Genomic DNA, 57,671 nt, shown 5'->3' on the forward strand with positions numbered 1-57,671 from the left:
CTCAACGTCAAGAACATTTTTGAAAAGTTTTTTCAAAATTATGTTCCCTTCTATAAATGAGTTATCATTCACGCGAACATCTAATAATATATCAATTATTTCAGGTTTCGTCAACTAAAAAAAGCTTGATCTAGCAACATTTCTTCGAATACGATTGTTTATCCACTTCCCCTTTTTTTCGTTCGGCATTTCTGTTTTTGAAACCATTTATCCACTCTATTTGTTCAAAAACGTTCGTTATATCAGCTAAACGATTCTCTATCATCTTTTTGTCACTGCTGTTACTTCTAAGTTTTCATTAATTAATGACTCTATTTATCCAAAAATCGCTTTTTTTGATAGAATAGAACTAACAACAGAATATATTGGAGGGTTACGTATGAAAATTTTAGTTGCTGATGATGATAAAGAGATTGTTGAATTATTAAGTATCTATATACACAATGAAGGCTACGAGGCAGTGAAAGCTTATGATGGCAAGGAAGCTTTGTCTAAGATTCGCACCATCCCTGATATTGAATTATTAATTCTGGATATTATGATGCCGATTATGGATGGTATGCAAGTGGTCAAAGAATTGCGCAAGGAATCACAGATCCCGATTATTATGCTGACGGCAAAAACTACAGACATGGATAAAATTAAAGGACTTGTTGCTGGAGCCGATGACTATGTTACTAAGCCGTTTAATCCACTAGAGGTTATGGCTCGTGTGAAATCTTTACTTAGAAGAACCAAGATGCAGGTGACACCTGATCAACCGGATAGTTTAGAAGTGCATTCTTTAATTATCAATAAGGATTCTCATGAAGTAAAAACAATTGATGGAAAAGAAATTCAATTAACTGCTTTAGAGTTCGGGATTTTGTACCTATTAGCTAGTCACCCTAATCGCGTCTTTAGTGCTGACGAAATCTTTGAACGTGTTTGGAAGCAAGAGAGTATCGTTTCAGCAAAAACTGTTATGGTTCACGTGAGTCATTTACGCGATAAGATTGAAGAGGCTACGGATGGGGAAAAGGTCATTCAAACCGTTTGGGGAGTTGGTTATAAAATTGATGCAAGGTAAAAGAAAAGTGGCACAGGAAAAAAAGAAGCGAATCACCCTGACTTCTAAGGAAATAAGCGAATTATTGGCGGAAGGAATTGTCACGATTGTTTTATTACTTCTATTAAATGTAGCAATTTTGGTTGTCTTAGATTCGGTTGTTCGAAATTCACCTTCATTAGAGAATGCTATTTGGGGCACAAAGAATGCTTTTGCTAACCAATTAAATACGGATTTCTTCTTAAGTTTCAGAAACTTCTTTGTTCCTGTTTTCTTCTTACTTGATTTAGCAGTACTCTACTGGCGATTGATTCGTCGGTATAAACAGATGCAGCTCCGACATATCATTAGTGAACTGCATTATATCGCTGACGGCAACTATGATCACCGGATTCCTTTTGAATTAAGTGGTGATTTGAGTCGTGTGGTTTCAAGTATTAATGGCTTGGTTGATAGCACTGTTGCGGCTATCGAGGATGAGCGGCGAATTGAAAAATCGAAGGATGAGTTGATTACAAATGTCAGCCATGATATTCGAACCCCTCTGACGTCTATTATCGGATACCTTGGTTTAATTGAGGATCGACAATTTCATTCGCAGGAGGATTTACTCAAATATACTCACACTGCCTATGTAAAATCAAAACAAATGAAGATTTTAGTCGAAGATCTATTCGAATATACTAAGGTCCGACAACCGTCTGTGCCTATCAATATCACTTCTTTTGATATGACACAATTGGTAGAACAGCTAGCTGCTGATTTTGAATTGGAGGCTTCCAAAAAACAAGTCGAAATTCATGTCGTTTCTTCACCAGAACATTTCATTATGGATGGAGACACAGAGAAACTCGTTCGTGTCTTCAACAATCTCCTTTCTAACGCCTTAAAATATGGTAAAGGGGCAAAGTATATTGTGATTGAAGTGGAGAAAGTCGGTACTGAAGCTGTTATTACAGTGAAGAATGATGGGGCTATGATTCCAAAACGATCTCTCGATTCTCTCTTTGATCGTTTCTATCGTGTGGAAGAATCTCGTTCGCAAGAAACTGGTGGTACTGGGCTAGGATTGGCAATTGCCCAAAGTATCATCGCCTTACATGGTGGCTATATCTACGCCAAATCAGATACTCACTGGACAGCTTTTATCATGCACTTACCATTGACGAGAAATAATCCGGATGAGTTAGATACTGAGAAAACTCTTTCTGAAACTAAAAAGAAATTAGGCTTACGCAAATAAGTAAGAAGATAAGTAGTGAGTCAAATTGACCTGCTGCTTATCTTTTTGCTTTCTGTTCTCCTCTAAACTTTCCTACAGCTCTCTCTTCAGTCACTTTACGTATTCTTTCACCTTTCTTTCGTCGTCTTCTTCATCTAAGCGATTGACAATTAATTCTTCTTTCACTATACTGATAGATAATATCAGTCAGAAAAGCTAGTACTTACGTGCTTATTTTATAGAGAGTTGACGGTTGGTGAAAGTCAATAATAGCTCGTTAGGAATCCACTTTTCACAAATGAAATATAACGAACACATTCGTCTAAGTTATATCGGCAAACAACCGTTATCTTGTTTACAAGGGCAGCTTTAGTGAGCTGAACTTGGGTGGTACCGCGAATTCAAACTAGTTCGTCCCAAGAAAGAAATCTTTTTGGGCTGGACTAGTTTTTTTATTTTGGTTTTTGTCTGACTTAAACCAACTACAAACTAATTATTACGAGGAGGAAATAGTATGTTAGATGTAAAAATGATTCGTCAAAATTTTGATGACGTCAAAGAAAAGTTACAAACCAGAGGAGTCAAAGAGGAAGTCTTAGTGGAATTCATGCGTTTAGATGAAAGTCGTCGCGCTTTACTAGTAAAAAGTGAAGAGCTGAAAAAATACCGTAATGATGTTTCAACAAAAATTGCCGAATTAAAACGTGAAAAACAAGATGCTACTGATAAAATAGCTGAAATGAAGACCGTTGGTGGCGAGATTAAAGCCCTTGATGTTGAGATTGCTCAGATCGATGAAGATTTGCGTTTAATTTCTACGACCTTACCTAACTTACCGCATCCATCAGTACCTGTCGGAAAAGATGAAGATGATAATGTCGAAGTCCGCCGTTGGAGTCAACCTAAAAATTTTGATTTTGAGCCAAAACCGCATTGGGAAATCGCTGAAAACTTAGATATTTTAGATTTTGAACGTGGCGCAAAAGTTTCTGGTAGCCGTTTTGTTTATTACAAAGGTTTAGGCGCTCGTCTTGAACGTGCTTTATATAACTTTATGTTAGATCAACACATTTACGAGCATGGCTATACTGAAATGATGACACCATACGCAGTCAACAGTAATTCAATGTTTGGGACTGGCCAATTTCCAAAATTCAAAGAGGATGTTTTCCAATTAGCTGATACAGATTTAACTCTAATTCCAACAGCTGAAGTCCCTTTAACAAACTACTACAACAATGAAATTTTAGATGGACAAGAGTTGCCAATCAAATTTACTGCTTTGAGCCCGGCTTTCCGTTCTGAGGCAGGTAGTGCCGGTCGCGATACTCGCGGATTGATTCGTTTGCACCAATTTAATAAAGTCGAGATGGTTAAATTCAGTGATGCTGAGCATTCATATGATGAACTAGAAAAAATGACCAACGACGCTGAAGCTTTATTACAAAAATTGAATCTGCCTTACCGTGTGTTGGCCTTATCAACTGGCGACATGGGCTTCTCAGCTGCGAAAACTTATGACCTAGAAGTCTGGATTCCAGCCCAAGATATGTATCGTGAAATCAGCTCATGTTCAAATTGTGAGGATTTCCAAGCTCGTCGCGCTATGATCCGTTACCGTGATGAAAATGGCAAAACAAACTATGCTCACACGCTAAATGGTTCTGGTTTAGCAGTTGGACGGACGGTTGCCGCAGTTTTAGAAAATTACCAAAATGAAGATGGCAGTGTCACTGTCCCTGAAGTTTTAGTCCCTTACATGGGTGGACTGAAAGTCATCAAATAATCACTGTAAATAGAATTTGAAAAATCGGATGGCTTACCTTCAACCATCCGATTTTTTCTATTGAATACAAAAGACTCGGTAGACCATGAATACAAAATTCTGGTCTACCGGGTCTCTATTATCTCTATTTTTTTGTGCTAATTTTTAAGATTCGACTGAATAGTTAGGGGCTTCTTTGGTAATTTGAACATCATGAGGATGCGATTCTTTCAAACCACTACCACTCATTTGAACAAATTGAGCTTCGTCGCGCAACTCTTTTAAGTTACCTGCACCAACATAACCCATGCCTGATTTTAAGCCACCAACCATTTGGAAGATAATATCTGAGACACTACCTTTGTAAGCTACACGGCCTTCAATTCCTTCTGGCACTAGCTTGTTGGCTTCATTTACGCCACCTTGGAAATAACGATCGCTTGACCCTTTTTCCATTGCGCCTAATGAACCCATCCCACGATAAGTTTTGAAACGACGACCTTGATAAATTTCAAATTCGCCTGGCGATTCATCCGTTCCTGCTAACATACTTCCTAGCATCACGACATGTCCACCAGCTGCCAATGCTTTGACGATATCTCCGGAATATTTAATCCCACCATCAGCAATAATCGCTTTGCCATATTGACGAGCCACAGAAGCTGCATCGTAAATCGCGGTTAATTGAGGCACGCCCACACCAGCAACGACACGAGTAGTACAAATTGAACCAGGTCCGATCCCAACTTTCACCACATCAACACCGGCATCATACAAGGCTTTTGTTGCTTCGGCAGTCGCGACATTTCCAGCAATCAGCGTTGCTTCAGGGAAAGTTTCACGAATTTCTTTAATTTTACGAATCACACCAGCACTATGGCCATGCGCCGTATCAATCACGATTGCATCTGCGCCTGCATCAAGTAAAGCTTGTGCGCGGTCAAAGGTATCACTAGTTACGCCGACAGCTGCGGCGACAAGTAAACGACCATGCTCATCTTTGGCAGCATTCGGAAATTCAATCACTTTTTCGATATCTTTAATCGTAATCAAGCCGCTCAAACGGTTATCGGCATCTACGATTGGTAATTTTTCAATTTTATGTTGTTGCAGAATTTTCTCTGCATCTTTTAGAGAAGTACCTACTGGGGCAGTCACTAGATTATCTTTTGTCATGACATCTGAAATCAGAATTTGATAATCTGTCACAAAGCGCATATCACGGTTGGTAATAATGCCAACTAGTTTACGGTTGTCCATCGTCTCAACAATTGGCACACCGCTAATTCTATATTTGCTCATTAGTTGTTCGGCATCAGCCACAAGATTTTGAGGAGTTAAGAAGAATGGATCAATAATAACGCCACTTTCTGAACGTTTTACTTTTTTGACTTCGTCTGCTTGCTGTGCAATGCTCATATTTTTATGCACGACGCCCAAGCCACCTTGACGGGCCATAGCAATTGCCATTTTACTGTCTGTCACAGTATCCATACTTGCACTCATAATTGGAATGTTTAAAGTAATATTTTTGGCTAGTTTTACACTCATATCCACTTCGTTTGGTAACACGTGACTTTCTGCTGGTATCAATAAGACATCATCGAAAGTTAACCCTTTTTTCGCGAACTTTGTTTCCCAGTTGGACATTTTTAGTACCACTCCTCGTATTTAATTTTATATATGAAAATAACAGATTCTTCCTTTCAAGTCAACACTATTCAGCTGATTATTAACATTTTCTAGGAATTAAGCCGAACAATCACTTCTGATCTCAGGAAGATTGATCAGTTGTCCCTTTCCTCAATCCACTTCACCTCTTCACAATTAGTGAACATTTTTATTACACAAAAAGCTAGCACCCAATTTTTATTAATTCAAATTGGGGCTAGCTTCTTAAGTTATTTATTTCTTGGGACTGCCAAACTGCCGACAATACCATATTTTTTCTTCAAGTAATAACGGATTGCTAAGGCAATTGCCCCCATTACAATCACAATCATTGGTTCAAGAATTGGGTTAATGACTGGTGGGAACATCATCGTTACAGCCAGTGAAAGCACCCATAGTAAGGTCGTTCCAATAATAATCGCCATTGATTTGAACATCCCTGGTTTTTGACTTTTGTCAGCTCCTGGTTGTTCAAAACGGTAGATGTATTTATACATTAAGTAGAAAACCCAACCGCCAATTGCTGAACTGATCACTAAAGTTGTAATCCCGTAAGAGATTTGTGTACCTTTTGAAATCAGCGCCATAAATGAGATCATGATACTGAAGATCCCAAAGATTAATAAAGTATTATCCAACCACATTGTCCAAGGACTTGATGATTTTGGTTTTTGCGGTTTAGTAATAATCGCTTCTGTGCGTTCAGACACCGTGCCAAACAATTGTCTAGCCGTCTTCCCGCCCTTTTGTTCTTCAACTAATACAGGTAGGATGTCATGTAACGCCAAGGTCTTTTCTTCTTCACTTAAATTCGCCGCCGCAAGAGCCTTCTTTAAATCAAAGATATATTGTTGGTTACGCTTGGTAAGCTGCGTTTCTAGACTGCGATTTTCACTAACGATTTCTCGTAGTTTTTCTGGTTCCATCTCGATTCGTCCTCCTTCGCCATTGCCATAAAACAATCTTCTCTAGATAATTGTTCATAAACAATGGAATTCACAAAAGCTATTTTACCACATTTTAGCAGAAACTTGATAGCCTTTATACGTTAAATCGGAACAACATAACATCGCCATCTTGGACAACGTAATCTTTTCCTTCTAAACGAACACGCCCAGCTTCTTTGGCCGCTTGCATATTGCCGTATTTATTTAAGTCTTCATAAGAAACCGTCTCTGCTCGAATAAAGCCGCGTTCAAAGTCAGTATGGATAATCCCCGCCGCTTGCGGTGCCTTCATCCCTTTGCGGAAAGTCCAGGCACGCACTTCTTGTTCGCCTGCCGTAAAGTAAGTCGCTAAGCCTAATAAATCATAAGCTGCTCTGATCAATTGATCCAAGCCAGACTCTTCAATGCCTAATGCTTCTAAAAATTCAGCCTTGTCTTCATCATCCAACTCAGCAATTTCTTCCTCTGCTCGCGCACAAATCACGATGACTTCAGCATTTTCGCTAGAAGCAAAGTTACGGACTGTTTGTACATAATGGTTGTTCTCAGCATCTGAAACTTCATCTTCTGAAACATTGGCCACATACAACACAGGTTTTGTCGTTAACAAGAATAAGCTACGAACAATCTTTTGTTCGTCTTCTGTAAACTCGATAGAACGAGCCGAAATGCCTTCTTCTAAAACCGGTTTGATCTTATCTAAGACAGCCAACTCAGCGACCGCATCTTTATCTTTCGTTTTAGCAATTTTCGCCACTCGCGTATACCGTTTATTGACCGATTCTAAATCCGCCAAGACCAACTCTAAATTGATCGTGTCGATATCTTCTAACGGGTCAACGCGGCCTTCCACGTGGGTAATATTATCATCATCAAAACAACGCACGACATGACAAATCGCATCCACTTGGCGGATATGACTCAAGAATTGATTCCCTAAACCTTCCCCTTTACTGGCCCCACGAACGATTCCAGCAATATCAGTAAATTCAAAAGTCGTCGGAACGGTCTTTTTAGGTTTGACTAATTCAGTCAAGCGTTGCAAACGATAATCAGGTACTTCTACCATGCCAACATTTGGATCAATTGTTGCAAAAGGATAGTTAGCAGCCTCTGCTCCTGCTTTAGTTATTGCGTTAAATAAGGTCGATTTTCCGACGTTCGGTAACCCGACGATTCCGGCGGTTAATGCCATAGTATCTTCACTCTTTCTACACTTTTTTTTCTAGTAATTTTTTCATTTTCTTTTCAAATTCGCGCCGTGGCATCATCACGATATGGCCACATTTTGAACATTTAATTTTTATATCCGCACCCATCCGCACAATCTCCCAGCGATTCGTCTGGCAAGCGTGGGGCTTTTTCATCTCAACAATATCCCCTAAATCATACATAAGCTCTTCCTCCTATGCTTCATCAAATTGAATACTTAAGATATCTAAAATACGGGTCAAATCAGATTGAGACAAGTACTCGATTTCAATTTTTCCCTTGCCATCTTTTTCTTGAATGGCGACATTCGTACCAAACTTATCCATCAAACGTTCTTCACTTTCACGCAGATAATAAGGTTTTTCTTGGACCAAACGAGGGATTTTTTTATTCTCTTTCCCTTTGTTCTCATTCAATTCACTGACTATTTGCTCCAATTGACGCACGGTCAGATTTTCTTTAACTGCGCGATTAGCTAATTTTAAAATCAACTTTTTATCTTTTAAACCTAAAAGAGTTCGCGCTTGGCCCATCGAAAGTCGTTCATCTTGAACCATTTCCTTCACCAAATTAGGTAAGGTCAACAAACGCAAATAGTTAGCGATATACGGCCGACTTTTTCCTAAACGTTCAGCCACTTCTGACTGAGTTAATTTAAGATTCTTCATCAGCATTTCATAAGCTTCTGCTTCTTCTAATGGATTAAGATCTTCACGTTGCAAGTTTTCTAGCACGGCGACCTGCATCATCGCTTCTTCATTAAATTCTCGAACAATTGCCGGAATCGCTTGTTTCCCTGCTAATTTTGACGCCCGAAAACGACGTTCACCAGCAATAATTTCATAGCCTTTAACGGAAGATTTACGCACAATAATCGGTTGAAAAACACCGGATTGCTCGATGGAATTAGCTAATTCTTGTAAAGAACCTTCATCAAATGTTTTACGTGGTTGGTAGGGATTGGGCCGTAGCTCATTTAAAGGAATTTCTAAAACCAATTCCTTTTTGACATCGACATCTTCCAAGCCAGCAAAGTCTTGAAATAACGCGTCAATTCCTCTACCTAAGCCTTTACTCTTGCTCACGATTCAGCACTTCCTTTGCTAGAGATAGGTACACTTCGGCACCTTTAGAACGTGGATCATAATCAATGATCGATAATCCATGACTCGGTGCTTCCGAAAGACGCACATTTCTAGGAATGATGGTATCGTAGACTTTTTCACGGAAATACTTCCGCACTTCATCCACGACCTCAGCTCCTAAATTGGTCCGGGCATCATACATCGTCAAGAGCACGCCTTCGATTTTCAACTCAGGATTAAAATGTTTTTGAACAAGGCGTACGGTATTCAGTAATTGACTTAACCCTTCCAACGCATAATATTCACACTGCACCGGAATTAAAATTGAGTCACTTGAAGTAAAAGCATTAATCGTCAAATGGCCTAAGGAAGGCGGGCAATCGATCAGAATAAAATCATAGCTATCCGCCACTTCAGCCAACGCCATTTTTAAGCGCGACTCGCGAGCCATCATCGACGTCAATTCAATCTCCGCTCCCGCCAACTGAATAGTTGCTGGAACGATATCTAAATTTTCACGAGTGGTAGACAAGATCGTTTCTTTGATGGGGGTCTCATTGACTAGCACATCATAAACATCTTGATCCACATCCGGCTTTCTAATACCAATCCCACTAGTAGCATTGCCTTGGGCATCTATATCAACAAGTAATACTTTTTTTCCATTGAATGCTAAACACGCACCCAAATTCACGGTGGTAGTGGTTTTACCCACTCCGCCTTTTTGATTTGCGACAGAGATTATCCGTGCCATCGAGTCTCCTCCTATTTCAGCGGTTGCTTATTGGGCAATCCTGGTTTTCTTGGGTATTTTTTAGGCGTTTCCTTTTTCTTTTGAATGACCAAAACATGCCGTTCATCAGCTGTAACTGGTAATTGAAGCGAACGCTCTTCAATAAACTTGCCACCTAATGTCGCGATTGCTGGTTTGGCTTCTTTTAATTCCTCGTCACTTTTAGCTGCCTTTAAGGCAAAGAAATAACCATCTTTTTTGACTAACGGTAAACACAATTCACTCAAAACATTCAAACGCGCCACCGCTCTGGCTGTGACAAAATCAAACGATTCCCGGATTTCTTTGGTTTGACCAAAGGTCTCCGCACGATCATGATACAAGTGCACGTCTTCTAATTTAAGTTCTTTGACCAATTCTGTCAAAAAGGTAATCCGCTTATTTAAGGAATCGACAATCGAAATCGATAAAGCTGGAAAAACAATTTTTAACGGAATACTCGGAAAACCAGCGCCTGATCCGACATCACATAACGCGGCTTTTTGCGAAAAGTCTTGGGCAAAAGAAAGGGTCAATGAATCATAGAAATGCTTCAAATAAACCTCTTTTTTATCGGTAATGGCAGTCAGGTTCATCTTCTCATTCCACTCAACGAGCAAATGGAAGTAACGCTCGAACTGCGCCAGCTGTTCAGCTGATAATTCAATCTCATGTTCGGCTAATGCCTGTTGAAATTCTTCAGGTGTCATAAGGGTTCCTTTCTCTTGTGAAACAAGAAAATGTTTCACACATACTTATCCTACTTTAACGCAAATAGAGCTTTCTTGCAATGCCTAGCCCCAGATTCTTTGCGTTATAAAATAAAAAAATCTTTTCCTAAAATTGTCCTCTTTTTTCCAAAGTTTGATGGTGGGCTTCGTCTAATTTTTTTCGACAGAAGAAGAGTCTGAAACAGCCAACAGCATGTGGCTTGTTTCAGACTCTTCTATCGAGGATTACTCGTGTCGGAAATGTTCACCCCGACCCGTCCTCTATCTTTACACTGATTTTTACGCTTGTGTATCTGGCGTTTCATCCGTGTCAGTGGTTTCATTTACTTCAGTTGTTTCTTCAGTATTCGCTGAATCAGTTGTATCTACGTCAGTCGTGTCAGTCGTGTCAGTGGTGCCAGTTGCATCTGCACCTTCTACGCCTTCAGCAGCTTCTGCTTCTTCGATTTCCGGAGCAACAATCGCCATCGTCACAACTTTGGCTTCATTTTCCATCTTCATCAGACGGACGCCTAGTGTTGAACGACCCGTTTGAGAAACCGTGCCAACGCTGAAGCGGATAATCACGCCTTTATCGGTAATTAACATCACATCTTCATCGCCTGTCACGGTTGTTAAACCAGCTAATGGGCCATTCTTCGGCGTAATATTGGCAGTCTTAATCCCTTTACCACCACGGCCTTTGACTGGATATTCAGAGACTTTCGTCCGTTTACCATAGCCGTTTTCAGTTAAGACTAAGACTTCTTTGCCTTCATCCATGGTCGCTGCACCGATGACATAATCATCTTCTCTTAAGCGAATTCCGCGGACACCAGAAGCGGTTCTTCCCATATCACGTACGACTGCTTCCTTAAAGGTCACAGAGTAACCGGCATGCGTTCCGATAATAATATTGGCATCGCCATCTGTTAATAAGACGTTCACCAATTCATCATTTTCTTTTAGACCAATCGCGATTAAACCATTGCTTCTAATATTAGAAAAGGCTGTAACACTGGTCCGTTTCACGGTTCCTAGACGTGTCGTGAAGAATAGATAATGTCCATCTTCGGCTTGTCCTTCAACTGAAATAATCGCTTGGATTTTCTCTGCTGAGTCAATTCCTAGCAGGTTAATGACTGGAATTCCTTTGGCTGTCCGGCCATATTCTGGAATTTCATAGCCTTTGGCACGATAGACTTTCCCGTTGTTCGTAAAGAAGAGTAACGTATCATGGGTTGAACAAGAGACTAAGTTTTTCACGAAGTCATCATTGTGGATACCCATTCCTTGGACTCCACGGCCACCACGACGTTGCGCTCTAAACTCGCTATTAGCGACACGTTTGATGTAGCCATTATTAGTCAAGGTAATTACGATTTCTTCTTCTTCAATCAAGTCTTCATCTTCTAAACTCAAGACTTCACCGACTAGTAGTTCTGTCCGACGTTTGTCGCCAAAACGTGTGCCGATTTCATTTAATTCTGTCTTGATAATCTCAGTTACCCGACTAGGATTTGATAAAATATCCGTTAAGTCAGCGATTAACTTCAATAATTCTTGGTATTCATTTTCAATCTTGTCACGTTCCAAGCCAGTTAAACGACGCAAACGCATGTCTAAGATTGCTTGTGCTTGACGATCAGAAAAATCAAAACGCTCGATTAAGGTACGCTTCGCTTCATCTTCTGCTTTGGCGCCGCGAATAATCCGAATAATTTCATCAATATGGTCTAAGGCAATCCGCAGACCTTCTAAGATATGCGCTCTTGCTTCGGCTTTTTGTTTATCAAATTCCGTCCGGCGAACAATAACTTCGCGTTGATGTTCGATATAGTTTTCTAGAATTTGTTTCAAGCTTAAGACTTTTGGCACGCCTTTTTCAATCGCTAGCATGTTAAAGCCAAACGAAGTTTGTAGAGACGTTAATTTGTACAAATTATTTAAAATAACTGAGGCACTGACATCACGACGGACATCGATTACAATTCGCATTCCTTCACGAGAAGACTCATCGCGCAAATCAGTAATTCCTTCAATCCGTTTTTCTCTATGCAGCTCAGAAATACGTTCGATTAATTTAGCCTTATTTACTACATAAGGCAACTCAGTAACTAGGATTCGCTCTTTCCCATTCGGCATCTCAGTAATATCGACTTTTGCTCGAACAATAATTGAACCTCGTCCAGTTTCATAAGCTTTTCTAATACCTGATTTACCCATCACTAACCCACCTGTTGGGAAATCGGGACCAGGTAAAACTTCCATCAATTCATTGGTAGTTACGTCAGGATTTTCCATCAGTAGGTTCACCGCTGCCACCACTTCATTTAGATTATGTGGCGGAATATTGGTGGCCATCCCTACGGCAATCCCCGTCGTTCCGTTCACTAAAAGGTTCGGGAAACGAGCGGGTAAAACATTCGGTTCACGCTCAGTATCATCATAGTTACTTTGGTAATCAACGGTATTTTTGTTGATATCGCGTAACATTTCCATCGCAATTTTACTCATTCTTGCTTCGGTATAACGCATCGCCGCAGCGCCATCGCCATCGACAGAACCAAAGTTTCCGTGTCCATCGACTAGCATGTAACGGTAACTAAAGGTTTGCGCCATCCGCACCATTGACTCATAAATCGCACTATCACCATGGGGATGGTATTTACCCATTACATCCCCAACAATCCGGGCTGATTTTTTATGGGGTTTATCTGGCGTCACACCTAACTCATTCATTCCATAAAGAATTCTTCTATGAACTGGCTTTAATCCGTCACGCACATCGGGTAGAGCACGGGCAACAATAACGCTCATTGCATAATCAATGAAGGATTCTCTCATTTCACTGGTCAGATTGACGTCATGGATATTTTCTTTAAACTCTTCACTCACGAAATTACCTCCTTCAAGATTAAATATCTAAATTCTTCACGTAATGGGCGTTTTCTTCAATAAACGCACGACGAGGCTCAACCTTGTCACCCATTAACATTTCAAAGATTTGGTCTGCTTCAATGGCATCATCAACACTAACACGCGCCATCATCCGGCGCTCTGGATCCATGGTTGTTTCCCATAATTGGTGGTCATCCATTTCTCCTAACCCTTTGTACCGCTGAACGGTTGCTTTCGGGCTAGCAGGTAATTCACTCATCACGCGTTTCAAATCATCTTCCGCTGTTTTACCCGGTTGCACGTAGGTAATATTTTTCCCTTGTTTAACCCCGTATAATGGTGGTTGGGCAATATAGACATAGCCTGCTTCCACGATTGGACGCATGTAACGGTAAAATAAAGTCAATAACAGCGTCCGAATATGGGCGCCATCGACATCGGCATCGGTCATGATAACCAATTTGTGGTAACGAGCTTTTGAGACATCAAAATCAGAACCAAAGCCAGTTCCCATCGCTGTAAAGAGCGAACGAATTTCTTCATTGGCTAAAATTTTATCCATGCTGGCTTTTTCAACGTTCAGGATTTTCCCACGAATCGGCAAGATTGCTTGATATTCACGGCTTCGTCCTTGTTTCGCTGATCCACCGGCCGAATCTCCTTCGACGATGAATAATTCGCATTTTTCAGGGACGTTACTTGAACAATCGGCTAATTTACCCGGTAAATTACTGATTTCTAAGGCACCTTTACGACGGGTTACTTCACGAGCACGTTTAGCCGCTAGACGGGCTTTTGAAGCCAACATACCCTTTTCAATAATTTGACGACCGACTGTTGGATTTTCCATTAGGAATTTACCAAAGTGTTCTGAGAACAAACGGTCAGTAACCGTCCGGACTTCTGAATTCCCTAATTTTGTCTTCGTTTGACCTTCAAACTGAGGATCCGGATGCTTGATTGAAATAACAGCAGTCAAGCCTTCACGAACATCTTCACCAGTTAGATTTTCATCATTGTCTTTCATCAACTTTTGCTTACGAGCATAATCATTAATCACACGCGTCAAAGAAGTTTTAAACCCAGATTCGTGGGTTCCCCCTTCATAGGTATGAATATTATTCGCGAAGCTCAATAGATTTGAATGGTAGCCATCAGTATATTGCATCGCCACTTCAACCGTAATCCCTTGTTGCTCGCCTTCAATAAAGACAGGCTCAGGATAAAGCACATCTTTGTTGCCATTCAAATGCTCGACATAACTCTTAATCCCGCCTTCGTAATGATACTCACGTAGAACAGGTTTTTCTTCACGACGGTCTTCAATCGAAATATGCAAGCCGCGATTTAAGAAAGCTAACTCACGAATACGAGTCGCTAATTTTTCAAAATTAAATTCCACAGTCTCAGTAAAAATCTCTGGATCGGGAATGAAATGGACTTCTGTCCCGCTACGATCAGTTTCACCAATGACTTTTAAATCATTCATAACCGCGCCTCGTTGATACTCTTGGAAATAAATTTTGCCTTCTTTGTAAACTTTGACATCTAAAACAGAAGACAAAGCATTTACAACAGAAGAACCTACTCCATGGAGTCCACCAGAAACTTTGTAGCCGCCACCGCCGAATTTCCCACCAGCATGGAGGACTGTAAAGACGGTTTCTACAGCTGGACGACCTGTTTTCGCTTGAATCCCGACTGGAATTCCCCGACCATCATCGACAACTGTAATACTATTATCTTCTTCAACGACCACGTGAATGGACGTCGCAAAACCAGCTAAGGCCTCATCAATTGAGTTATCAACGATTTCCCAGACTAAATGGTGTAAACCTTCACCACTTGTCGAACCGATATACATCCCTGGACGTTTACGAACGGCTTCTAAGCCTTCCAGTACTTGAATCTGACTGGCATCATATTCCTTGGCACGTTCCACTAAACTTTTTTCTTCTTCTGTCATTTAGTCTTCTGCTCCTTCTATTTCTCCCTGATGAACATAGAAAATTTCCGGTTCAACAGTCATTTTATTTTTTACATGATCCAGCGTGGTGGTGGTCAAAAAAGTCTGCACTTTCCCTTCAATCGTTTCTAGCAAATGTAACTGCCTAGAATCATCCAACTCACTCATCACATCATCTAATAGTAAGATCGGGTATTCCCCCGTCTCTTCTTTCATCAAATCAATCTCTGCTAATTTGATACTCAAAGCCGTCGTCCGTTGTTGGCCCTGTGAACCATACGTTTGAACATTCTGCTCGTTAACAAAAAATTGCAAATCATCTCGATGAGGCCCCAAAAAAGTCGACGCCTTAAATAATTCCTTCTTTCTGTTACGAGTCAGTTCCTGCAAAAATAATCCTTGGATAGCCTCAGCTGAAGCTCCTTCTTCAAAAGGAACTGTCGCCACATAGGAAATCTGCAGCTGTTCTTTTTGGTGACTGATTTGTTGGTGTAAGGCATTTGCCCAGTGTTCTAAGCGTTTGACAAATTTTTGTCGCGCGAATAAAACTTTTCCGCCAAATTCAGCCAGCTGTTCCGTCAAAATATCCAAATAAATCAAATCTGTTTGCTTCTTTTCAGCAAGTTGTTTCAAATACTGATTACGCTGCTTTAAGACAGATTGATACTGCACCAAGTCAAATAAATAAATCGGATTAATTTGGCCAATCTCCATATCTAAGAATTTCCTTCTTAATTGGGGACTTCCTTTGACTAAAGAAAGATCCTCTGGCGCAAATAAGATCACGTTCAACTGCCCTACATAACTACTTAATCGTTTCTGTTCGATATGATTAATTTTGGTTTTTCGGCCTTTTTTTGACAGCGTCAATTCAAGCGGCGTCTGTGAAAGATGTCGCTGGACCGTTCCGGTTATGTATGCTTGTTCGTGGTTCCACTGAATCAATTCCTGTTCGGTATTGGTTCGGTGGCTACGCGTCATGGCTAAAACGTAGATACTCTCTAAGATATTCGTCTTTCCTTGGGCATTCTCCCCTAAAAAAATCGTTAAATTTTTTGAAAAAGTTAACGATAACTCTTCATAATTCCGATAGTTTTTGAGGTGGATATTACTCAGCTTCATCAGTTGCACTTTCCTTTTTCTTCATAAAAAAAGTACCTTCATCAGGTATTTCCAACATCATCCCTGGATATAATTTGCGGCCTCGACGATTTTCAGGCTCGCCATCGACGAAAACTGTATGCTCTGCCAAGTACCATTTTGCTTGTCCGCCACTGCCAATAATATTGACCTCTTTTAGGACTTGTCCTAAAGTCATGTAATCTGTTTTCAAAATGACTTTTTGTTTCAATTAGCATCCCTCATTTTCTCTGATAAACATACACTCTATTATACCCTTTTTGAGCCAAGAAAACAAATTTCTCTACATATTTTTAAATCTAAGAGCTTTTACTACAAAAAAGACTTTTTTATTTAAAACAAAGCAGAAGGCCTTAAAATTGATTTTAAGACCTTCTGCCGAGAGTGTATTTTTTTAAACTTTTTTGAAAAACTTTCCAAAATTCATGAAAATAAAAATTAATTTGTCCGAACTGGCGTAATTAACTGAATGAATTCTATGCTATTTTCTGTTGGCTCAATCGTAAACGGACGAACAGCTGAAATAAACTTGACTGTTACATTCATATCACCGAAAGCGCGCAACGCCGCCTTCATATAATCCGGATTAAATGAAATCTCTAATGGCTCACCGGTTACTTGCTCATAATTCAAGCTTTCTTCGACTTTCCCAACTTCAGGAGAATTTCCGTAAAGAACGACTGAATTATCAGTAATCGCTAAACGAACAATATTGTTCCGGCCTTCATGAGTTAACAGAGAAGCCCGTTCAATCGCTGAAATTAATTTTGGCACATAGAATTCGATCTCCGTATTAAAACTAGAAGGAATCAGGCGATTGGTATCAGGGTAATTCCCTTCTAACAAACGAGAATAGAAATACATGGTCTCTGTTTTAAATAGGACTTGATTCTCCATAATACTAATCTCAACTAGTTCTTCTTCATCTGTAAATGAACGAGAAAGTTCGGTTAAACTCTTCCCTGGAATTACAATGTCAAAATTTTCAACAGCTTGCTCAATCGGAATAACTCGTTGACTCAAACGATGAGAGTCGGTCGCAACAGCTAATAATTTTTGATCCTTTAAGACAAAATGAACCCCTGTCAAAATTGGTCGACTTTCATGTTGAGAGACAGCAAAACCAGTTTCAGTAATTAATTTACTCAACACATGTACCGGTAATTTGATTGGATTAGGACTTTCGATAACAGGCAAATGAGGATAGCTATCACCATCTAAGCCATTAATTGTAAAATTCGCTTTGCCTGAGGTAATCGCTACTTGATTATTTTCAAGGACTTCTAAAGTAAAATCTTCCTCTGATAGACGGCGAACAATTTCACTGAAGAAACGAGCAGGTAATACAATTTGACCTGTTTGTTCAATGTGTAATTGGGCAGCTTCTGTTTGAACACTCAAAAAAGTTTCAATGGAAATATCTGAATTGCTCCCTGTTAAAGTAATGCCTTCTTCATTAACGACGATTTTAACCCCTGTCAAAATCGGAATCGTTGTTTTTGAAGAGATTGCTCGTTGAACAGTTTGTAATTCTTGCATAAAGATGGTTCGTTTTAAAGAGAATTTCATGAGGGTAACTCCTTTGTTTTATTTATTAGTAAAAGATAATAAAAGTAGTAGGGCCTGTTAATCCTGTGGAAAACTATAAATTTCGTTCAGGCAGTAAAGAAAATGCTTGTGCATAAGCTGTGGATAAAAAATTGTTTTTTTAGAAAGTTATCCACATGCCCAGTCGACAGTCGTCTGCTAAGAAGGCTTGCGATTAGCTAGTAGCTGACGGGCTGAGTTTTAATTAGTGACGTCATAAATGACTTACTATCTAAGAATATGCAAAATTTAAAAATCAACTAATTTAATAGAAAGTTTTTGATTTCTGAAATTTCATTTTGCATGATTGCGTTTGAATCAATCAGCTGCTGAATTTTCTCGTGGGCATGCAACACGGTGGTATGATCTTTACCACCAAACTCAGCACCAATTTTTGGTAATGAATTGTCCGTCAATTCGCGCGATAGATACATGGCAATCTGGCGCGGTACAACAATTGATTTGACGCGCTTCTTGCCTTTCAAATCTTTCATCTGGATATGATAATATTTAGCCACTTCTTCTTGAATTTGGACAATAGAAAGTTGGCTGTGGCCTCGGCCTGACTTCAGTGTTTTCAGCGCATCGGCCGCTAAACTAGTGGTGATGTCCGAACTATTAATCGTGGCAAAGGCTTGAACACGCACTAAAGCGCCCTCTAGCTCGCGAATATTTGAATCAATCTGCCCTGCGATATAACTGAGGGTATCATCTGGAATCTCTAATCGTTCAGCCGCGGCCTTCTTACGTAGGATAGCCGTTCTTGTTTCCAAATCTGGCGGAGTAATATCGACAGATAAGCCCCAGGCAAAGCGTGACACGAGCCGTTCTTGTAATTTTGGAATCTCATTAGGTAGACGGTCGCTAGTCAGAACAATTTGTTTCCCTTCATTATAAAGCGCATTGAACGTGTGGAAGAATTCTTCTTGTGTCGCTTCTTTCTCGGCAAAAAATTGGATATCATCGACTAGCAGTAGCTCGACATTCCGATATTCTTGGCGAAACTCTTCAGCTGTCTTATTTTGAATAGAGTTAATAAAGTCGTTGGCAAAGGTCTCGCTACTGACATATTTAACTTTTGCATTCGGCTGATTCTGTAACATATGGTGACCAATGGCGTGCATCAAATGGGTCTTCCCTAGACCAACGCCCCCATAAAAGAAGAGCGGATTGTACATCGAGCCGGGATCTTCAGCAACTACCAAGGCGGCAGCGTGAGCCATCTGATTGCCTTTCCCGATGACAAAGGTATCGAAGGTATATTTGGGATTCAACTGCACCTTCTTTGTGAGCTCAACGGTTTTGGGTGATTCTTCTTTTGGCTTTGCGACAGGTTCAAGCTGTGGTGCTTCATCGGCGGTCACAAAGGTTGGAATAATTTCTTGTCCGGTCAATTTAAAGCCAGTTTCAACGATCTTTGTTGCTAGATTTTTTTCCCAATAATTTTTATGCAAACTAGTGGGCACTTCAATAATTAATTGGTCGTTCTGCAAAGAAAGTGGTTGTGCCGTATCAATCCACGCATTATAGCTGGTGGGACTGAGTTCTGCACGATAACTCTTTTGAAGATCTAGCCAAATATCTTCCAGGGATGCCATTCAAAGGTCCTCCTTATCTTGTAAATAAAAATAGGTAGTTCTAATTTAGCATTTTTTAGAGAAGTTTTCCACAGATTCTTTAAGGAAATGAAAAATTTCTTTTTATTTATCCACAAGGTGTGAGAAAAAAAGAAAAATCTATCCCCAAGCAAAAATAAAGTTATCCACAAGAGTAATTAACAGGTGGATAACTTAGCGAAAATGAAAAATGCACACAAGAGCTGTGGATAAACAAGTCAATGGCAGAAAGACTTCAAGGGACTTTTCCACATGTTTAAAACTCCTGAGGATAACTTATGGACAAGCGGTGAATTTGTGTAAAAGTAGGGGGAAAAGTCTGCGCAACTAAAAAAATGGATGACGCGCGTCCACACCTACATCCTCTAAAAAAGATACGACCTTGTGGATAATTATTTGAGAAAATTTACTGAAGGATAAAAAAGAGAATTTTCCATTAAAAGAGACAGATATGAAAAAAATGAATTGGTGAGGATGACTGGATCTATGGAAGAAGAAAAAGTGAGACCTGCGTGAGAGAGGTAAAAAAGATAAAAACGGAAAAAGAAATGAAAGAGATAAAGTGAAGGAGATGAAAGAGATGAAAGAGATGAAAGAAGGCGTGAGGGCGAGCGAATCTCATCTCATCTCAGAGGGGGGCATTGCCTAGTGATCGGCTATTTTTTATGGAATATTAATTTGTAGTTAGCTCATTATTAGCTTTAGGAATCACCGTTTATCAGTCGTTGATTGGTTGCTTGGTAGGTGATTATTAGAAGATTATCAAGGGGTTAGCATAAAATTAACAGAGAGGATGACTCGATTTTTGCTAGGTTTTCTCTATTTTCTACGCAATTTGGCATTGACAAAACGTAGGTGTAGTAGGTATACTATCAAAGTATGTCTATGTATATGGATAGTAATTACTCTCATGGAGGTGGAATAAATGAAAAGAACATACCAACCAAATAAACGTAAACGTCAAAAAGTTCACGGGTTCCGTAAACGTATGAGCACTAAAAATGGTCGTCGCGTGCTAGCTAGCCGTCGCCTTAAAGGAAGAAAAGTTCTTTCAGCTTAAGCCACTGGGATTCAGTGGTTTTTTTTTGTGCCTTTTTTCCTAGAAAATAGGTGAATCAACCTCACTAAATATGGTATGATTGTTGGGTGAGTGAAAGATCAGGAAAGAAGCGAAGGAAACGAGATGAAGAAAGCGTATCGAGTCAAAAAAGAAAGTGAATTTCAACAGGTTTTCCAAGAAGGAACATCTTTCGCGAATCGTCGATTTGTTGTCTATCGCATAGATAAACCTGAGCAGAAGCATTTTCGAGTGGGCATTTCGGTTGGAAAAAAGATTGGAAACGCCGTTGCGCGAAATGCTGTGAAACGAAAAATTCGTGCGAGCTTGTTCGAATTGAAAGAACGCATTGAGCCAGAACTAGATTTCATTGTGATTGCTCGGCCGAAAACAGAAGAGCTGTCCTCAAAAGAAATTCTTTCAAACCTCGTACATGTCTTAAAACTTGCGAAAATAATTGAATAAAGGGGAAAAAGTAAGTGAAGAAATATAAACGTTTACTTTTAATGGCCGGCTTAGTGATGCTGGTTGTTGTATTATCTGCGTGTGGCGCAACGGGTGAAGTCAATGCCCAAAGTACAGGAATATGGGATCGTTACATCGTCTACTACTTTGCGGAAGCGATTAAGGCCCTCTCTTTTGGAAATCCAGGAATTGGGATTATTCTTTTTACCCTCATTATCCGGATAATTTTATTACCGTTGATGCATTTCCAAACGAAGAGCATGCGAAAAACACAGGAATTACAACCAAAATTAAAAGCATTGCAACAAAAATATGCGTCAAAAGATTCAGAAACACAAGCAATCTTAAGAGAAGAGCAACAAAAATTATATGCTGAAAATAATGTTAATCCGTATGCGGGTTGTTTACCATTATTAGTGCAAATGCCGATTTTGATGGCGTTATGGCAATCAATTTCACGAGTGCCTGAACTAAAATCAGGCCAGTTCTTATGGTTGAACTTGGGAAATCCCGATCCATTATTCGTGCTACCAATCTTAGCAGCACTGTTCACGTTTGCTAGTACCTATCTATCAAGCATGAGCCAATTAGAATCAAATCCTTCTATGAAGATTATGAATTTTGCTATGCCAATCATGATTTTAGTAATGGGACTTAATTTGGCCAGTGGATTATCCTTATACTGGGTAATTTCGAATGCGTTCCAAGTAGGCCAAACTTTATTATTAAATAACCCATTTAAAATTCGTAAAGAACGTGAAGAAGAAGCACAAAGAATTCGCGACAAAGAACGTGCATTACAGCGCGCACAGAGTCCTAAGAAGAAACGCAAGAAATAAAAGGAGGTATGCAAAATGCCAGTTTATGAAGGCGCAACAGTTGAAGAAGCCGTTAATAAAGGTTTATCAGCTTTGGGATTGACCAGGGCAGATGTTGAAGTGAAGGTTATTGAAGCAGGGAAAAAAGGATTTCTAGGCATTGGGAAGAAAGACGCGCGTGTGTCGCTTGAACCCACTGTCAGTGAGGAAATTTCAGAAGCTGTCGAAGAGGCGGTCGCGGAAGTTTTACACGAAGAATCACCGAGTATCGAGGCAATTGCTAGTGAACCTAAACCGTCTATGCATGAATCAAACAAGCCGTTAGAAGAGTTAGATGATGAGTCTGCTTTGACGGAGTTGGCACTGTACCTAACCGCTATTTCTAAAGAATTAAACGCGCCAGCAATGGTTCGAATGGAACGAAAAGATGGCTTAATTATCTTCCACTTGGATACGCAAAAACAAGGGATTTTAATCGGCAAACACGGAAAAATTCTAAATGCGTTGCAATATTTAGCGCAAGTCTTTATCCACCGTGCAGCAGCGAATAAATTATCAGTTGTAGTGAATGTCGGTGATTACCGTGAAAAACGCCAAGCAATCTTGCAACGACTAGCTGAAAGAACGGCTGAGAAAGTCAAACAAACAGGCAGACCGGTCTTCTTAGAGCCGATGCCAGCGTTTGAACGTAAACAGATCCATTCAGTGCTGAGCAAAAAAGATTACGTAAAAACCCACTCTGAAGGCGATGAACCGTACCGATACCTCGTCGTTGAACCAGAGAAGAAACATTTCTAAATTAGTAAACTTAAAAATTTGTCAGAGGAGTAGACGAAATGGTCTGCTCCTTTTTTGTGCGAGGAGAACGTCCATATTATCGGACTGGGTTTAGTGTTATAATGGAAACATTACTTTAAAAGGGCTAGAGGTGGAGTCTATCTATTTTTTAATTATCGCGATTCAAATTATCAATTTTTTTCTTATTTTTAAGCAAATTTCTTTATTTTCCTTTTCAACCGTAGAAATTTTCCTATATTCAGCGCTAATGGTGATGGTAGGGATTGTTTTAAGTAGCCAATTTGGCCTCTGGTCAGCGGTTATATTTCTAATCTTATTCATTTTTATAGGGTGGTTGAAAGAACGGCAAATAAAACCGATTCATTTCTTTTATGCGCTCTATGCCTTGATGATGAATTCATTTCTTGGCTATATAAGTGCAGCGCCACTGACTGCGCTTTTTTCACATATTTCGCTTTTTTCAAAGGAACAGACTCAAAATATCCTGTACATAACGGTAGCGATGGCGCCAGCAATCATCAATTTTCTGTTCCTCTACGTGTTGGAGCGGTGGTTGCCACAAGGTTTCTTTCGTTCATTGAAGCAAGCAGAGGGAAAAGTAATCGTGAGCCTGAGTTTTTTCTTAGTGACTATTATTGGCTTATTGTATTATATTTTAACGGCCAATAATCAACAAGGACATGGCAGTACGCAGGATAATTTTATGATATTAGGCTTATTTTTTGCAGTCCTTGCGTCGTTTATTTTCTTGAATCTTTATTTTCAAAAGATCCGTAAGCAGCAAATAGAAGAATTAAAAGAGCATCAACTTGCCCAATTAGTTGATTACACGAAACAAATCGAAGGACTCTATGAGGAGATTCGTCATTTTAGACATGATTACATTAATCTTTTAACGAGTTTAGAAGAGGGGCTTTATGAAGATGATTTGCTGAAGGTTCGTCAAGTCTATGAGTCGGTTATTCAACCGACGAAACAGACTTTTCAAGCGAATTATTATAGTTTTGGTCAGCTTAGTCATCTACTGGTGCCAGAGTTGAAGAGTGTAATTGGCTCGAAGTTGTTATTGGCGCAGCAACAAAAAGTTGATATTCACCTAGAAATCATTGCGCCGATAAAGATTCGTCATTTCGAGATTATTTCTTTTGTAAGAACGATGTCTATTCTCCTAGATAATGCGATTGAAGCGGCCGTTCTGACAGAAACTCCCTGGATAAAATTAGCTATTTTTGAAGAGGCGGGCATTCAGTATATCATTCTTGAGAATAGCTGTCAGGAACCAGTAGCGATTAAAAACATCGCCAAGAAAGGCTATTCTTCTAAAGGATTGCAGCGCGGAATCGGCTTATACACGGTGCATAAAATACTGGCAGACATGCCTCATGTGTCTTTGGAAACGGGAAATTTAGCGAATGGTTTTTCACAGATTTTGAGAATCGTCGGAAACGGAGCAGCGGAATGAATATATTTATTTTAGAAGATGATCTGCTGCAACAGCAGAAGCTAGAACGGCTCATAAAAAAAATTAGTCTGGCTGAAAAAATCAACTATAAAAATTTATTTGCCACGGCCAAGCCGACTCATTTATTAGATAAAATACAGCTTACGAGTCAATATAATTTGTATTTTTTAGATTTGGAAATTAAAGGGGAAACGAAAAAAGGCTTAGAAGTGGCCCAAAAAATCCGGGAAACGGACCCTTATGGCGCGATCGTTTTTATGACGACACATTCTGAAATGGCTACCTTGACCTTCTCATATAAGGTCTCAGCGTTAGATTTTATTGAAAAGGATCAAGAGGCATGGGTGATTGAAAAACGGGTGAAAGAATGCCTTGAACTGGCAAAAAATCGGACCCAGACGAGCGTCAGCACAGATGCCTTTACGTTTGAAAGTAAGTACACCAAATTTCAACTGCCCTTTTCCGAAATCCTGTATTTTGAAACAACTGGCTCATCGCATAAGATTCGGCTGGTGACGACAGCCAAGATCGTTGAATTTTACGCGGATCTAAAAGAGATTGTCCAAATGGATGAACGATTGTTCCGCTGTCACCGCGCGTTTGTGATTAATTTGGCCAATGTGAAGTCTATAGATAAAACCAATAAACAAGGATCTTTTCCGATGAAGAGCAGTGTCTAATATCGAAACGCTTGTTGAAAGAGACAATTCAAGGCTTGGAAAATTTAAACAAAGAGTGAGCTGTGTGAGGGAGTCGGATAGGTTATAGCTGGGTAGCAAAGTTTTTCCAAAATGAAGTCGTAGATTAGAATATAACATATAGCAGATAGATTAGATGATTGAAAGGAGCTCTCGTTGAGTTTCATTTCGGTCATCTTTTTTCGTTTAGGCAAGTTAATGGCTCGTTTAGGAAGATAGGCTATCTCATTTGAAGGGTAGACGATAGGATGGTATCAGAAGCACGAGACAAACGAGAAGGGGCGCGAGTAGATATGGGCAAGATGATTCAAATTAGTGAGGTATCGAAACAATATAAAAATGAACGCGTGGTATCAGGGGCGACGATGACCGTCACTAGAGGCGAAATATATGGTTTCTTAGGACCTAATGGCGCAGGAAAAACAACAATTATGAAGATGTTATTGAATTTAGTCAAACCGACATCAGGCGAAATCCGCATCAATAATCACCAAATTTTAGGGCAGTCATCTACTTATTTGAAGAAGATTGGTAGTTTGATTGAGACGCCAGTTTTTTATACGAAACTTACGGCTAGGGAAAATTTATTTCTGCATGGTGAGTATATGGGCGGGGCTAGCTCAGAGCGTGTCGACGAGGTGCTAGAAATTGTTCATTTGGCGGAGGTTGCTGATAAATTGGTGACCGAATACTCTCTAGGCATGAAGCAAAGATTAGGGATTGCGCGAGCGATTCTGATGAAGCCGGAAATTTTAATTTTAGATGAACCAATTAATGGCTTGGATCCGATTGGTATCAAGGAAGTCAGAGAATTGTTGCTCATGTTGAAAAATAAGTATGGCATGACCGTATTAATTTCTAGCCATATTGTTTCAGAAATTGAATGGATTGCGGATACAATCGGTGTGATTAATCAAGGAAAAGTCTTGCAGGAAGTCAAGTTATCGGAAATTCGCGAGGTAAACAATGCTTATCTAGCAGTGGAAGTCAGCGATGTTAACAAGGCCTTGGTTGTCCTAGAGCAGGATCAGACAATAGAAAAAATTCAGATAGATACGAACCAACTTATCTATTTGCATGGGAATGAGTTAGATCAATCAGACATAACCAAGCAGCTAATCTTGGCAGATGTCGCCGTTCATCGAATCGAAAAGCAGCAAAAGACCTTGGAAGAATACTTTTTATCAATCATCAGTGGAGGGAAATAATATGTTGAATTTAATGAAATTGGAATGGCGTAAAAATCAATTAACTAGTTATTTAAAATATGTCGTCGGGAGTATTTTTGTAATTTTTCTGCTGACGTCTTTAATGGCGATCGGAGCGAACAGTCAAGAAGAAGTTATGTTTGTCGATTTCGCTTCATTCATGTCGTTGGTCACTATTTTTATTCGTCTCGTGTTTGTGATTTTCTCAGGTATCTTATTGTCACGTTTAATTGTTGATGAATACAAGAATAATACGATTCAAGTGTTATTTTCTTATCCGATTAAGCGAGCAAAGATGATGAAAAGTAAGCTACTGCTAGTGTGGGCTTATTGCTTTTTCAGTCTGCTTGTCGCGACGATTTGTATTGATAGTCTGATTTTTATTGTCAACCCAATCCTGGATTTATTCCCGGAAAAAGTCACGCTAGCGATGATTATAAGAACACTGCCTCCGACTGTGATTGAAGCTTTCATGACTGCTTGTTTAAGTTTGATTCCGCTCTATTTCGGTCTAAGAAAGAAATCCACGGCAACGACGATTACCTTGGCTGTTTTGATTGGATTTTTAGTGAATGGCACTGTTTCTGATGACAGTGCTCAAGTTAATCTGAGCCAGATAATTGTTATTCCTGCTCTGTTGAGTTTGTTAGGATTGATGGTTGGTTATTTGTCTTATCATAACATTGAAACGAAAGATGTCGGGTGAAACAATGAAGAAGCTAGTCATCGGTCTTTTAGTGATTGTCGCAATCGTGATGGGGGTATTTGTGAGCCAATCTGCAGAAAAGAAAATAGAAAAACAAATGGTTATTGGAACGATTGAACGTATTAATCTGACGAGTCAGCAATGGGATATAGAAATACTAGCGGGTGATGAGGATAAAGTCGAAGTGGCGATGGCAGGACTGATTACAGATGAGTTGCTGGATATTAAAGTAGAAGGAAGTACGTTAAAAATTGCTCAAAAAGGCGAACAAAAAGATTATTTTGGCGGATTTAGTTTTAGAAAGAGTCGGAAAATTAAGGTCTGGCTGCCTAAAAATAGTGAGCAGGAAATAACGATCATCAGTCAATCAGGATCGATTGATATTGGTGAAAGCACGATAGATAAGTTAGATTGTCGCACAGAATCTGGTGATATTTCCTTAAGTAAAGTAACTGGACGCACACATGTTATCGAATCGACTCATGGGGATATTTTAGTGTCTGATAATCAGGCAGATCAGTTATTTGTAAGGACAAAAAGTGGCGATATTGGGTTCAAAAAATTCAACGAAAAAGAGCTGACAGAAATCGAATCAGAAGGCGATGAAGTAGCTATAAGTTTTCATCAGGCACCAGAGAATATCACAGCTAAATTAGTCGCTAAAGAGATTGAGGCTGAAGTTTTTGGGAAAGAAATCGACCCCCAGGCAATAAAAGTGGGTGAAGGACAAAATCAACTGACTATAAAAAATAGCAAAGGCAGTATCGTATTTAATTGAAGGACAACGTTGGTTGAATGACTGACTGAGAAGAAGGATAAGTGAGAATAGAGCACTATTTCCCTTCAATCTGGTGGATTATCGATAAATCTTTCATATCTATCCGAAATGAATTGACAAAGAAAGCGAAACCAAGTATATTTTATAAGAATTCATTCTTATCGAAGTAAACATGCGATGAAGGGTTTATTACTTTGATTAAAAAGCTAGGCATAACTTTTGTTATGTCTGGCTTTTTGTATAGACAAAATGCATAGGGAAATAAGTAGGCAGCCATGATTTATTTTAAAAATCATGGCTGCCTTTTTCTAGGTAATTAGTCGATTTAGATAGTTGATATTAGTGGTGAGATTGCTAGGACTGTTACCTGTAATTAGTCGCTGTTAACCGATAGTTGTTTGCGTGAATTGAACAACGGTCCCATAAGCGAATAGCTCAGCATAGGGAAGGCCATCGACTAGACTGGTTTTGTGCTCAAAGCGGCAATTGATGACAGCATCTGCACCGTAACTGACGGCTTTTTTCTTTAATTTAAATTTGAGAGATGAAAATAGTTCATTTAAATCGAGCTGCTCATCGAATAAATCAACTTGGTGCCGTTCCGCTATAAAGAGGACATCGCGGACAACGTATTTGACATTGACATTACCTGTCGATAAAGTGACTTCTTCAATTTGTTCGTTGCTGATTTCTTTTGCGTGGGGTTCATCAGAAAATAAACTCATTTGTCTTCACTCCTTTTCTTCATCTTCTATTTTACGTGGCTAAGGTAGAAAAAGAAAGATATATGGTTGGCGAAGGAATAGATTAGATGCTTTTAGAAAAAGAAACGTTGACAGAAGGGGGAGAGAAGAGTAAGTTGAAGAAGCAAACAAAAGAAGCCCGACGTGAATCGGACTTCAATACGGAACTTATTACAATTCAACTTGTAGGCTAGTTCCAACGTAATTCAATAGTTTTTTTCTATTAAACCGTGCTGGGTCCTAACCGTGACGGTTTTTTTTATGTCTATCAAGACGTGTCGTCTGTTCATCAGGTGGCCGAGCATTGGATGAACTAGAATGAATAGAAATGACTAGAAACAGCCAGTAACTAAATACACTAAGATATTTTCCCAAAAAGAAACGTTGACATAAGGACAAGAAGAGAGTACATTGAAATAGAAAAGAAGCCCGACGCGAATCGGACTTCAATACGGAACTTGTTACAATTCAACTTGTAGGCTAGTTCCAACGTAATTCAATAGTTTTTTCTAAAAAACCGTGCTGGGCGCTAACCGTGACGGTTTTTTTTATGTCTATCAAGACGTGTCGTCTGTTCATCAGGTGGCCGAGCATTGGATGAACTAATGTAAGTAGAAACAGCCGAAAACAGCTAGTAACTGAATAAACTAAGATATTTTCAAAAAAAAGAAAGTTGACAGAAGGAAAAGAAAAGAGTACATTGAAATAGAAAAGAAGCCCGACGCGAATCGGACTTCAATACGGAACTTATTACAATTCAACTTGTAGGCTAGTTCCAACGTAATTCAATAGTTTTTTCTATTAAACCGTGCTGGGCGTCTAACCGTGACGGTTTTTTTTATGTCTATCAAGACGTGTCGCTTGTTCATCAGGTGGCCGAGCATTGGGTGAACTTGAATGAATAGACGCGACTTTTATATCTCGTGCACATTGTGCACGAACAATCACTACATCACAGATACAATTCATTAATTTCCCCGCTAACCACACGATACAAACAAGCAATACTATCCCACCACTGACGTGAGCTGCGAGTAACACAGGGAGTGTTTTCGCAAGTTGAGTCAATAGGTTTAGGATTTTCATTGATGTTTCTCCTGTTAGAATCACTCAGAAGAATAAAGACAAAAAATTTTCCAATCATTTTTGGCGTCATCTCCATCGTTCATTATTTTCAAACCTTTAGTGGCGTCCTACTCATATTGAATTAGTGGAATCAGCCGTCAAGCTAACTTTCCGTGTCCTAACTATACGCTCATTTTCTTCAATATAATAGGCTTTTCTGTATTTAGCTTTAAATGCTATTTATCTCTAAAAAAATAATGGAACTTGCTATTTTTGCGTAAATAAATAGTAAGGACTTTATGTTAATCCTAAAGAGGTATTTTTAATGAGATGAGGATGTAGTGTTTGTTTATTTGGTGGATGAGGATTGAGTTAACTAGAATGGAATACGTATCAATAATTATGAATGGCTGTGAGTGACAAAAAAACGCTAAGAATGGCGAAACAACTTGCATAGAACGAAAATTTATGCTAATCTATGACAAGAAAATTTAACAGACAGCAGTCAAAGTGCGAGTCTACCTTTTTTAATCAAAGGGTGGAGTGGGCGCTTTTTTTGTGCGCCGAGACAGGAGGAGAACAGAATGGCTGAAATTACCTTAGAATTTGATACAATTGCTGCTATTTCGACCCCACCGGGTGAAGGCGCGATTAGTATTGTTCGATTAAGTGGCGATCAGGCGGTCCAGATTGCCGATAAAGTTTATCAATCGGGAAGTAAGCGACTGATTGAAGTGCCGTCCCATACGATTCATTATGGGCATATCATTGATCCTAAGAGTGAGCAAATTGTCGATGAAGTGATGGTCTCTGTCATGAGAGCACCAAAGACATTTACTAGAGAAGACGTGGTAGAGATTAATTGTCACGGGGGGATTGTCGTCGTGAATCAATTATTGCAGCTTGTTTTAAGAGAAGGCGCGCGTTTGGCTGAACCAGGGGAATTTACGAAGCGAGCGTTCTTAAATGGCCGTGTCGATCTCTCACAAGCTGAAGCGGTGATGGATTTGATTCGGGCAAAGACGGATCGTGCGATGAATCTGGCCTTAAATCAGCTCGATGGGAATCTTTCTTCATTAATTCGAGCGTTGCGCCAAGAAATTTTAGAGACGCTGGCTCAGGTGGAGGTCAATATTGATTATCCTGAATATGATGATGTGGAAGAGTTGACGACGAAATTATTGCTTGAAAAAGCCAACTTTGTCCAAAAACAAATTGAGCAATTGCTAGTGACTGCTAAACAAGGGAAAATATTGCGAGAAGGCTTGAGTACAGCGATTATTGGTCGACCAAATGTTGGGAAATCAAGTCTCCTAAATCATTTATTACGAGAAGAAAAGGCGATTGTGACGGATGTTGCAGGGACCACACGTGATGTGATTGAAGAGTATGTCAATGTGAGAGGAGTTCCGTTGAAGTTAATCGATACAGCGGGAATTCGCGAGACAGAGGACATTGTTGAACGGATTGGCGTGGAAAGAAGCCGCAAAGCTTTGGCGGAATCGGATTTAATTTTATTAGTGTTAAACCAAAGCGAGCTGTTGACTCAGGAAGATCTGAATCTATTTGAAGCGACTAAAGGCTTGAAGCGGATTGTCTTATTAAATAAAACGGATTTACCGGCTAAATTAACACTGGATGAGGCGCAAGAATTCTTAGATGGCGAACCGATTTTTGCTGTTTCTGTCGTGAAGAATGATGGCTTAGATAAGCTAGAAGAAGCGATTGCAGACTTATTCTTTGGCGGACAAACGGGTGAAAAGGATGCGACGTATGTCTCAAATACGCGCCACATTGCCTTGTTGGAACAGGCAGCTATTTCCTTAGGCGAAGTCGTAGTGGGGATTGATGCAGGCATGCCAGTCGACCTCGTTCAAATTGATATGACGCGTTGCTGGGATTATTTAGGCGAAATTGTTGGGGACAGTGTACAGGATGAGCTGATTACGCAATTATTCAGTCAATTCTGCTTAGGTAAATAGGTAGGTAAACTGATAACTAGGTGAATGTCTGAGTAAGTAGCTGGTTGAGTAAGCTAGCGAATAGTTAGGCAGAGTGGAAAGGAAGAAAGAACATGACACAATTTAATGCAGAATCTTACGATGTCATCATCGTCGGCGCAGGCCATGCGGGTTCAGAAGCAGCGTTGGCTTCGGCGCGAATGGGGGCGAAGACGCTCTTATTGACGATTAATTTAGATATGGTCGCGTTCATGCCATGTAATCCTTCAGTTGGGGGACCGGCTAAAGGCGTGGTTGTGCGCGAGATTGATGCCTTAGGTGGCGAAATGGGACGCAATATTGACAAGACATATATTCAAATGCGGATGCTGAATACAGGTAAAGGACCGGCTGTTCGGGCTTTGCGTGCGCAAGCTGACAAACATGCTTATGCGACAGAAATGAAGTATACCATTGAAAAAGAAGAAAATTTGACGTTGCGCCAAGGAATCGTCGATCAACTGATTGTTGAAGACGGCGTTTGTCGAGGAGTTGTGACAGCAACTGGTGCGGCTTATGCAGCAAAAGCGGTGGTTATCACGGCTGGGACAGCGTTACGGGGTGAGATTATTATTGGTGAGTTGAAGTATTCTTCTGGGCCGAATAATTCGCAACCATCCGTGAGTTTAGCGGATCATTTGAAAGAGTTGGGCTTTGAGATTGCGCGCTTTAAAACGGGCACACCGCCACGCGTTAAATCTAGTTCGATTGACTATAGTGTAACAGAGGAACAACCTGGCGATGCAGAGCCGAATCATTTTAGTTTTGCGACACCTGATAGTGCCTATAATTTGAATCAAGAACCGTGTTGGTTGACCTATACCAATGAAGGCACGCATCAAATTATTCAAAAAAACTTACACCGAGCACCGATGTTTACGGGGATTGTTGAAGGAGTGGGTGCACGTTATTGTCCTTCTATTGAAGATAAAATTGTGCGTTTTTCTGACAAGCCGCGTCATCAATTATTCTTGGAACCAGAAGGCTTAAACACCGAAGAAGTCTATGTACAAGGGTTATCGACGTCCTTACCAGAGGATGTACAGGTAGAAATGTTGCATTCGATTGCTGGTTTAGAAAAAGTCGAAATGATGCGCACAGGTTATGCGATTGAGTATGATGTTGTAGTACCACATCAATTACGACCAACGTTGGAAACAAAAGTCATCGAAAACTTGTATACAGCTGGGCAGACCAATGGTACGAGTGGCTATGAAGAAGCAGCCGGTCAAGGACTGATTGCTGGAATTAATGCGGCGCTTAAAGTGCAAGGCAAAGAACCATTTGTCATGAAAAGAAGTGATGGCTATATCGGTGTTATGATTGATGATTTGGTGACTAAAGGAACGAACGAACCTTACCGTTTATTGACATCACGTGCTGAATACCGCTTAATTTTACGCCATGATAATGCTGACTTGCGTTTGACTGAGGTTGGGCACCAAATAGGCTTGGTTAAAGAAGAACAATATGCGGCTTACCTTGCGAAAAAACAAGCAGTTGAGGAAGAATTACTGCGTTTGAAAAAGATTCGTTTGAAACCAACAAAAGAAATTCAAACTTTCCTAAAAGAAAAAAATTCAGCGGAATTAAAAGACGGCATATTGGCGATTGATTTCTTGAAACGACCAGAAATCAGCTATGCAGAATTACTTTTATTTATTCCTGAGAATGAAGCCTTGACGAAAAAAGAAGTCGAACAAGTCGAAATTCAAGTGAAATATGAAGGCTACATCAAGAAAGCTTTAGAAAAAGTCGATAAGCTAAAACGGATGGAAGCCAAACGAATTCCGGAAGCCATCGACTACGAAGCTATCAACGGCTTAGCAACAGAAGCCAAACAAAAATTACAAAAAATCCAACCCGAAACGATTGCTCAAGCAAGTCGAATCAGTGGCGTTAACCCCTCTGATTTGAGTATCTTGATGGTCTATATCGAGCAAGGAAAGATTGCAAAAACTACTTCTAAAAGTGAGTAATAGCAAGGATTCTATGTGTTCAATATAGACCAAAAAGAAATTGAATACGGTTTTGAATACGGGTTTTTAAAACGCCATGTATTCGGAAAACTTTTCTGCTGTTTCGTTCTGTTTAGCTTTAGTTACTTTGATATAAATGTCAGTTGTAATCTTGGTAGATTTATGACCTAACCGCTGAGAAACATCTTTAATGCTAGCACCACTTTCAAACAGTAGAGAAGCGTTCGTTTTTCTAAAATCGTGAACTTTTATTATTTTCATATCGGGGAAATGACGTTTGACTTTCTCCATGACATGATTAGGATAGGCTTTATACAAATATTGGTTTTCTCTATAAAGTACAGAGTTACTGAATACCACATTGTTATTGAAATTTTCATCTCTTATGCCGAGAGCGAATTTTTCTTTGATGATGTGGTTTTTGTATTCCCTTAATATATTACAAGTTTTTCTATCCATTTGAACCACTCTATTTGAGGAATCTGTTTTTGTATCTTGAATAATGGGCTTGCCATTTTTCAATTCTGCTAGAGTCTTATTGATGTTTATCAGTCTATTTTCAAAATCAATATCATTCCAAGTAAGAGCCAAAGCTTCACCTTTTCGTAAGCCAACAAAAGCTAATACTCTAAAAAAAGTGTATGATCGATTATCATTCAACTGTTTTAAGCAAGATAAAAATTCCTGCAGTTCTTCTTTTGTGTAATAGCTGTCGGATTCTTCTTTATTACTGGTCATTTTACGTTTTGGAACGATTGTTCGTTCCATTGGATTATCGTCTATAGCACCGATTAAAATGCCGTATTTAAATACCATACTTACATATATACGCATTTGTTTATAGGTTGCTAGGCTATCAGCCCATTCATTTAATATCTTTTGACAATACAATGGTGTAATCTTTGATAGTTTCATTTTGCCTAGTTTTTTAAGTATGTGATTATCAAAATAAATTTTAATACGTTGTTCAGTGGTTGGTTTAATATCTTTCTTATGTTGCTCAAACCAAAGCTCATACAGTATTTTGAATGTTTTTATTTTTTTTGACGATTCATGTAAACCATTTTTTTCGGTTTCAACTACCAATTTGGCTAGTGCGAGTTGCGCGTCCTTTTTAGTAGCAAAATTTCTTCTTGTTGTTCGTTTCTCTTTCCCTGTTACAGGATCAACTCCGAGATAAGTTTGAAACAGGTAGGCTTTAGTGCCATCTTTTTTTATATAACTTTTGATTGTTGCCAATATTATTCCCTCCTGGTACTGCTGGGGGCAAGTGGAGGAGGTTAGTCTAATAAACCACTAACATCTTGTTTTAATGTATTAATATCATCTTCTAACAATACTAAACTATGAACAAAATCTTCATTTTTGTTTATTTTTTTATTGAATTTTTCCGACAAAACTATTCTTGAATTTTCAATAAGACTATCAAATAATGTTAATACTTCATCATTATCAGAAAAGGCTAATATTAGTTTAATAGAATTATTTAATACCGATACTTGCCAGTCCGATAAGTCTTCATTTTCTAGTTTAATAAAGTTTGATTTCAAATCCCAAGCGAGACTCATATTAAATTTCAATGAATATGATTCTCTATCTTTAGAAAGTGTCTCGTATTCATTTTCAGAAAGATCATCTAAACTTTTTTCTCCTTTTAACAGGTATAAGAGTGATACTTCTCCTAGTTCAGCAATTTTTTTTAAACGTTTATTATTAGGTAGGTTTTTACCGGTCTCCCAGTTACTAACTGTTCCACTTTTGGCTTTTGTGTCTATGTGGCGTGCAAATTCAGTCATGCTATAGCCGAGTTTAAATCTAATTTCTTTTATTCTAAGCCCCACTTCGCTTGGGTTGGGTTTAAAGTCTTTTAAAAGAACATCTTCTAATTTGTACATATTTTTCTCCTTTCGTGAAATCCTTTATATTAACATTTTAAACTAAACCGCAAAGAAATACAAAGTTTTAATTGACGATAATTAAAGAATATGTTTTAATGAGAATGTACTAAGAAATGCAAAGAAAAGAGGTGCGTTATGAATAAGGTGGCTGGATACAGAAAAATGTTAGGAAAAACCCAATCTGAGATGGCAAAAATATTCAATATTTCAACTCAGTCGTATTGGCAAAAAGAAAATGGGAAAATTCAATTTTCAGATGAAGAAAAATTGTTGTTCAAAGGACTAGTAAAAACCATTTTCCCAGATATCACTATTGATACTATTTTTTTTAGTTGATTCGCAAAGAAATACAAAGAACGAGGTGGTTGAATGAAGTTAGAAGTTGATTTAAGCCCAACTATCGAAGAACAATTAAACGAGGTCGCAAGTCGTGTATGGGCTGAGACAATGCAACAAGAAATCGAAAAGAGAAATTTTCCGGAATGGATGGACTTAGAAACGACTTGTGATTATTTACAAGTATCACGATCTAATCTATCTAAATTTATTAAGGAATTGGATTTTCCAGTTTCTATCATCAATCAGACGAAGCGCTGCAATCGAAAAAAAGTTGATGAATGGATGTTACAATTTGAAATTTAAAAAGTTGCTGGGGGCAAAAATGGAAGTCGGTTAGTCAAATGTTAGTCTCTGATGAAGTACACAGGAGGAACGAAAATGAATGAATCTCAAATTCTACAAAAGGCATGCTGGTTGATGGATAGAAAGTTTGAAATTGCTAAGCCAGCATTGAAGGAATGTCGGCGATTGAACGAAGCTGAGTTGAAGGAACTAGATAACATTTCCAAGCAATTAAGCAATCTGAGAGCTACACAGGAAGGGAAATAACTATGAATGAGTGCAGAAAAAAAGCCATTATCCCAAATTGTCTTGGCGGACAGGATAAAGGCAAACAAAGGGCTATAATACGCCTGTTTCTGTTCTCATTCTAACACAAACAGAATGGAGCGTACACCATGAAGAATAAAATTAATCTAATTATAGTCGCTTTTTTACTAGGTGAACTTACGATCATGTTACCAAAAGTAATTATGTCCAGTTTATTTGTAGGTGCAAGTTTGCTATTGTTTATGAATTTTGATGAATGGGAACATAACAGATTTGTAGGAGGTACAAAAGAATGACATGGCTTGATTACGATTCAGAGATTCTTAATACTATGAAAAATTTCAAACTCGAAGAAATAGCTGAAGGTATCGATGAGTTAGAAAGAAAAATAGGACGTACATTATTTGGAGAAACGTTTGATGAGCGGTTAGAAATCTTATATATATTGAAACGGCAGTCAGAATATAAAAATGTTTGTTCGGAAGTCAGAGACGTGAAAGAGGAAATTTTTAAGGAGCTACTGAAGCAATCCGATGAAAGAACGGCTAGGGTAAAAGCATTCAGTATTTGGGTTGGATATCAAAACCAATTATTAGGAGCAGAATTTGTTCGAGATAATTTGAGATTAGAACTTAATAAACTTAAGCAAACCGAGGTGACTAACTTATGACGCTGAAGGAAATGAATTTAGATGATTTATCTGCAGACGCTAATTATTTAGTTGGGGCAATCGAGGGGCTACAAGTAATTACGCACTACTATACTGGTGTATCAACAAATGAATCAACCGAAAGGATAGAAGGGGTTCTCATGGCTATTCACTGCTTTGCAGAGAAACATGCAAGTAATATTGAAGCGTATGGAACGAACGAAGGGAGTGAATGAGGATTGAGTATTTATATTGGTAAAGTCAGACCATCTATCATGGAAGAGCCTATCAATAAGAACATTATTCAATTTTTTTCTGAGTATGAGCCAAAACAGGTTGTTGTTCCTGTTGATCCCGAAGAACAGAAAAAGTTAAAAACAATTGGTGTAGATGGGTTTATTGCTGGGATAATGACTGGTTTAACTCGTAAAAATGCAAACTTAGTTAGTCGCGACTGTTTAATTTTAGATTTAGATGATGTGGTGTTAACAGAAGAAGCTATGATTCAAACAGTTCATAAGCTACTTGCTGATGTGTCTTATGTATTGTACCCGACTATTAGTTATGGAGTGAAAGGCGTTCGATATCGGTTGGTTATCCCCTTAGATGAAAACGTGAATGAAGCTGACTATAAACTATTGGTTCATTTCTTTTCAGAAAAATTGTTGAAGAATGTTTTAAAGGCTGTTGATGTATCAAACGGCACTTGGTCACAAATTCAATTATTACCAGTTTTGACACAATTTGTTAAACGTGAACAAATACTAATCTATCATAGAAAAAATAAATTTCCATTAAGTCAGACGTTAGAATTGGCAAAAACATGGGCTATACCACAACAAAAAATAGAAACTAAAAAAAGCTTCAATCAATTCAAAAAAGGTGGTTCCCGTTATCGAAATACTACTACAGAATTATTTGAAAGTATTGTCGCTGGTTGTGAGGAAGGAAATAGAAATAACAGAATTGCACAAATCACAGGGGGGTTGTTGGCTCGCGCGGTAGATGTAAGTGCAGTGTTAGAACTTGTGAGAGTTGCCAATCAATATTTTACCGAACCGTTATCAGAAAAAGAAGTGGAGGAAACTTTCTATTCGATAGCTAGAAAGGAGTTGGGCGCTAATTGAGTGAGTTAATAAATTTAAAGGAATTGCAAAAGAAGAAGCAAGAGGAAAATAAGGAATTACCAAGTTGGATATATTTTGATGATAAGGGAAATATGAAGGTTAGTGCTTCTCAATTAGGCTATGAGATTATGAAAGAGATACCTATGATTCGTACTAGCGAATTATCACAAGGGGCTAGATTCGATTCAAAAACAGGGTCATGGCGTATGGATAGCCTAAGTGATTTTTTAGATGGTTATATCACTAAGAATTTAGAAAGTGTTGGTCAATGGTCACAGTCGAAATTATATGAAACAAAAAAATTTATATTCATCAAAATATTTGATTCTTCTATGAAAGAAAATCCTTTTAATCGAAGTAAGCCATATTTAACTAATTTTAAGAATGGTACTTACAATATAAAAACTAATGAAATGAAACCTCATGATACAAAAAATTATATTCTTCAAAGTCATAGTTACGATATTGATCCCACGACAAAAGAAGTTCCTACCAAAACAATTGAATGGCTGGAAGAGTTAACGGGTCATTCTTATAGCGCTAAGCATCTGATGGAGATTATCGGGTATTGCTTTTATCGTAGCTATGAACCATTTCAGACTATTACCATTCTACAAGGTACAGGCGAAAATGGGAAATCTACTTTCTTAAATATTTTTAATAAGGTATTAGGGTCTGACAATGTTAGTAATATGACCTTACAGGACTTAGGGAATAAACAGAATCGTTTTGCTAGTGCCAACCTATTTCAGAAAGAAGCCAACTTGTTCGCGGACGTTGATTCTGAGTTTCTTAAGTCTACAGGGTTATTAAAAGCCTTGACTGGTGGAGATCGTTTATCTGCCGAGTTTAAAGGGAAAGACCATTTTATGTTTGTGAATTTTGCTAAGCTGATATTTTCGGCAAATGAATTGCCAGCATTTAACGATTTTACACGAGGTTTTGAACGTCGATTATATGTTGTTCCTTTTGATTGCGTCATAGATGAAGCGTTTAAGAAGAAACATGATTTAAAAGCAATTGAAGCTGAAATACCAGTGTTTGCAGTTTATTGTATTCGTATGTTTAGAGATGCGTTAGAACGAAAAGAATTGACTATATCACCTAAGATGAAGCAAGCCAAAGAGAAGTGGTTAAAAGAGTCAAATCATGTCTTGCGGTTCATTGAAGAAAAATGCGAAATTGATATGGAATCAAAGCAAGGTGATTCTTCCAAAATGATTTATGAGGAATATCAGAAATTTTGTTACCAAGAAAGTTTACGGGAATTGTCCCAACCTAAGTTTAGTAAGCAACTTGAGAAGATGGGAATCGTCAAAGTTAAGCAGAGTATTAAGGGCTCAAGGTTGTGGAGGTATAGACATCTACAGTTGAAAAATGGGTATACCCTAACATAAAAATGAAAAGTATTGGACAGTTTGGACAGGTAATTATAAACGATAATATAACATTGTTTTATTGAATGATAATTTGATATTTATACAAATTCGTTTGGACATAGACATGGACATGTTTTTAAGGTGTCCAAAGTGGTGTCCAACAATATACATTTTTGAGTATCCTTATCAGTAATTATAAACGTTGATATATAAGCGATTGTTCTATAGGTGTCCAAAGTGTCCAAGTATATTTAACTTTCTAGTAAGGGGGACATTTTTTTAAATATTCTTAAGTAATAAGTAGTGATAATCGTGCTATTTTAATGATTTTAGAAAATGTGGCTCAATCGCTTATACACCAAGGGATAGAACGATATTAAGTGACTTGCGATTATACAGGGTATTCGCAACTAAAAATGGAGGTATTTAATGAACAGGATTAGGGCAAAGCCGAATCTAAAGAAAATAAAAAAAAGAGAGGGTTAATATGGAAAAATATTATCAAATCGAAAAGAGTGGGCGCAAAGCAACTGTGTATATATATGGTGATATAACAGATGAAAATTATTCTGAGAGTGATGTTAGCGCAATTAGCTTCAGAAATGACCTGTCCACTATTAAAGCAGTTGAAGAAATAGAAGTAAGAGTACAATCGTATGGGGGGAGTGTCTTTAGTGGTGTAGCCATTTACAATATGCTTAAAAACCACAAAGCTATGATAACTGTGTACATTGACGGTGTAGCTTGTAGCATAGCAACTGTAATCGCAATGGCTGGAGATAAAGTTATAATGCCGTCAAATAGTATGATGATGATTCACAACCCTATGTCGTCATTGTCATACGGTAATTCCAATGAACTAAGAAAAATGGCTGATACCTTAGATAAGATAAGAGAAAGCTCAATTGATGCGTATTTATCTAAGTCAAATGGAAAAATCACCAGAGAAAAACTTATCGAGTTATTAGATGAAGAAACGTGGCTTAGTGCAGAGGAATGTAAGAACTATGGTTTTTGTGATGAAGTAACAAATCAAGTTGAGCTAGTAGCGAAATTCAACGAGTCAACCTATATCAATAGTTTAAAAAATAACCCAATAAAATTTGAAGAAAAGAAAGAGGAAAAAGATATGATGAAAATTAGAAAAATTGAAACACTAGAAGAGTTAAAAGAACAACAAGAGGAGTTTATCAATGAACATAAAAATTGTACCCATGAGCAATTGATGAAGGACTATCCTTTCTATAGTTCATTAGTTGATAAAATTGAAATGTCTGAAATTAAAGAGTTTGAACGAAAGTTGCATGAAGAAGAGCAAAGCTTGAAAATGGATAGCACGAAAGATAAACAACAACACTTTTATAAAGACGGGAAAAAAGTACAGGTGCTATCGCCTGAGCAAAAACTTACTGTGCCTAATCAAAGCAAATTTGAGCAAAAAGAGTTCTCTGATATGAGTATTGGTAAACTTGTAAAAGGAATGGCAACTGGTAAATGGAATGGAGCCGAGAAAGAACAGCAGGTAGTGGCTGCCAATCGTGATGGAAGTGGTGGCGTATTGATTCCAGCTCCACTATCAAATGAACTGATCAATATGGTACGTGCGCAATCCGTATTAATGACTGCTGGGGCTAAAACAGTCCCTATGACTTCATCTACATTAGTCTTTGCTAAACAAACAGGGGATATTAAACCACATTGGAAAAAAGAAGGTGCGCCCATCAATGAAACAGATGCAGACTTTGAACCAGTGAAGTTCGAAGCAAAAACTTTGGTTGGCATGTCAGATATCACAATTGAGTTGTTAGAAGATGCATTGAACATTGATCAGATTGTCACTCAAAGTATTGTCAATGCACTAGCATTAGAATTAGATAGAGTGGGACTGCTGGGGGCTGGTACAGAGATAGAGCCTAAAGGTATCTATAATCGAGAAGGTATTCAAAAACAAACAGTAGGTAAAGCACTAGAGAATTATAAAGAATTTAGTAAAGCCGTTACCTCGATTTTATCAGCTAACGGAACGCCTAATGGAGTTATTTGTTCGCCACGGACTTACGGAGAGTTAGACGCCTTAACAGATGTTAGTGGGCAACCTCTGAACGCACCTAAGAGCTATGAGAACTTAACACACAAGCTTACAACAACACAAGTACCGAATGACTTAGGTGCTGAGAATGACGGAAGCTTTGCGGTTGTAGGTGACTTTACGAAGCTATGGTATGGTGTACGCACGGGCGTGACTATAGAAGTTACTCGTGTAGCTGGTGACGCGTTTAGTAATCTTAAGTATAAGATAAGAGCTTACTTACGTGCAGATGTACAAACGATTCATGAACCACACTTCATTATTCTTGATGATATTAAGTAAAAATAGTAATTAAACATGTGGAATTTAAGCATATTTGTTCCTATTTGAGTAGTAACTAATGTAAAAAGATAATGAATGTAAGACAAATAGATAAAGAGGTGTATTTTTCGAGAAAGCATCTCTTTTTCTTATTATATCAGTATTTGTAATACCCCCCCACCGAAATATTTTGGGCTAAAGTGTGAACGGTGTGAACCGGTGGTAGGGGTCAATTAAACAAATGCGACGTGCTTACGTACGACCCCCCCTCCCCCATTTTTTTAAACAAAAAAAAGCATCTATCCGTAAGAATAAATCCTTAGTTATGTATTATCTCAAAGTATGTAAATGCCCCCAGCTAATGAAGTTTGAATACGGTTTTGAATACGGGATACACAAAATACACAAGAATATGTGGTGGTTTTCCCAAGTGAAAGCATATATAAATATCTGTAAATCAATAATCGTGAATACTAGATATTAGATTATTCGACTATATTGAGCAAGGAAAGATTGCAAAAGTGAAGAAGGAAGAGGCTTAGAAATAAGCCTTTTTTCTTTGCGGTGAAAGAGAGAGAGGATGAGGTAGTAGGAAGTATTTACAAAAATAGCTCTAACAGGCGCTCATCAACGGCGGTAATTACTTGATCAGATGCGGCGACTAATTTAGCATTATTTGAGCCGACTGCGATGCCATGTCCTGATAACTCGAGCATCTCAATATCGTTCGTTCCGTCACCGACTGCTATGCATTCATGAGGAGTAATCTGATAATATTCAAGAGCTTTGAGGATACCAGTGGCTTTGGTTACCTCAGTATCCAATATGCTGATAATGGTCGGATGCCATCTAGATAAAAACTGGTTTGAAAAGTTTTTCTTCAAGGATTCATCTATCGTATCAGGACAAAAAGCGCAGAGCAAATAAGCTTCTGATAGGCGAGAGGATTCGTAAATCTCCAAGGAATCAGCAGTGATATTCATCGATTGTTGTAGGCCTATCTCGAGGTTCTCATTCAGTATCCCATTAGAATAAAGTGTATCGGTATAAAGCGTGCCAGCAAATTGATTGTCTTTGCAGCAGGTAAGAAAGTCGGCCACTGTTTGTTCAGTAAGCGGTGTGGCATGGATGAGTGCCGCTTCATTGCGCACGAGTGAGCCATTCGCACTTATTATACAGTCAACTAATTGCTCAGAAAGCAGATAGCTACAGTGCTCATGGGGACGTCCCGTGGCGAGGAAGATAAGGATATTATTTTCACGAAGAGTGAGTAAGAGAGACTTAATCTCAGCAGATATTCTTTGTTCATTTTGCGATTTTATTGTTCCATCGTAATCAAATATAATTGCTTTATAGCTACTCAAAATAATCCTCCTTTATCTCGTCAACAGATAGCTTTCCTCAATCCATTGTTCCAATTCTTCTGGATCGGCAGCGTCTAGTGAAATAGAGATCCAATGTTCTTTATTCATATGATAAGCAGGGAAATAGCCGTCTTTTCCTTGTAAAAGGGTAATTAATTCGGGATTGAGTTTTAAGCCGATAATATCGATTTTCTCTGCCCCGTCTAAACCAAGTTTATCTTTAGGTGTATCAGTGATTAGCGCAAACCACTTTCGATTCCTCTGATGTCTGAAGACAGCGTAGGTAGAAAATTTCTTAAATGGATATTCTGGCTGCACATTGTAGCGGTTAAAAATATGCTCGATCAATTCGTCTCTTGTAATCATTTTGCATCCCCTCGGTGGTTCATTTCCTCCATGATACCACACTGGCTAGTGAGATCAGGCATGTTAAGGTTGTAGGTTGGGATAAAATGGATGGAAACTTTTATTCGTGAAATTCTACGTTGAGAACATAATTTTAAAAAAAGTGGAACTAGCTTTGCGTATCTAAATTATGAGGAGGATAAAATGAGTTCCTTCTATCAAAAAAAGAAATACCGTTGCTAAGATGCGTAAAATGATGAAAGAAAGTTAGAAAAGGAGGATTTATTTCGTTGAATCCATTGATTCTATAAGGAATAAGGTGTATAATTTGTATTTGTGAGCAGTTTTAAAACTGTTCTCCTTGCTCTTGTAAGTACAAGGGCCTAAAGTCCATAGGGAGGTGAAAAATCAATGGAAAATACGAAATATGAAGTTATGTACATTATTCGTCCAAACATTGATGAAGAAGCAAAAGCCGCTTTGGTTGAACGTTTTGACACAATTTTGAAAGATAACGGAGCAGAAGTTCTTGAGTCAAAAGATTGGGAAAAACGCCGTCTAGCGTATGAAATTAACGGTTACCGTGAAGGAATCTATCACATCGTAAAAGTTTCTTCTCCATCAAATGCAGAGGCAATCAATGAATTTGACCGTCTTGCAAAAATCAATGACGATATTATCCGTCACATGATTGTCAAAGAAGAAGCATAAGAAATAAAAATTGTTTCACGTGAAACAATTTAACCGATGAGAGGAGATGACAGATTTGATTAATAATGTTGTATTGGTAGGAAGATTAACCAAGGATCCTGACTTGCGCTATACTGCTAGCGGGACGGCTGTAGCGACATTTACTTTGGCAGTGAATCGTAATTTCACAAACCAAAGCGGAAATCGTGAGGCGGACTTTATTAACTGTGTGATTTGGCGTAAATCTGCTGAAACAATGGCGAATTATGCACGTAAAGGGACACTTTTAGGTGTAACAGGACGTATTCAAACACGTTCGTACGATAATCAACAGGGACAAAAAGTTTATGTGACAGAAGTCGTTGCTGAGAATTTCCAATTATTGGAATCTCGTTCAACTTCAGAACAACGTCAACAAGATGGTGGGACTAGTTATGGAAATCGTGCAGACTCTGCACCAAATCCAACTGCAAACCAAGGTCAAAACACTTTTAATCAACAACCAGCTCAATCATCTACCAACGGTATGCCTGATTTCAATAGAGAGAGTGATCCATTTGGGTCAAGCAATACTATTGATATTTCAGACGATGATTTACCATTCTAAAGAAATTTTGATAGGAGGGAAATAAGGATGGCACAACAAAGAAGAGGCGGGCGTAAACGTCGTAAAGTTGACTTTATCGCTGCTAATCATATTGAACACATCGATTATAAAGATGTTGATTTATTGAAAAGATTTATTTCAGAACGTGGAAAAATTTTGCCACGTCGTGTAACTGGTACTGGTGCGAAAAACCAACGTAAAATTACGATTGCAATTAAACGCGCACGTATTATGGGTCTTCTACCTTTCGTAGGCGAAGAAAACTAATAACTAGAATTGATAAGCTGAACCTTTATTTATATGAGGGTTCAGCTTTTTTTATCTATTTTTGATGAACCGTTTTGTTATACTTAATCGTAAAGACAGCTAGTAACAGATACGAGGAGGCCAACAACATGACACTAATGAATAATTACCATATTGCGGTACCAACATCTTTTGATAAAAATGAAGATTTAAATATCGAGGCGACCTTCGCTCATATTCAATATTTGAATAAACTTGGGATACAATCTGTTTTAGTTTGTGGTTCGACGGGTGAACAACATTCGTTAAGTTTGAACGAAAAGCTTGAATTAATCGATCACTTGTCTTCTTTAAAAGTTACTCCTGATTTTGAATTAATAGTTGGCGTATCTAGCATTAGACAAATTGAAGCTCAGCAGCTTGCAGCAAAAATAAGTAAGGTGCCCCAGATATCAGCTATTTTGATTGGCTATTCTCCTTATATACTACCGACTCAAAGTGAAGCATTACACTATACGACGTCAATAATCGAAGCAGCTAATAAACAAGCAATTATCTATAATAATCCCTTGAGAACAGGCTTTGATTTATCTATAGAATCATATAAAAGTTTGATTAATAATCATCTAATATCAGGGCTAAAGGAAGCTGGAGATCCGAAGAAAATTCTAGAGTTGAAGGATGTAATTGATAGACCACTTCATTATTTTGCTGGTGGTGAAAAAGAATTAGAACACAAAATTAACCTAGGTTATAATGGCTTATCTTCAATTGCTGGTAATTTGTATCCGAATGAAGTTAAGCAATGGTTTGACTCATTATTAAAAAATGAGCTTACTCATGACTATCATTCTCTAAAAAATAAAATTGATAAACTACATGAAAAATCGACACTACCCTTTATAAAAAATGAAATTTCTAGAACTGAGAAGATTGATTTTGGTATATGTAGAACGCCTCTTGGGGATCAAATGTAACTAGAAATAATTCTACTCAAGTATAACAACAGTTAGCTATTTTTTTATAGAAAACGACTATATAAGAAGCTGTCAAAAGTGATTGATAGCTTTTTGTTATTTTTAAAATAACAATGATATCGAGGCAGGCATGATTTAATCATCCATCTGAGAGCTGTTTTGAAAAAATTGGTCTATTTAAAATGATAGTCTAAGTAGTCAAGTATTTACCTTACTTCGGATGAAAATTTCTGATAGATTAAAGCTGAATAAAAAATCTAGTAGTCGGTAAATAAATTATTTGAACGTTTCTAATGATATAAAGAGAGCGTGAATAATAAATCTGTAAGAAGGATAAATGGGCTTTTAAAATGTTTCACGTGAAACATTTATCTGAAATACTTAGCGCAAGTTTTGTCAAAGAAAAATCTCACCGAAGTGGAGCTGGATCGTAGGGAGACTAAATTACTGATTAAAATATTCTTCATAGGATAGTTCTCTATTGAAGGAAACTAGATAAATATAGGAGTCAACGAACGCGAGTAAGAACGTATGTTTGTTTTTCGCGCTAATTTTATGGAACAACAGAGAAGAAAACTTGTGAACTGCCTTATTCTTTAGTACAATAATAGGGTAGGCTTACGGAGGTAAAACACTTTTTTACTCGAAGTGATGATAGAAATCGTAAGCGAGTGTTTCACAACTCAAAGAATCATTTATAGGCTAAAAAATGTCATCAAGCAAGTTGTTGAGGTCATTCATTTTACTCTATAAATCTGAACGAAGGAGAGTATCTACTATGAAAGTAATTTTTCTGCAAGACGTTAAAGGAAAAGGCAAAAAAGGGGATGTGAAAGAAGTCCCAACTGGTTATGCGCAAAACTTCCTATTAAAAAATAATTTAGCAAAAGAAGCCAATAAAGGAAGTATCAGCGAGTTAGAGGGTAAGAAGAAAGCACAACAAAAACTTGATGAAGAAGTGCTACAAGAAGCTAAAGATTTAAAAGCTTTCTTAGAAAAAGAAGAAACGGTTGTTGAATTAAAAGCCAAAGCTGGGGAAGATGATCGCTTATTTGGGTCAATTCCGTCGAAACAGATTGCAGAAGGCTTGAACAAACAATACCAAATTAAGCTTGATAAAAGAAAGATTGAATTGGAGAATCCGATTCGGACGTTAGGCTTTACAAAAGTTCCTGTTAAGTTGCATACAGAAGTGACAGCAACGATTAAAGTCCACGTGGTCGCTGAATAAGGAGCCTATTTATCACAATCACAGATAGAGAGTCTGGGACAAAAATTATGTTCCGGGCTCTTATTGTACTTTAAGGTAATTTCTTGTAAAATAGATAGACTGATAAAAGGAGCGATAGATATATGAATGAAGTTTGGCAAGATCGTGTTCCGCCTCAAAATATCGAAGCAGAACAGGCAGTTTTAGGTTCAATATTTCTTGATGCTGAGACGATTATTGATGCAATGGAATATATTGAGCCAAAAGATTTTTATCGGCGAGGGCATCAAATTATCTTCCAGACTATGATTGCTCTGAATGATCGGAATGAAGCGATTGACGTCATTACCGTTAAGTCACGTTTGGAACAGGAGAATTTATTAGAAGATGTGGGTAGCCTGAGCTATCTTTCTGATTTAGCAATGTCGGTTCCGACGGCGGCTAATATTACCTATTATGCCAAGATTGTTGAAGAGAATTCACTGTTGCGTAATTTGATTCAGACGGCTACGGGGATTGTTACCAAAGGCTTTGAGCAGGGTGAAGATGTTCAGTCGATCTTAGATGATGCGGAGAAAAGCATTTTAGAGGTCTCTGAAAAACGGAATCGTAGTGGCTTTTTATCGATTGCAGAAGTCTTAAATACGACGATTGAAAATATCGATCAATTATCAAAAAATAATGAAGAGATTACTGGATTACCGACTGGCTACCAGGCGTTAGATAAAATGACGGCGGGTTTACAAGCGGAAGAGTTGATTATTTTAGCGGCTCGTCCGGCGGTTGGGAAGACGGCTTTTGCTTTAAATATTGCGCAAAATGTCGGCACTAAGACGGATCAGTCTGTGGCTATCTTTAGTCTGGAAATGGGGGCGGAATCCCTTGTTAACCGGATGTTGTGTGCGGAGGGTTCGATTGAAGCGAGTCATTTGCGGACAGGTCAGCTTTCAGAAGAGGAATGGCAAAACCTGATTGTCGCTATGGGAAGCTTATCGAAGGCGAATATCTATATTGATGATACGCCGGGGATTAAGATTTCTGAGATTCGTGCGAAATGTCGTAAACTGGCTCAGGAAAAAGGCAATCTGGGCTTAATTTTAATTGATTACTTGCAGCTGATTGAAGGAACGGGACGAGAAAACCGTCAACAAGAAGTTTCTGAAATTTCCCGTCAATTAAAGAAGCTGGCGAAAGAGTTAAAAGTGCCGGTTATTGCCTTGTCACAGCTTTCACGTGGCGTGGAACAGCGTCAGGATAAGCGTCCGGTCTTGAGTGATATTCGGGAGTCTGGATCGATTGAGCAGGATGCGGATATTGTGGCTTTCTTGTACCGTGATGATTATTACGATCGAGAAGGCGGCGAGGATGACGATGGGCGCGAGGCACCGCAGAATGATAATGTGGTGGAAGTCATTATTGAAAAGAACCGTAGTGGGGCACGTGGGACAGTTGAACTGTTGTTCATTAAGGAATACAATAAGTTTTCTTCGATGTCACCGAGAGAAGATTTTTATTAAATGGTGATGGAATAAGACGTTTATATACTCGTAGAAAAGATCAATGGATGCGGAAGATTGATCTCTTTTCTATGAGTTTTTTTGTCGAATGAAGTGGAAAGCTGTGTTATTTATTTGATTAATAGTGGCGGATTGGGGGGCTACGAGGATAGTTATTTTGAGGGAAAAATCTTAACTTTTTGAAAATAAATCGGAATAATTGGCTGTAAAAAAGAATAATGTTCGGATTTTAACGATAAAATTAATTTAATCATTTATAATATTCGAATTTCATTGAAATGTAGTGGGTTTATTGATACAATTATTCAGGATTGAAAAAATAAAGAATGAGGTGCTTAAATGTCATCTGTAGTAGTTGTAGGAACGCAATGGGGCGACGAAGGTAAAGGAAAAATCACGGATTTTTTGAGTGAAAATGCTGAAGTTATTGCTCGTTATCAAGGTGGAGACAATGCAGGACATACAATTAAGTTTGATGGTGTGACATACAAGTTACACTTGATTCCTTCTGGGATTTTTTACAAGGATAAAATTAGTGTGATTGGTAACGGCGTGGTCGTGAATCCGAAATCATTAGTTAAAGAATTAGCGTATTTAAAAGAGCATGGTGTGGTGACAGAGAATTTACGTATTTCTGACCGCGCGCATGTCATTTTACCTTATCATATCAAATTGGATCAGTTGCAAGAGGATTCAAAAGGTGATAATAAGATTGGTACCACGATTAAAGGGATTGGCCCAGCGTATATGGATAAAGCAGCGCGTGTTGGAATCCGTGTGGCTGACTTATTAGACAAAGAAATTTTCGAAGATCGTTTGAAAGTTAATTTAGAAGAAAAGAATCGTCAATTTGTCAAAATGTTTGATGATGAAGCTATGAGCTTTGATGATATTTTTGAAGAGTATTATGAATATGGTCAACAAATCAAAAAATACGTAACAGATACTTCAGTTATCTTAAATGATGCACTGGATGCTGGTAAACGCGTGTTATTTGAAGGCGCTCAAGGCGTTATGTTGGATATCGACCAAGGAACCTATCCGTTTGTGACATCTTCTAACCCTGTAGCCGGTGGTGTGACGATTGGGAGCGGCGTTGGTCCTTCTAAAATCAATAAAGTTGTGGGTGTTTGTAAAGCGTACACGTCACGTGTCGGTGATGGCCCGTTCCCAACTGAATTATTTGATGAAACAGGGGAACAAATTCGTACGATTGGTAAAGAGTTTGGTACGACAACAGGGCGTCCGCGTCGTGTCGGTTGGTTTGATTCTGTTGTGATGCGTCATTCTAAACGTGTTTCTGGGATTACCAATCTTTCGCTAAACTCAATCGATGTGTTGAGTGGCTTAGAGACAGTCAAGATTTGTACGGCTTATGAGTTGGATGGGCAAGAAATTTATCATTACCCAGCAAGCTTGAAAGAATTAAACCGTTGCAAACCGATTTATGAAGAATTGCCAGGCTGGTCTGAAGATATTACTGGCTGTAAAACACTAGCTGAGCTACCTGAAAATGCTCGTAACTATGTACGACGCGTTTCAGAGCTTGTAGGCGTGCGTATTTCGACGTTCTCAGTGGGACCTGATAGAAATCAAACGAATATCTTAGAAAGCGTTTGGGCGCAAATTTAGGCTTATTTTCTAAATGCGCTAGAAAGCTCAGCTAACTCAGTGGGTTCGTTAAAGAATGCAGGTGTGACAGAAGCGACTTCTGGTGCCTGACTTATTTCAAAAAGGGGAGATGACAAGAGGGTTGTCAGGCTCCCCTTTTTGTCATAGTAGTGGTAAACTGTAGAAAAAGAAAAACGAGGAGGGAACCAGAGATGTATCAAATTATCACAGACTCCTGTTGTGACCTACCATACGAGGTTTTGGAGGAACATAATATTGTATTTATTCCAATGTTCATTACCCTTGATGGGAATGAATATGTTGATGATTTAGGCAAAACCTTTGATCAAGAAAGTTTTTTAGAAAAGATTCAAAATGGCGGCTTGCCGTCGACGAGTCAAATTAATGTGGGCCGTTATTTGGAATACTTTAAAGGCTATGTCGACAAAAAGATTCCTTTATTATACGTGGCCTTTTCTTCAGGAATGAGCGGTTCGTACGAAAGTGCTTGCCAAGCGGTTGAAATGTTGAAGGAAGAGTATGATGACCCTTCTATCTATGTTGTAGATACGCAGGCAGCTAGTTTGGGAGAAGGGGTATTGGTCTTAGAAGCGGCGCGTTTACAGAAAGAGGGTCGATCTATAGAAGAGACAGTCAGCTGGTTGGAAGAAAATAAAAGCAAGGTTCACTCTTGGGTGACGGTTAATGATTTGAAGCATTTAGAACGTGGCGGTCGAATCTCAAAAACAGCTGCAGCTTTGGGTGGCTTATTGAATGTTAAGCCGATTATTAACGTCAGTCCAGAAGGAAAACTAGAAAATGTTGACAAGGTTCGCGGACGTAATCGCGCGCTAAAAACAGTGGTGGATGAAACGATGAGAACAATCGTGGCACCGCTCACTCAAACCATCTATATTGCTTATGCAGGGGATCAAGAAGCGGCAGAAAAAGTTAAACAGCAATTACTTGAGACAAAAAATGTCGGTGGAGTAATCTGTTATCCTTTAGGCCCAACAATTGCGAGTCATACGGGTTACGGCTGTATCGCTGTTTTTTCAATGGGGATTACGAGAGAAAAATAAGACAAGAGTAATCTAAGAGTAAGCGCAGAATTATCAGAAGAAAATAAAGAGATAAAAATTATCAGAGAAGAATGACAAGAAATCGAAATGACTGAAAGAATCAAGCCATTATTTGCAGCATCAAGTACTTGCGACATGTCATAGATTGACAATTTATTTAATAACAAAAAAACTTTTCCCGGAATTTCAGGAAAAGTTTTTTTGTTATGCAAGAAGCTCAAATTTTTAGGCGAATAAAACAGCCATGCGTTCTTTGACTTCAGGATTTTCTAAGAATTCATCGTAGGTTGTTTCAGCACGGTCAACGACCCCTTTATCAGAAACAGCAATAATGCGGTTTGCTAAGGTTTGAATGAACTGGTGATCGTGTGAAGCAAAGAGTAATGAGCCAGTGAAGGCCATTAAGCCATCATTTAGCGCAGTGATTGATTCTAAGTCTAAGTGATTGGTTGGATCATCAAGGACCAAGACATTTGATTTAGAAAGCATTAATTTCGATAGCATACAACGGACTTTTTCGCCCCCTGAAAGCACGTTAACAGGCTTCAAGACTTCTTCCCCAGAGAAGAGCATCCGGCCTAAGAAGCTACGTAAGAAGGTATTGTCGTCTTCTTCTTTGCTAGCATATTGACGGAGCCAATCCAAAATTGGTAATTGATTATCAAATTCTCTAGAATTATCTTTTGGTAAGTACGATTGCGTCGTTGTAACGCCCCAACGAACTGAGCCAGTGTCAGGCGTGATTTCGCCCATGATAACTTTGAACAGAGTCGTTGTAGTAATATCATTGTTGGCAACAAAGGCGACTTTATCTTCTTTGTTTAGAGTGAAAGAAATATCGTCTAAGATTTTTTTACCATCAATTGTGACGCTGACATTCTCTAATTGTAATAAATCATTACCGATTTCACGTTCTGGCTTGAAGCCGACAAATGGGTAGCGACGTGAAGAAGGTTGGATATCGTCTAAAGTAATTTTTTCTAACATTTTTTTACGAGACGTTGCTTGTTTTGATTTTGATGCATTGGCACTAAATCGAGCAATAAAGTCTTGTAATTCTTTGATTTGTTCTTCTTTTTTCGCATTTGAATTAGCTTGTAATTTAGTGGCTAATTGGCTTGATTCTAACCAGAAATCATAGTTTCCGACGAATAATTTAATTTTACCGAAATCTAAATCGGCCATGTGTGTGCAGACTTTGTTTAAGAAGTGACGGTCATGGGAAACGACAATCACAGTATTTTCAAAGTTGATCAAAAATTCTTCTAACCAGTTAATTGACTGAATATCTAGTCCATTGGTAGGCTCATCTAGTAGTAACACGTCCGGTTTGCCGAAAAGTGTTTGCGCAAGTAAGACTTTGACTTTTTGACCAGCTGTTAATTCGCCCATTGTTTGGTGATGGAATTCTTCGCGAATATTTAAGCCTTGAAGTAACATCGCTGCTTCAGGTTCAGCTTCCCAGCCATCTAATTCAGCAAATTCTCCTTCTAACTCAGCGGCACGAATTCCGTCTGCATCAGAAAAGTCTTCCTTCATATAAATCGCATCTTTTTCCTTCATAACTTCATACAGGCGTTTGTGGCCCATAATTACCGTTTCTAAAACGGAATATTCTTCGTAGTCAAAGTGATTTTGTTTCAATACAGCCATACGTTCATCGGGTCCTAAGCTGACCGTCCCAGTCGTAGGTGCTAAGTCACCAGATAAAATTTTTAAAAAGGTAGACTTCCCAGCACCGTTTGCCCCAATTAGGCCGTAACAGTTACCAGGAGTGAATTTAATATTTACATCATCGAACAGTTTGCGGTCTGAAAAGTTCAAACTGACATCATTTACAGTAATCAATTGTTTTCCTCACTTTAATCAAGATTGACGCTAGGTCTCTTAGCATTATATCGGGGATACGTGAAAGTTTCAAGGTAACTCCGCCCTTTTCATGTAAAAATTGCTGAAAAACAACGATTCTGCAAAAGTTTCACGTGAAACGCTCAGAAATAGAGAGAGATTAAGGAAATTGTAGAAGAAGGGATAAACAGTTTACGTGAGAAAGGCGAGTGATAAATATTTTTTAGGTTAGCCGAAAGAAAGTGGTTTCTTTTTGAAAATTATGCTAAAGTAGAATAAGAGAAATCAGTTGTTCAAATAGAGGGATAACGGATGAGAAACGGACTGGCCGAGTAAGCTATTCTTTTAAAACTAGCAGGCAAAAAGTATAGAAGAGTAAAAGGCGTCAGTAGAAGTGCAAAAGGAAATAAAAAGAGTAAATAATAAAATAAAATGCGTAAGAAGCGTAATAAGTAGAGAGTAGAAAGGAGAATGATAGATGGTTGATTGGTTACTAAGTCTGGCTCCGTGGCAACAGGCGCTAGTGGGGACAGGTTTTACTTATTTCATGACGGCGTTGGGCGCGGGACTAGTTTTCTTCTTTAAAGAAATCAAAAAAGAGGCGCTGAATTTAATGCTGGGCTTTGCCTCAGGCGTGATGATTGCGGCGAGTTTCTGGTCGTTACTGGATCCAGCGATAGAGAAAGCTACAGAAAATGGCGATATAGCGTGGTTAGTGGTGAGTATCGGTTTTGGTTTGGGAGGGTTATTTCTATATATTTCAGACAAAACCATTCCTCATATGCACTTTGGTCCGAATAAGGAGAAAGAGGGCTTACCGAGTCATTTGAAGCGGACGATTCTATTGGTGTTCTCGATTACCTTACATAATATTCCGGAAGGTTTGGCAGTGGGTGTGGCTTTTGGCGCTGCCGCCAATGCCGCGAATCCGACAGCCGCCGTTTTAGCAGCTGTCTCCGTTGCTTTGGGTATTGGGATTCAAAATTTCCCAGAAGGAGCGGCTGTTTCGATTCCGTTACGACAAGAAGGTTTAAGCCGTTGGAAGGCCTTCTTATATGGGCAAGCCTCGGGGATTGTTGAACCGATGGCGGGCGTTGTAGGGGCTTTATTAGTCACTCGTGTCAACGCATTATTACCGTATGCCTTAGCTTTTGCAGCAGGTGCAATGATCTACGTGGTTGTAGAAGAATTGATTCCAGAAGCGCAACAAACGCTCTCTAGCAAGCGCCATTTCGCTGTCTTCGGCGTAATGCTCGGCTTCATCATCATGATGATTCTGGATGTGGCGTTAGGGTAAATGAATAAGAAATTAGCAGAAATAGTAGCCAGCCACTGGCTACTATTTTTTTCAGAGAAATCATTTTTATACTTGAGATAAGAAGAGCGGATACTCCAGAACTGAGATAGACAACAGGAATCAAGTTGCCTATAATAAGATGAAAAAGGGGGCTAGCCATGAAACCAACTATCTTAACGAGAATCGCACCGATTCTCGCGTATCCCATCGGATTTCTACTGATTTTGGTCACGCTGAGCATTCAGTCAACCCATCAGATTGCTTTCCCAAGCCATCTTGGCTTATCGCTGGCGTTGACGGTTTGCGCATATCTAGTTTGTTATTTATTTCAGGGTCAGGTAGTTCAACGATTTAGCTATGTCTTACTTGCTATTGCGAGTTATTTTACACTTATCGAAACGAGTCCGCTACTGGCAAATATAGCCTTACTGCCGGTCTATTTACTCCTATTCGTTTCGTTTGTACCGAAGGAGCGTTACCTTTTATTTGGTAATTTAGCCATCCTTTGTTTTGGCGTATCCGTCGCTTTACATATTCCGGTGCTGACGTTATATATAGTTCCGGTCATGCTGAATTATAGCTATCAACAACACGTTCAGCAGGTTCAAAAACAGAGACAACAGCTGCAGCTACAACCACCTGTTCAACAAGCGGGTCAACAGCAACTGGAGCACGCCTCTCAGCTTTGGTCGAATAAGGTTTTTACGCGAATACTGATGGCTAGTGTGCCCGCGATTTTTATCGAATGTTTCCAGATCTTTGAGGCGCTCTCGCCGATGCGACTACTGACGAATATTCAAATGTACGCTTACACCTTCAACTATACCTCTAGCTATCTTATTTTAGTGGTCTGCTTGGTGATGTATCTTAACATGAATACTCGATTATTTCGCCCAGATTTCACGAGCCAGTATTCTTTTGGCGTGACGCTGATCAGTTCAATCGTTGGGATTGCGCTGTTATGGAATCAATTGACAGTCTGGAATCTAGCCGGTAGTGTAGTGGCTTATGGGGCGTTACTTGCTCTAGGGTTACTGGTTAGAAAGCAGTCTTTATATCAAACAGAAGCCTTGACTGATTTTCATAGGACGAGTCGACAGTGGCTGCCTAAACAAGTTATTTATTATGGCTTAAAAAATGATTTAGTAGGCTTTCAGAAGCAAATTAATCAAGAGCTGCACGCGTCATTAGCCTATGATTCTCTAGTATTTGAGTCACTAATTGAGGACTCACGAGCGACTGACGGATCGACTTCAGGGAATTTTACACTAGTGGTAAAAGAGGGTGAGCAGGTTTTAAGCTTTATTTCGGCAACAGCGTTTCCTAAAGATGTCTCAGCTTATCAGGTGATTGGAAAAGAAATTTTACGCGTCGTAGCGGATTTCCCTAAGTATGCTGAAGAGCTACAGCAATACAATATGAAGGAGCATTCGAGTTCGTTTTTGGAGCAGATGAATTTCCGCAAAGAGCTGTCGTATTACCTGCATGATGATGTTTTGCAGGATTTACTGGCAGCCAGTAATATGGTTTCGAATTTGCAGACGGAGCAGGTGGCAACGAGAGATTTAATTCATGCCACACTGACCAATTTAAATGATTCGATTCGCGATCAAATGCACGAGTTATTCCCTTCTTCCTTGAGTGATTTGTCGTTTGAACAAAATATCGCAGTCTTGGTTGAACAGATGAAACGGCGTTTTCCAGGGGCACCAGCGATTCGTATTCAGCAGACGATTGATCACAAATTACCCGAAGATGTCGCGTATTTCTTTTATCTGAGCATCCAGGAGCTATTAAATAATGCCTGTAAACATGCCCACGCATCAATGGTGATTATTTATCTGAAACCAACACCAAAGACGTATCATTTAGAAGTGCAGGACGATGGCGATGCACTACCGGAGCACTTTTTAGAAGCAAAAACTTCTAAGCACTTAGGCTGGACTAGAATTCAACAACATATCGAGGAATTTCATGGGACATTTGCGATAGAAGTCTTACCTAAAGGCAAAAAATTTGTTATTCAATTACCGAGAAGGAGAGAATTATGAAGATAGTTATGGTGGATGACCACGAGTTATTCGCGAAGAGTATTGAGCTGATTTTAGGGGAAATTGCGACCTCATTTACCTACTGTTCCCATACTGAGGATATTATTCCCTTCATCAAAGCCCATCCCTGCGACCTCGTGTTTATGGATATTCATTTGAAAGATAAAAATGGTTTAGAGGTTGGCGCGGCTCTTTTAGAGGAAATGCCTGAGTTAAAATTAGTCTTTTTGTCTGGCTACGATTTAGCGGAATACCACAATCAAGCGATTGGAATAGGAGCTAAAGGGTTTCTAAATAAAAACACTGCACCGGCTGAATTTATCGATAAAATAGGCCGAATTAAAGCTGGCGAGACTATTTTCCCTAAAAATGACCACGAATATACAGAAAAATTAACGGACCGCGAAAAAGAAATCCTGCAATGTGCCGCTAGCGGTTTGACGCAACAAGAAATCGCTGAAACGCTCTACATTAGCCGGCGGACAGTTAATAATCACTTGCAGGCAATCAACGAAAAGCTCAGCGTCAATTCGACTATTTCAGCGATTGTGCGAGGCATCGAGCTAGGGCTAGTTAGCTTGGCTAATAATCGATAAAAGGATGTTCGCTATAAAAAGAGAATAGAAGAGAGGAACAGTCGCTACAAATGCTCGACTGTTCCTCTTTTTGTGGTGATCTCGTTTCTCTAAAGGAAGGCGGTAAGGGATTTTTAATTTGATAATGAGTTAAATAAGGGAGGATTTTTTATATAAATAGATAGCCAAGCGTCTAGTATTACGGATGAATACGTGTTAGTGTCAGATAGATAGTACTAGAAATCCGATGCCGCTTGCTAGAGAAGAGCTGCTCGAGATTTTGAAGAAAGCCGCCGGATAGAACGAAAAAAGAAAGCTCTCATCACCTTTTATATTGGGAAGGAGAAATGATATGTGTAAGAAGTCGCTTGTAAAAGCATACCCAGCTGTGTTTAAGAAAGAAGAGCAAGGTGGGTATTTTATTGATTTTCCAGATGTTCAAGGAGCATATACAGAGATTCATGACGATGACGTCGCATTTGGCATAGAAATGGCCGAAGAGGTTCTAGGGTTAGTGTTGGCTGATTACATTGAGCATGGG

At 38.8% G+C, this 57,671-nt stretch carries 55 protein-coding genes and 1 other annotated feature (1 of these 56 running past the window's edge); of the genes, 35 read left to right on the forward strand and 20 right to left on the reverse strand.

The window, feature by feature from the left end; all coding sequences use genetic code 11:
- Nucleotides 1–379: 379 nt before the first annotated feature.
- The 3 genes from croR (at nucleotide 380) to serS (ending at nucleotide 4,056) form a co-directional block, all read left to right on the forward strand.
- On the forward strand, nucleotides 380–1,069 hold the full coding sequence (croR, locus tag BAU15_RS14425; RefSeq protein WP_161843432.1) for a response regulator transcription factor CroR: 690 nt from the start codon (nucleotides 380–382) through the stop codon (nucleotides 1,067–1,069).
- Nucleotides 1,059–2,291, forward strand: a complete 1,233-nt coding sequence (locus tag BAU15_RS14430; RefSeq protein ID WP_202622757.1) for a sensor histidine kinase — start codon at nucleotides 1,059–1,061, stop codon at nucleotides 2,289–2,291. The genes croR and BAU15_RS14430 overlap by 11 nt, the downstream gene beginning before the upstream one ends.
- 176 nt (nucleotides 2,292–2,467) lie before the next feature.
- Nucleotides 2,468–2,692, forward strand: a binding site (T-box leader).
- Nucleotides 2,693–2,784: 92 nt separating this feature from the next.
- On the forward strand, nucleotides 2,785–4,056 hold the full coding sequence (gene serS / locus BAU15_RS14435) for a serine--tRNA ligase (protein WP_161843434.1): 1,272 nt from the start codon (nucleotides 2,785–2,787) through the stop codon (nucleotides 4,054–4,056).
- A 144-nt stretch (nucleotides 4,057–4,200) separates the two neighbouring features.
- On the opposite strand, the gene guaB is transcribed toward serS, so the two are convergent.
- The 13 genes from guaB to dnaA all read right to left on the reverse strand — a co-directional run bounded on the left by guaB (nucleotide 4,201) and on the right by dnaA (nucleotide 19,624).
- Complete coding sequence (gene guaB, locus BAU15_RS14440; RefSeq protein ID WP_161843435.1) at nucleotides 4,201–5,685, reverse strand: IMP dehydrogenase; 1,485 nt, start codon at nucleotides 5,683–5,685, stop codon at nucleotides 4,201–4,203.
- A 251-nt stretch (nucleotides 5,686–5,936) separates the two neighbouring features.
- Nucleotides 5,937–6,632 carry a DUF1129 domain-containing protein gene (locus BAU15_RS14445; RefSeq protein ID WP_161843436.1) on the reverse strand — a complete coding sequence of 232 codons (696 nt, stop codon included), beginning with the start codon at nucleotides 6,630–6,632 and terminating at the stop codon, nucleotides 5,937–5,939.
- A 115-nt stretch (nucleotides 6,633–6,747) separates the two neighbouring features.
- Entirely contained in the window at nucleotides 6,748–7,848 is a 1,101-nt protein-coding gene (ychF, locus tag BAU15_RS14450) for a redox-regulated ATPase YchF (RefSeq protein ID WP_161843437.1), read from the reverse strand.
- Between the two features lie 16 nt (nucleotides 7,849–7,864).
- Nucleotides 7,865–8,047, reverse strand: coding sequence for a DUF951 domain-containing protein (locus BAU15_RS14455; protein ID WP_161843438.1), 183 nt, complete (start codon nucleotides 8,045–8,047; stop codon nucleotides 7,865–7,867).
- A gap of 12 nt (nucleotides 8,048–8,059) precedes the next feature.
- Entirely contained in the window at nucleotides 8,060–8,950 is an 891-nt protein-coding gene (locus BAU15_RS14460; RefSeq protein WP_202622750.1) for a ParB/RepB/Spo0J family partition protein, read from the reverse strand.
- Nucleotides 8,937–9,704, reverse strand: coding sequence for a ParA family protein (locus tag BAU15_RS14465; RefSeq protein WP_161843439.1), 768 nt, complete (start codon nucleotides 9,702–9,704; stop codon nucleotides 8,937–8,939). Before BAU15_RS14465 ends, BAU15_RS14460 begins: the two co-directional genes overlap by 14 nt.
- Nucleotides 9,705–9,715: 11 nt before the next feature.
- The gene (rsmG, locus tag BAU15_RS14470; protein WP_161843440.1) at nucleotides 9,716–10,432 is read right to left on the reverse strand and encodes a 16S rRNA (guanine(527)-N(7))-methyltransferase RsmG; all 717 of its coding nucleotides are present in this window, start codon (nucleotides 10,430–10,432) and stop codon (nucleotides 9,716–9,718) included.
- A 300-nt stretch (nucleotides 10,433–10,732) separates the two neighbouring features.
- The gene (gene gyrA / locus BAU15_RS14475) at nucleotides 10,733–13,330 is read right to left on the reverse strand and encodes a DNA gyrase subunit A (RefSeq protein WP_161843441.1); all 2,598 of its coding nucleotides are present in this window, start codon (nucleotides 13,328–13,330) and stop codon (nucleotides 10,733–10,735) included.
- Between the two features lie 19 nt (nucleotides 13,331–13,349).
- Entirely contained in the window at nucleotides 13,350–15,299 is a 1,950-nt protein-coding gene (gene gyrB / locus BAU15_RS14480; protein ID WP_161843442.1) for a DNA topoisomerase (ATP-hydrolyzing) subunit B, read from the reverse strand.
- A complete protein-coding gene (gene recF, locus BAU15_RS14485; protein WP_161843443.1) occupies nucleotides 15,300–16,421 on the reverse strand; it encodes a DNA replication/repair protein RecF in 1,122 nt (373 codons plus the stop codon). It lies immediately after the preceding gene.
- Complete coding sequence (gene yaaA / locus BAU15_RS14490; RefSeq protein ID WP_161843444.1) at nucleotides 16,408–16,650, reverse strand: S4 domain-containing protein YaaA; 243 nt, start codon at nucleotides 16,648–16,650, stop codon at nucleotides 16,408–16,410. The genes recF and yaaA overlap by 14 nt, the downstream gene beginning before the upstream one ends.
- Before the next feature lie 227 nt (nucleotides 16,651–16,877).
- A complete protein-coding gene (gene dnaN, locus BAU15_RS14495; protein ID WP_161843445.1) occupies nucleotides 16,878–18,008 on the reverse strand; it encodes a DNA polymerase III subunit beta in 1,131 nt (376 codons plus the stop codon).
- A 278-nt stretch (nucleotides 18,009–18,286) separates the two neighbouring features.
- Nucleotides 18,287–19,624 carry a chromosomal replication initiator protein DnaA gene (gene dnaA, locus BAU15_RS14500; RefSeq protein ID WP_161843446.1) on the reverse strand — a complete coding sequence of 446 codons (1,338 nt, stop codon included), beginning with the start codon at nucleotides 19,622–19,624 and terminating at the stop codon, nucleotides 18,287–18,289.
- A 943-nt stretch (nucleotides 19,625–20,567) separates the two neighbouring features.
- Here dnaA and rpmH point away from each other — a divergent pair.
- From rpmH to BAU15_RS14545, 9 genes are all read left to right on the forward strand, one after another.
- Nucleotides 20,568–20,702 carry a 50S ribosomal protein L34 gene (gene rpmH / locus BAU15_RS14505; protein WP_010766794.1) on the forward strand — a complete coding sequence of 45 codons (135 nt, stop codon included), beginning with the start codon at nucleotides 20,568–20,570 and terminating at the stop codon, nucleotides 20,700–20,702.
- Between the two features lie 123 nt (nucleotides 20,703–20,825).
- A complete protein-coding gene (rnpA, locus tag BAU15_RS14510) occupies nucleotides 20,826–21,164 on the forward strand; it encodes a ribonuclease P protein component (protein ID WP_161843447.1) in 339 nt (112 codons plus the stop codon).
- Between the two features lie 14 nt (nucleotides 21,165–21,178).
- Complete coding sequence (locus BAU15_RS14515; protein WP_161843448.1) at nucleotides 21,179–22,003, forward strand: YidC/Oxa1 family membrane protein insertase; 825 nt, start codon at nucleotides 21,179–21,181, stop codon at nucleotides 22,001–22,003.
- A 15-nt stretch (nucleotides 22,004–22,018) separates the two neighbouring features.
- Nucleotides 22,019–22,780 (forward strand): RNA-binding cell elongation regulator Jag/EloR, encoded by a 762-nt coding sequence (gene jag / locus BAU15_RS14520; RefSeq protein WP_161843449.1) that lies wholly within the window; start codon nucleotides 22,019–22,021, stop codon nucleotides 22,778–22,780.
- 253 nt (nucleotides 22,781–23,033) lie between these two features.
- Nucleotides 23,034–24,242 carry a GHKL domain-containing protein gene (locus BAU15_RS14525; protein WP_161843450.1) on the forward strand — a complete coding sequence of 403 codons (1,209 nt, stop codon included), beginning with the start codon at nucleotides 23,034–23,036 and terminating at the stop codon, nucleotides 24,240–24,242.
- Nucleotides 24,239–24,922, forward strand: coding sequence for a response regulator transcription factor (locus BAU15_RS14530; protein WP_202622751.1), 684 nt, complete (start codon nucleotides 24,239–24,241; stop codon nucleotides 24,920–24,922). Before BAU15_RS14525 ends, BAU15_RS14530 begins: the two co-directional genes overlap by 4 nt.
- Before the next feature lie 266 nt (nucleotides 24,923–25,188).
- Entirely contained in the window at nucleotides 25,189–26,148 is a 960-nt protein-coding gene (locus BAU15_RS14535) for an ABC transporter ATP-binding protein (RefSeq protein ID WP_237580207.1), read from the forward strand.
- A gap of 1 nt (nucleotide 26,149) precedes the next feature.
- Nucleotides 26,150–26,854, forward strand: coding sequence for an ABC transporter permease (locus BAU15_RS14540; protein ID WP_161843451.1), 705 nt, complete (start codon nucleotides 26,150–26,152; stop codon nucleotides 26,852–26,854).
- 4 nt (nucleotides 26,855–26,858) lie between these two features.
- Nucleotides 26,859–27,632, forward strand: coding sequence for a DUF4097 family beta strand repeat-containing protein (locus tag BAU15_RS14545; protein ID WP_161843452.1), 774 nt, complete (start codon nucleotides 26,859–26,861; stop codon nucleotides 27,630–27,632).
- 383 nt (nucleotides 27,633–28,015) lie between these two features.
- Here the strand turns inward: BAU15_RS14545 and BAU15_RS14550 are convergent, their stop codons facing one another.
- Nucleotides 28,016–28,357, reverse strand: coding sequence for a heavy metal-binding domain-containing protein (locus tag BAU15_RS14550; protein WP_161843453.1), 342 nt, complete (start codon nucleotides 28,355–28,357; stop codon nucleotides 28,016–28,018).
- Between the two features lie 837 nt (nucleotides 28,358–29,194).
- On the reverse strand, nucleotides 29,195–29,461 hold the full coding sequence (locus BAU15_RS14555) for a hypothetical protein (protein WP_161843454.1): 267 nt from the start codon (nucleotides 29,459–29,461) through the stop codon (nucleotides 29,195–29,197).
- A gap of 563 nt (nucleotides 29,462–30,024) precedes the next feature.
- Here BAU15_RS14555 and mnmE point away from each other — a divergent pair.
- Together mnmE and mnmG are read left to right on the forward strand one after the other, a co-directional pair.
- Entirely contained in the window at nucleotides 30,025–31,422 is a 1,398-nt protein-coding gene (gene mnmE / locus BAU15_RS14560) for a tRNA uridine-5-carboxymethylaminomethyl(34) synthesis GTPase MnmE (protein WP_161843455.1), read from the forward strand.
- Between the two features lie 92 nt (nucleotides 31,423–31,514).
- The gene (mnmG, locus tag BAU15_RS14565; protein WP_161843456.1) at nucleotides 31,515–33,419 is read left to right on the forward strand and encodes a tRNA uridine-5-carboxymethylaminomethyl(34) synthesis enzyme MnmG; all 1,905 of its coding nucleotides are present in this window, start codon (nucleotides 31,515–31,517) and stop codon (nucleotides 33,417–33,419) included.
- 66 nt (nucleotides 33,420–33,485) lie between these two features.
- Here mnmG and BAU15_RS14570 read toward each other — a convergent pair whose 3' ends face one another.
- Complete coding sequence (locus BAU15_RS14570) at nucleotides 33,486–34,658, reverse strand: tyrosine-type recombinase/integrase (protein ID WP_161843457.1); 1,173 nt, start codon at nucleotides 34,656–34,658, stop codon at nucleotides 33,486–33,488.
- A gap of 41 nt (nucleotides 34,659–34,699) precedes the next feature.
- Complete coding sequence (locus BAU15_RS14575; RefSeq protein ID WP_161843458.1) at nucleotides 34,700–35,314, reverse strand: helix-turn-helix domain-containing protein; 615 nt, start codon at nucleotides 35,312–35,314, stop codon at nucleotides 34,700–34,702.
- A gap of 138 nt (nucleotides 35,315–35,452) precedes the next feature.
- On the opposite strand from BAU15_RS14575, the gene BAU15_RS14580 reads away from it, so the two are divergent.
- The 9 genes from BAU15_RS14580 (at nucleotide 35,453) to BAU15_RS14620 (ending at nucleotide 41,731) form a co-directional block, all read left to right on the forward strand.
- Nucleotides 35,453–35,653 carry a helix-turn-helix transcriptional regulator gene (locus BAU15_RS14580; RefSeq protein WP_161843459.1) on the forward strand — a complete coding sequence of 67 codons (201 nt, stop codon included), beginning with the start codon at nucleotides 35,453–35,455 and terminating at the stop codon, nucleotides 35,651–35,653.
- Nucleotides 35,654–35,686: 33 nt separating this feature from the next.
- Nucleotides 35,687–35,959: a helix-turn-helix domain-containing protein gene (locus BAU15_RS14585; protein ID WP_161843460.1), complete on the forward strand. Its 273-nt coding sequence runs from the start codon at nucleotides 35,687–35,689 to the stop codon at nucleotides 35,957–35,959.
- A 75-nt stretch (nucleotides 35,960–36,034) separates the two neighbouring features.
- A complete protein-coding gene (locus tag BAU15_RS14590) occupies nucleotides 36,035–36,205 on the forward strand; it encodes a hypothetical protein (RefSeq protein WP_161843461.1) in 171 nt (56 codons plus the stop codon).
- Between the two features lie 128 nt (nucleotides 36,206–36,333).
- Nucleotides 36,334–36,501 carry a hypothetical protein gene (locus BAU15_RS14595; RefSeq protein WP_161843462.1) on the forward strand — a complete coding sequence of 56 codons (168 nt, stop codon included), beginning with the start codon at nucleotides 36,334–36,336 and terminating at the stop codon, nucleotides 36,499–36,501.
- The gene (locus BAU15_RS14600; protein ID WP_161843463.1) at nucleotides 36,498–36,875 is read left to right on the forward strand and encodes a hypothetical protein; all 378 of its coding nucleotides are present in this window, start codon (nucleotides 36,498–36,500) and stop codon (nucleotides 36,873–36,875) included. Before BAU15_RS14595 ends, BAU15_RS14600 begins: the two co-directional genes overlap by 4 nt.
- Nucleotides 36,872–37,090, forward strand: coding sequence for a hypothetical protein (locus tag BAU15_RS14605; protein WP_161843464.1), 219 nt, complete (start codon nucleotides 36,872–36,874; stop codon nucleotides 37,088–37,090). Before BAU15_RS14600 ends, BAU15_RS14605 begins: the two co-directional genes overlap by 4 nt.
- Before the next feature lie 3 nt (nucleotides 37,091–37,093).
- On the forward strand, nucleotides 37,094–37,981 hold the full coding sequence (locus tag BAU15_RS14610) for a primase alpha helix C-terminal domain-containing protein (protein ID WP_237580208.1): 888 nt from the start codon (nucleotides 37,094–37,096) through the stop codon (nucleotides 37,979–37,981).
- On the forward strand, nucleotides 37,978–39,378 hold the full coding sequence (locus BAU15_RS14615; RefSeq protein WP_161843465.1) for a DNA primase family protein: 1,401 nt from the start codon (nucleotides 37,978–37,980) through the stop codon (nucleotides 39,376–39,378). The genes BAU15_RS14610 and BAU15_RS14615 overlap by 4 nt, the downstream gene beginning before the upstream one ends.
- 469 nt (nucleotides 39,379–39,847) lie before the next feature.
- Entirely contained in the window at nucleotides 39,848–41,731 is a 1,884-nt protein-coding gene (locus BAU15_RS14620; RefSeq protein WP_161843466.1) for a head maturation protease, ClpP-related, read from the forward strand.
- 578 nt (nucleotides 41,732–42,309) lie between these two features.
- Here the strand turns inward: BAU15_RS14620 and BAU15_RS14625 are convergent.
- Together BAU15_RS14625 and BAU15_RS14630 are read right to left on the reverse strand one after the other, a co-directional pair.
- Nucleotides 42,310–43,074, reverse strand: coding sequence for an HAD-IIB family hydrolase (locus BAU15_RS14625; RefSeq protein ID WP_161843467.1), 765 nt, complete (start codon nucleotides 43,072–43,074; stop codon nucleotides 42,310–42,312).
- A 12-nt stretch (nucleotides 43,075–43,086) separates the two neighbouring features.
- Nucleotides 43,087–43,440 (reverse strand): MmcQ/YjbR family DNA-binding protein, encoded by a 354-nt coding sequence (locus BAU15_RS14630; protein WP_161843468.1) that lies wholly within the window; start codon nucleotides 43,438–43,440, stop codon nucleotides 43,087–43,089.
- A 390-nt stretch (nucleotides 43,441–43,830) separates the two neighbouring features.
- Here BAU15_RS14630 and rpsF point away from each other — a divergent pair, with 390 nt between their 5' ends.
- The 8 genes from rpsF to BAU15_RS14670 all read left to right on the forward strand — a co-directional run bounded on the left by rpsF (nucleotide 43,831) and on the right by BAU15_RS14670 (nucleotide 51,359).
- Nucleotides 43,831–44,130 (forward strand): 30S ribosomal protein S6, encoded by a 300-nt coding sequence (gene rpsF / locus BAU15_RS14635; protein ID WP_161843469.1) that lies wholly within the window; start codon nucleotides 43,831–43,833, stop codon nucleotides 44,128–44,130.
- 55 nt (nucleotides 44,131–44,185) lie between these two features.
- Entirely contained in the window at nucleotides 44,186–44,716 is a 531-nt protein-coding gene (gene ssb / locus BAU15_RS14640; protein WP_161843640.1) for a single-stranded DNA-binding protein, read from the forward strand.
- 27 nt (nucleotides 44,717–44,743) lie between these two features.
- Nucleotides 44,744–44,983 carry a 30S ribosomal protein S18 gene (gene rpsR, locus BAU15_RS14645; RefSeq protein ID WP_161843470.1) on the forward strand — a complete coding sequence of 80 codons (240 nt, stop codon included), beginning with the start codon at nucleotides 44,744–44,746 and terminating at the stop codon, nucleotides 44,981–44,983.
- Between the two features lie 128 nt (nucleotides 44,984–45,111).
- Nucleotides 45,112–45,939: a dihydrodipicolinate synthase family protein gene (locus tag BAU15_RS14650; protein WP_161843471.1), complete on the forward strand. Its 828-nt coding sequence runs from the start codon at nucleotides 45,112–45,114 to the stop codon at nucleotides 45,937–45,939.
- Nucleotides 45,940–46,717: 778 nt separating this feature from the next.
- Nucleotides 46,718–47,170: a 50S ribosomal protein L9 gene (gene rplI, locus BAU15_RS14655; protein WP_161843472.1), complete on the forward strand. Its 453-nt coding sequence runs from the start codon at nucleotides 46,718–46,720 to the stop codon at nucleotides 47,168–47,170.
- Between the two features lie 122 nt (nucleotides 47,171–47,292).
- Nucleotides 47,293–48,666 carry a replicative DNA helicase gene (dnaB, locus tag BAU15_RS14660; protein ID WP_161843473.1) on the forward strand — a complete coding sequence of 458 codons (1,374 nt, stop codon included), beginning with the start codon at nucleotides 47,293–47,295 and terminating at the stop codon, nucleotides 48,664–48,666.
- Between the two features lie 339 nt (nucleotides 48,667–49,005).
- Nucleotides 49,006–50,298: an adenylosuccinate synthase gene (locus BAU15_RS14665; RefSeq protein WP_161843474.1), complete on the forward strand. Its 1,293-nt coding sequence runs from the start codon at nucleotides 49,006–49,008 to the stop codon at nucleotides 50,296–50,298.
- Between the two features lie 191 nt (nucleotides 50,299–50,489).
- Nucleotides 50,490–51,359 carry a DegV family protein gene (locus BAU15_RS14670; protein ID WP_161843475.1) on the forward strand — a complete coding sequence of 290 codons (870 nt, stop codon included), beginning with the start codon at nucleotides 50,490–50,492 and terminating at the stop codon, nucleotides 51,357–51,359.
- A 225-nt stretch (nucleotides 51,360–51,584) separates the two neighbouring features.
- Here BAU15_RS14670 and BAU15_RS14675 read toward each other — a convergent pair whose 3' ends face one another.
- On the reverse strand, nucleotides 51,585–53,207 hold the full coding sequence (locus BAU15_RS14675; RefSeq protein ID WP_161843476.1) for an ABC-F family ATP-binding cassette domain-containing protein: 1,623 nt from the start codon (nucleotides 53,205–53,207) through the stop codon (nucleotides 51,585–51,587).
- Nucleotides 53,208–53,685: 478 nt separating this feature from the next.
- Between BAU15_RS14675 and BAU15_RS14680 the strand changes: the two genes are divergently transcribed.
- The 4 genes from BAU15_RS14680 to BAU15_RS14695 all read left to right on the forward strand — a co-directional run.
- Nucleotides 53,686–54,504, forward strand: coding sequence for a ZIP family metal transporter (locus BAU15_RS14680; RefSeq protein ID WP_161843477.1), 819 nt, complete (start codon nucleotides 53,686–53,688; stop codon nucleotides 54,502–54,504).
- A 158-nt stretch (nucleotides 54,505–54,662) separates the two neighbouring features.
- A complete protein-coding gene (locus BAU15_RS14685; protein WP_161843478.1) occupies nucleotides 54,663–56,555 on the forward strand; it encodes a sensor histidine kinase in 1,893 nt (630 codons plus the stop codon).
- Nucleotides 56,552–57,151 (forward strand): response regulator transcription factor, encoded by a 600-nt coding sequence (locus tag BAU15_RS14690; RefSeq protein ID WP_161843479.1) that lies wholly within the window; start codon nucleotides 56,552–56,554, stop codon nucleotides 57,149–57,151. Before BAU15_RS14685 ends, BAU15_RS14690 begins: the two co-directional genes overlap by 4 nt.
- 331 nt (nucleotides 57,152–57,482) lie before the next feature.
- A protein-coding gene (locus tag BAU15_RS14695) for a type II toxin-antitoxin system HicB family antitoxin (protein ID WP_161843480.1) crosses the window boundary here: on the forward strand, nucleotides 57,483–57,671 show its 5' portion. Its footprint extends 114 nt past the window's final position; only the first 189 of its 303 coding nucleotides appear in the window; the start codon lies at nucleotides 57,483–57,485; the stop codon falls past the right edge of the window.

This window comes from Candidatus Enterococcus huntleyi (assembly GCF_009933175.1).
GTDB lineage: Bacteria > Bacillota > Bacilli > Lactobacillales > Enterococcaceae > Enterococcus_K > Enterococcus_K huntleyi.

Excerpts from the sequence above, each read along its gene's own strand:
- croR (WP_161843432.1), top strand. The coding sequence starts at position 380 with ATGAAAATTTTAGTTGCTGATGATGATAAAGAGATTGTTGAATTATTA.
- BAU15_RS14430 (WP_202622757.1), top strand. The coding sequence starts at position 1,059 with ATGCAAGGTAAAAGAAAAGTGGCACAGGAAAAAAAGAAGCGAATCACC.
- serS (WP_161843434.1), top strand. The coding sequence starts at position 2,785 with ATGTTAGATGTAAAAATGATTCGTCAAAATTTTGATGACGTCAAAGAA.
- guaB (WP_161843435.1), bottom strand. The coding sequence starts at position 5,685 with ATGTCCAACTGGGAAACAAAGTTCGCGAAAAAAGGGTTAACTTTCGAT.
- BAU15_RS14445 (WP_161843436.1), bottom strand. The coding sequence starts at position 6,632 with ATGGAACCAGAAAAACTACGAGAAATCGTTAGTGAAAATCGCAGTCTA.
- ychF (WP_161843437.1), bottom strand. The coding sequence starts at position 7,848 with ATGGCATTAACCGCCGGAATCGTCGGGTTACCGAACGTCGGAAAATCG.
- BAU15_RS14455 (WP_161843438.1), bottom strand. The coding sequence starts at position 8,047 with ATGTATGATTTAGGGGATATTGTTGAGATGAAAAAGCCCCACGCTTGC.
- BAU15_RS14465 (WP_161843439.1), bottom strand. The coding sequence starts at position 9,704 with ATGGCACGGATAATCTCTGTCGCAAATCAAAAAGGCGGAGTGGGTAAA.
- rsmG (WP_161843440.1), bottom strand. The coding sequence starts at position 10,432 with ATGACACCTGAAGAATTTCAACAGGCATTAGCCGAACATGAGATTGAA.
- gyrB (WP_161843442.1), bottom strand. The coding sequence starts at position 15,299 with ATGACAGAAGAAGAAAAAAGTTTAGTGGAACGTGCCAAGGAATATGAT.
- recF (WP_161843443.1), bottom strand. The coding sequence starts at position 16,421 with ATGAAGCTGAGTAATATCCACCTCAAAAACTATCGGAATTATGAAGAG.
- dnaN (WP_161843445.1), bottom strand. The coding sequence starts at position 18,008 with ATGAAATTCTCTTTAAAACGAACCATCTTTATGCAAGAATTACAAACT.
- dnaA (WP_161843446.1), bottom strand. The coding sequence starts at position 19,624 with ATGGCATCCCTGGAAGATATTTGGCTAGATCTTCAAAAGAGTTATCGT.
- rpmH (WP_010766794.1), top strand. The coding sequence starts at position 20,568 with ATGAAAAGAACATACCAACCAAATAAACGTAAACGTCAAAAAGTTCAC.
- rnpA (WP_161843447.1), top strand. The coding sequence starts at position 20,826 with ATGAAGAAAGCGTATCGAGTCAAAAAAGAAAGTGAATTTCAACAGGTT.
- jag (WP_161843449.1), top strand. The coding sequence starts at position 22,019 with ATGCCAGTTTATGAAGGCGCAACAGTTGAAGAAGCCGTTAATAAAGGT.
- BAU15_RS14525 (WP_161843450.1), top strand. The coding sequence starts at position 23,034 with ATGGTAGGGATTGTTTTAAGTAGCCAATTTGGCCTCTGGTCAGCGGTT.
- BAU15_RS14530 (WP_202622751.1), top strand. The coding sequence starts at position 24,239 with ATGAATATATTTATTTTAGAAGATGATCTGCTGCAACAGCAGAAGCTA.
- BAU15_RS14535 (WP_237580207.1), top strand. The coding sequence starts at position 25,189 with ATGGTATCAGAAGCACGAGACAAACGAGAAGGGGCGCGAGTAGATATG.
- BAU15_RS14540 (WP_161843451.1), top strand. The coding sequence starts at position 26,150 with ATGTTGAATTTAATGAAATTGGAATGGCGTAAAAATCAATTAACTAGT.
- BAU15_RS14545 (WP_161843452.1), top strand. The coding sequence starts at position 26,859 with ATGAAGAAGCTAGTCATCGGTCTTTTAGTGATTGTCGCAATCGTGATG.
- BAU15_RS14550 (WP_161843453.1), bottom strand. The coding sequence starts at position 28,357 with ATGAGTTTATTTTCTGATGAACCCCACGCAAAAGAAATCAGCAACGAA.
- BAU15_RS14555 (WP_161843454.1), bottom strand. The coding sequence starts at position 29,461 with ATGAAAATCCTAAACCTATTGACTCAACTTGCGAAAACACTCCCTGTG.
- mnmE (WP_161843455.1), top strand. The coding sequence starts at position 30,025 with ATGGCTGAAATTACCTTAGAATTTGATACAATTGCTGCTATTTCGACC.
- mnmG (WP_161843456.1), top strand. The coding sequence starts at position 31,515 with ATGACACAATTTAATGCAGAATCTTACGATGTCATCATCGTCGGCGCA.
- BAU15_RS14575 (WP_161843458.1), bottom strand. The coding sequence starts at position 35,314 with ATGTACAAATTAGAAGATGTTCTTTTAAAAGACTTTAAACCCAACCCA.
- BAU15_RS14580 (WP_161843459.1), top strand. The coding sequence starts at position 35,453 with ATGAATAAGGTGGCTGGATACAGAAAAATGTTAGGAAAAACCCAATCT.
- BAU15_RS14585 (WP_161843460.1), top strand. The coding sequence starts at position 35,687 with ATGAAGTTAGAAGTTGATTTAAGCCCAACTATCGAAGAACAATTAAAC.
- BAU15_RS14590 (WP_161843461.1), top strand. The coding sequence starts at position 36,035 with ATGAATGAATCTCAAATTCTACAAAAGGCATGCTGGTTGATGGATAGA.
- BAU15_RS14595 (WP_161843462.1), top strand. The coding sequence starts at position 36,334 with ATGAAGAATAAAATTAATCTAATTATAGTCGCTTTTTTACTAGGTGAA.
- BAU15_RS14600 (WP_161843463.1), top strand. The coding sequence starts at position 36,498 with ATGACATGGCTTGATTACGATTCAGAGATTCTTAATACTATGAAAAAT.
- BAU15_RS14605 (WP_161843464.1), top strand. The coding sequence starts at position 36,872 with ATGACGCTGAAGGAAATGAATTTAGATGATTTATCTGCAGACGCTAAT.
- BAU15_RS14620 (WP_161843466.1), top strand. The coding sequence starts at position 39,848 with ATGGAAAAATATTATCAAATCGAAAAGAGTGGGCGCAAAGCAACTGTG.
- BAU15_RS14630 (WP_161843468.1), bottom strand. The coding sequence starts at position 43,440 with ATGATTACAAGAGACGAATTGATCGAGCATATTTTTAACCGCTACAAT.
- rpsF (WP_161843469.1), top strand. The coding sequence starts at position 43,831 with ATGGAAAATACGAAATATGAAGTTATGTACATTATTCGTCCAAACATT.
- rpsR (WP_161843470.1), top strand. The coding sequence starts at position 44,744 with ATGGCACAACAAAGAAGAGGCGGGCGTAAACGTCGTAAAGTTGACTTT.
- BAU15_RS14650 (WP_161843471.1), top strand. The coding sequence starts at position 45,112 with ATGACACTAATGAATAATTACCATATTGCGGTACCAACATCTTTTGAT.
- rplI (WP_161843472.1), top strand. The coding sequence starts at position 46,718 with ATGAAAGTAATTTTTCTGCAAGACGTTAAAGGAAAAGGCAAAAAAGGG.
- dnaB (WP_161843473.1), top strand. The coding sequence starts at position 47,293 with ATGAATGAAGTTTGGCAAGATCGTGTTCCGCCTCAAAATATCGAAGCA.
- BAU15_RS14665 (WP_161843474.1), top strand. The coding sequence starts at position 49,006 with ATGTCATCTGTAGTAGTTGTAGGAACGCAATGGGGCGACGAAGGTAAA.
- BAU15_RS14670 (WP_161843475.1), top strand. The coding sequence starts at position 50,490 with ATGTATCAAATTATCACAGACTCCTGTTGTGACCTACCATACGAGGTT.
- BAU15_RS14680 (WP_161843477.1), top strand. The coding sequence starts at position 53,686 with ATGGTTGATTGGTTACTAAGTCTGGCTCCGTGGCAACAGGCGCTAGTG.
- BAU15_RS14685 (WP_161843478.1), top strand. The coding sequence starts at position 54,663 with ATGAAACCAACTATCTTAACGAGAATCGCACCGATTCTCGCGTATCCC.
- BAU15_RS14690 (WP_161843479.1), top strand. The coding sequence starts at position 56,552 with ATGAAGATAGTTATGGTGGATGACCACGAGTTATTCGCGAAGAGTATT.